This is a genomic window from Microbacterium sp. AG238 (genome assembly GCF_003610405.1).
Lineage (GTDB): Bacteria > Actinomycetota > Actinomycetes > Actinomycetales > Microbacteriaceae > Microbacterium.
In genome coordinates this window covers 115,344-173,014 of the sequence record NZ_RAQC01000003.1, presented here as the reverse complement: position 1 = coordinate 173,014, position 57,671 = coordinate 115,344, and the positions used below count along the sequence as shown (strand labels likewise).

47 protein-coding genes (2 of these 47 cut by a window edge) are annotated in these 57,671 nt (G+C 70.6%); 17 read left to right on the top strand and 30 right to left on the bottom strand.

Going from position 1 to position 57,671, the window contains the following annotated elements; all coding sequences use genetic code 11:
- The 5 genes in view from guaA to DEU36_RS15880 are tightly spaced (at most 57 nt apart) and all read right to left on the bottom strand, a layout consistent with a single transcriptional unit that may run on beyond the window.
- Positions 1-1,498: the 5' portion of a glutamine-hydrolyzing GMP synthase gene (gene guaA / locus DEU36_RS15900; RefSeq protein ID WP_120265311.1), read on the bottom strand. The gene continues 83 nt to the left of window position 1, outside the view; the window shows 1,498 of its 1,581 coding nt (coding positions 1-1,498); it begins with the start codon at positions 1,496-1,498; its stop codon lies beyond the left edge, outside the window.
- Positions 1,495-2,016, bottom strand: a complete 522-nt coding sequence (locus tag DEU36_RS15895; RefSeq protein ID WP_112617903.1) for a DUF3817 domain-containing protein — start codon at positions 2,014-2,016, stop codon at positions 1,495-1,497. The genes guaA and DEU36_RS15895 overlap by 4 nt, the downstream gene beginning before the upstream one ends.
- 10 nt (positions 2,017-2,026) lie before the next feature.
- Positions 2,027-2,908 (bottom strand): SURF1 family protein, encoded by an 882-nt coding sequence (locus DEU36_RS15890; RefSeq protein WP_396652179.1) that lies wholly within the window; start codon positions 2,906-2,908, stop codon positions 2,027-2,029.
- 1 nt (position 2,909) lies between these two features.
- Positions 2,910-4,028: a GuaB3 family IMP dehydrogenase-related protein gene (locus DEU36_RS15885; protein WP_120265310.1), complete on the bottom strand. Its 1,119-nt coding sequence runs from the start codon at positions 4,026-4,028 to the stop codon at positions 2,910-2,912.
- Positions 4,029-4,085: 57 nt separating this feature from the next.
- Entirely contained in the window at positions 4,086-5,774 is a 1,689-nt protein-coding gene (locus DEU36_RS15880; RefSeq protein ID WP_120265309.1) for an ABC-F family ATP-binding cassette domain-containing protein, read from the bottom strand.
- Between the two features lie 190 nt (positions 5,775-5,964).
- Between DEU36_RS15880 and DEU36_RS15875 the strand changes: the two genes are divergently transcribed.
- On the top strand, positions 5,965-7,077 hold the full coding sequence (locus tag DEU36_RS15875) for an FAD-dependent oxidoreductase (protein ID WP_120265308.1): 1,113 nt from the start codon (positions 5,965-5,967) through the stop codon (positions 7,075-7,077).
- A gap of 119 nt (positions 7,078-7,196) precedes the next feature.
- Here the strand turns inward: DEU36_RS15875 and DEU36_RS15870 are convergent, their stop codons facing one another.
- Positions 7,197-7,910 carry an endonuclease domain-containing protein gene (locus DEU36_RS15870; RefSeq protein WP_120265307.1) on the bottom strand — a complete coding sequence of 238 codons (714 nt, stop codon included), beginning with the start codon at positions 7,908-7,910 and terminating at the stop codon, positions 7,197-7,199.
- Positions 7,911-8,098: 188 nt separating this feature from the next.
- Entirely contained in the window at positions 8,099-9,604 is a 1,506-nt protein-coding gene (gene guaB / locus DEU36_RS15865; protein ID WP_120265306.1) for an IMP dehydrogenase, read from the bottom strand.
- A gap of 251 nt (positions 9,605-9,855) precedes the next feature.
- On the opposite strand from guaB, the gene DEU36_RS15860 reads away from it, so the two are divergent.
- The 5 genes from DEU36_RS15860 to DEU36_RS15840 all read left to right on the top strand — a co-directional run bounded on the left by DEU36_RS15860 (position 9,856) and on the right by DEU36_RS15840 (position 15,044).
- Complete coding sequence (locus DEU36_RS15860) at positions 9,856-11,130, top strand: branched-chain amino acid ABC transporter permease (protein ID WP_183045446.1); 1,275 nt, start codon at positions 9,856-9,858, stop codon at positions 11,128-11,130.
- 5 nt (positions 11,131-11,135) lie between these two features.
- Positions 11,136-12,116: a branched-chain amino acid ABC transporter permease gene (locus tag DEU36_RS15855; protein ID WP_120265305.1), complete on the top strand. Its 981-nt coding sequence runs from the start codon at positions 11,136-11,138 to the stop codon at positions 12,114-12,116.
- Positions 12,106-13,143, top strand: a complete 1,038-nt coding sequence (locus tag DEU36_RS15850; protein WP_120265304.1) for an ABC transporter ATP-binding protein — start codon at positions 12,106-12,108, stop codon at positions 13,141-13,143. The genes DEU36_RS15855 and DEU36_RS15850 overlap by 11 nt, the downstream gene beginning before the upstream one ends.
- Positions 13,140-13,862: an ABC transporter ATP-binding protein gene (locus DEU36_RS15845; protein WP_091503903.1), complete on the top strand. Its 723-nt coding sequence runs from the start codon at positions 13,140-13,142 to the stop codon at positions 13,860-13,862. Before DEU36_RS15850 ends, DEU36_RS15845 begins: the two co-directional genes overlap by 4 nt.
- Positions 13,863-14,063: 201 nt before the next feature.
- Positions 14,064-15,044 carry a hypothetical protein gene (locus tag DEU36_RS15840; RefSeq protein ID WP_120265303.1) on the top strand — a complete coding sequence of 327 codons (981 nt, stop codon included), beginning with the start codon at positions 14,064-14,066 and terminating at the stop codon, positions 15,042-15,044.
- Between the two features lie 671 nt (positions 15,045-15,715).
- Here the strand turns inward: DEU36_RS15840 and DEU36_RS15835 are convergent.
- The 3 genes from DEU36_RS15835 to groES all read right to left on the bottom strand — a co-directional run bounded on the left by DEU36_RS15835 (position 15,716) and on the right by groES (position 18,680).
- Complete coding sequence (locus DEU36_RS15835) at positions 15,716-17,074, bottom strand: ABC transporter substrate-binding protein (protein ID WP_120265302.1); 1,359 nt, start codon at positions 17,072-17,074, stop codon at positions 15,716-15,718.
- Positions 17,075-17,319: 245 nt separating this feature from the next.
- Positions 17,320-18,261 (bottom strand): EamA family transporter RarD, encoded by a 942-nt coding sequence (gene rarD / locus DEU36_RS15830; protein WP_120265301.1) that lies wholly within the window; start codon positions 18,259-18,261, stop codon positions 17,320-17,322.
- Positions 18,262-18,383: 122 nt separating this feature from the next.
- Positions 18,384-18,680 carry a co-chaperone GroES gene (gene groES / locus DEU36_RS15825; RefSeq protein WP_023954390.1) on the bottom strand — a complete coding sequence of 99 codons (297 nt, stop codon included), beginning with the start codon at positions 18,678-18,680 and terminating at the stop codon, positions 18,384-18,386.
- Positions 18,681-18,823: 143 nt separating this feature from the next.
- Between groES and DEU36_RS15820 the strand changes: the two genes are divergently transcribed.
- Positions 18,824-20,050: a class I SAM-dependent methyltransferase gene (locus tag DEU36_RS15820; RefSeq protein ID WP_120265300.1), complete on the top strand. Its 1,227-nt coding sequence runs from the start codon at positions 18,824-18,826 to the stop codon at positions 20,048-20,050.
- Here DEU36_RS15820 and DEU36_RS15815 read toward each other — a convergent pair.
- The 10 genes from DEU36_RS15815 to coaA all read right to left on the bottom strand — a co-directional run bounded on the left by DEU36_RS15815 (position 20,029) and on the right by coaA (position 29,779).
- Positions 20,029-20,490, bottom strand: coding sequence for a hypothetical protein (locus DEU36_RS15815; RefSeq protein ID WP_120265299.1), 462 nt, complete (start codon positions 20,488-20,490; stop codon positions 20,029-20,031). The two genes, DEU36_RS15820 and DEU36_RS15815, sit on opposite strands and share 22 nt — an antisense overlap.
- Positions 20,490-21,554, bottom strand: a complete 1,065-nt coding sequence (tsaD, locus tag DEU36_RS15810; RefSeq protein ID WP_120265298.1) for a tRNA (adenosine(37)-N6)-threonylcarbamoyltransferase complex transferase subunit TsaD — start codon at positions 21,552-21,554, stop codon at positions 20,490-20,492. Before tsaD ends, DEU36_RS15815 begins: the two co-directional genes overlap by 1 nt.
- Positions 21,551-22,018: a ribosomal protein S18-alanine N-acetyltransferase gene (gene rimI, locus DEU36_RS15805; protein WP_120265297.1), complete on the bottom strand. Its 468-nt coding sequence runs from the start codon at positions 22,016-22,018 to the stop codon at positions 21,551-21,553. Before rimI ends, tsaD begins: the two co-directional genes overlap by 4 nt.
- The gene (gene tsaB, locus DEU36_RS15800; protein WP_120265296.1) at positions 22,015-22,686 is read right to left on the bottom strand and encodes a tRNA (adenosine(37)-N6)-threonylcarbamoyltransferase complex dimerization subunit type 1 TsaB; all 672 of its coding nucleotides are present in this window, start codon (positions 22,684-22,686) and stop codon (positions 22,015-22,017) included. The genes rimI and tsaB overlap by 4 nt, the downstream gene beginning before the upstream one ends.
- A gap of 36 nt (positions 22,687-22,722) precedes the next feature.
- On the bottom strand, positions 22,723-23,226 hold the full coding sequence (gene tsaE / locus DEU36_RS15795; RefSeq protein ID WP_120265295.1) for a tRNA (adenosine(37)-N6)-threonylcarbamoyltransferase complex ATPase subunit type 1 TsaE: 504 nt from the start codon (positions 23,224-23,226) through the stop codon (positions 22,723-22,725).
- Positions 23,223-24,359, bottom strand: coding sequence for an alanine racemase (alr, locus tag DEU36_RS15790; RefSeq protein ID WP_120265294.1), 1,137 nt, complete (start codon positions 24,357-24,359; stop codon positions 23,223-23,225). Before alr ends, tsaE begins: the two co-directional genes overlap by 4 nt.
- On the bottom strand, positions 24,356-24,712 hold the full coding sequence (locus DEU36_RS15785) for a holo-ACP synthase (protein ID WP_120265293.1): 357 nt from the start codon (positions 24,710-24,712) through the stop codon (positions 24,356-24,358). Before DEU36_RS15785 ends, alr begins: the two co-directional genes overlap by 4 nt.
- A 25-nt stretch (positions 24,713-24,737) precedes the next feature.
- Positions 24,738-26,588 carry a glutamine--fructose-6-phosphate transaminase (isomerizing) gene (gene glmS / locus DEU36_RS15780; RefSeq protein ID WP_120265292.1) on the bottom strand — a complete coding sequence of 617 codons (1,851 nt, stop codon included), beginning with the start codon at positions 26,586-26,588 and terminating at the stop codon, positions 24,738-24,740.
- 65 nt (positions 26,589-26,653) lie between these two features.
- Complete coding sequence (locus tag DEU36_RS15775; protein ID WP_120265291.1) at positions 26,654-27,865, bottom strand: triacylglycerol lipase; 1,212 nt, start codon at positions 27,863-27,865, stop codon at positions 26,654-26,656.
- Between the two features lie 957 nt (positions 27,866-28,822).
- Positions 28,823-29,779, bottom strand: coding sequence for a type I pantothenate kinase (gene coaA, locus DEU36_RS15770; RefSeq protein WP_120265290.1), 957 nt, complete (start codon positions 29,777-29,779; stop codon positions 28,823-28,825).
- 66 nt (positions 29,780-29,845) lie between these two features.
- Between coaA and DEU36_RS15765 the strand changes: the two genes are divergently transcribed.
- On the top strand, positions 29,846-30,790 hold the full coding sequence (locus DEU36_RS15765; protein WP_120265289.1) for a Ppx/GppA phosphatase family protein: 945 nt from the start codon (positions 29,846-29,848) through the stop codon (positions 30,788-30,790).
- On the opposite strand, the gene DEU36_RS15760 is transcribed toward DEU36_RS15765, so the two are convergent.
- Together DEU36_RS15760 and DEU36_RS15755 are read right to left on the bottom strand one after the other, a co-directional pair.
- A complete protein-coding gene (locus tag DEU36_RS15760; RefSeq protein ID WP_147374456.1) occupies positions 30,751-32,523 on the bottom strand; it encodes a hypothetical protein in 1,773 nt (590 codons plus the stop codon). The genes DEU36_RS15765 and DEU36_RS15760 overlap by 40 nt on opposite strands.
- Positions 32,524-32,612: 89 nt before the next feature.
- The gene (locus tag DEU36_RS15755) at positions 32,613-33,056 is read right to left on the bottom strand and encodes an adenylyltransferase/cytidyltransferase family protein (protein WP_120265287.1); all 444 of its coding nucleotides are present in this window, start codon (positions 33,054-33,056) and stop codon (positions 32,613-32,615) included.
- 350 nt (positions 33,057-33,406) lie between these two features.
- Between DEU36_RS15755 and DEU36_RS15750 the strand changes: the two genes are divergently transcribed.
- On the top strand, positions 33,407-34,885 hold the full coding sequence (locus DEU36_RS15750) for a sugar transferase (RefSeq protein ID WP_120265286.1): 1,479 nt from the start codon (positions 33,407-33,409) through the stop codon (positions 34,883-34,885).
- Entirely contained in the window at positions 34,885-36,147 is a 1,263-nt protein-coding gene (locus tag DEU36_RS15745; RefSeq protein ID WP_120265285.1) for a glycosyltransferase, read from the top strand. The genes DEU36_RS15750 and DEU36_RS15745 overlap by 1 nt, the downstream gene beginning before the upstream one ends.
- 166 nt (positions 36,148-36,313) lie before the next feature.
- Here DEU36_RS15745 and DEU36_RS15740 read toward each other — a convergent pair whose 3' ends face one another.
- Positions 36,314-41,827 (bottom strand): LamG-like jellyroll fold domain-containing protein, encoded by a 5,514-nt coding sequence (locus DEU36_RS15740; RefSeq protein ID WP_220700954.1) that lies wholly within the window; start codon positions 41,825-41,827, stop codon positions 36,314-36,316.
- A 166-nt stretch (positions 41,828-41,993) separates the two neighbouring features.
- On the opposite strand from DEU36_RS15740, the gene DEU36_RS16070 reads away from it, so the two are divergent.
- Positions 41,994-42,728, top strand: coding sequence for a CDP-alcohol phosphatidyltransferase family protein (locus DEU36_RS16070; protein ID WP_183045445.1), 735 nt, complete (start codon positions 41,994-41,996; stop codon positions 42,726-42,728).
- A 12-nt stretch (positions 42,729-42,740) separates the two neighbouring features.
- Here the strand turns inward: DEU36_RS16070 and DEU36_RS15730 are convergent, their stop codons facing one another.
- Genes DEU36_RS15730 through DEU36_RS15720 form a run of 3 tightly spaced genes read right to left on the bottom strand, consistent with a single transcriptional unit; the run spans position 42,741 to position 45,451 of the window.
- Positions 42,741-43,454, bottom strand: a complete 714-nt coding sequence (locus tag DEU36_RS15730; protein ID WP_183045444.1) for an SGNH/GDSL hydrolase family protein — start codon at positions 43,452-43,454, stop codon at positions 42,741-42,743.
- Positions 43,455-43,479: 25 nt separating this feature from the next.
- The gene (locus tag DEU36_RS15725; protein WP_120265282.1) at positions 43,480-44,184 is read right to left on the bottom strand and encodes a hypothetical protein; all 705 of its coding nucleotides are present in this window, start codon (positions 44,182-44,184) and stop codon (positions 43,480-43,482) included.
- Positions 44,177-45,451: a hypothetical protein gene (locus DEU36_RS15720; protein WP_120265281.1), complete on the bottom strand. Its 1,275-nt coding sequence runs from the start codon at positions 45,449-45,451 to the stop codon at positions 44,177-44,179. The genes DEU36_RS15725 and DEU36_RS15720 overlap by 8 nt, the downstream gene beginning before the upstream one ends.
- 118 nt (positions 45,452-45,569) lie before the next feature.
- Here DEU36_RS15720 and DEU36_RS15715 point away from each other — a divergent pair, with 118 nt between their 5' ends.
- The 4 genes from DEU36_RS15715 (at position 45,570) to DEU36_RS15700 (ending at position 49,340) form a co-directional block, all read left to right on the top strand.
- A complete protein-coding gene (locus tag DEU36_RS15715; RefSeq protein ID WP_120265280.1) occupies positions 45,570-46,106 on the top strand; it encodes a DapH/DapD/GlmU-related protein in 537 nt (178 codons plus the stop codon).
- The gene (locus DEU36_RS15710) at positions 46,103-47,203 is read left to right on the top strand and encodes a glycosyltransferase (protein ID WP_120265279.1); all 1,101 of its coding nucleotides are present in this window, start codon (positions 46,103-46,105) and stop codon (positions 47,201-47,203) included. The genes DEU36_RS15715 and DEU36_RS15710 overlap by 4 nt, the downstream gene beginning before the upstream one ends.
- A 137-nt stretch (positions 47,204-47,340) precedes the next feature.
- Entirely contained in the window at positions 47,341-48,366 is a 1,026-nt protein-coding gene (gene gmd, locus DEU36_RS15705; RefSeq protein ID WP_120265278.1) for a GDP-mannose 4,6-dehydratase, read from the top strand.
- Positions 48,354-49,340 (top strand): GDP-L-fucose synthase, encoded by a 987-nt coding sequence (locus DEU36_RS15700; RefSeq protein ID WP_120265277.1) that lies wholly within the window; start codon positions 48,354-48,356, stop codon positions 49,338-49,340. Before gmd ends, DEU36_RS15700 begins: the two co-directional genes overlap by 13 nt.
- On the opposite strand, the gene DEU36_RS15695 is transcribed toward DEU36_RS15700, so the two are convergent.
- On the bottom strand, positions 49,272-50,792 hold the full coding sequence (locus DEU36_RS15695; RefSeq protein WP_183045443.1) for a hypothetical protein: 1,521 nt from the start codon (positions 50,790-50,792) through the stop codon (positions 49,272-49,274). The genes DEU36_RS15700 and DEU36_RS15695 overlap by 69 nt on opposite strands.
- 87 nt (positions 50,793-50,879) lie before the next feature.
- Between DEU36_RS15695 and DEU36_RS15690 the strand changes: the two genes are divergently transcribed.
- Positions 50,880-52,397 (top strand): polysaccharide biosynthesis tyrosine autokinase, encoded by a 1,518-nt coding sequence (locus DEU36_RS15690; RefSeq protein WP_310790747.1) that lies wholly within the window; start codon positions 50,880-50,882, stop codon positions 52,395-52,397.
- On the opposite strand, the gene DEU36_RS15685 is transcribed toward DEU36_RS15690, so the two are convergent.
- Positions 52,317-54,338: a glycoside hydrolase family 71 protein gene (locus tag DEU36_RS15685; RefSeq protein WP_120265274.1), complete on the bottom strand. Its 2,022-nt coding sequence runs from the start codon at positions 54,336-54,338 to the stop codon at positions 52,317-52,319. The two genes, DEU36_RS15690 and DEU36_RS15685, sit on opposite strands and share 81 nt — an antisense overlap.
- A 424-nt stretch (positions 54,339-54,762) precedes the next feature.
- Between DEU36_RS15685 and DEU36_RS15680 the strand changes: the two genes are divergently transcribed.
- On the top strand, positions 54,763-55,977 hold the full coding sequence (locus DEU36_RS15680; RefSeq protein ID WP_120265273.1) for an NAD(P)/FAD-dependent oxidoreductase: 1,215 nt from the start codon (positions 54,763-54,765) through the stop codon (positions 55,975-55,977).
- On the opposite strand, the gene glmM is transcribed toward DEU36_RS15680, so the two are convergent.
- On the bottom strand, positions 55,970-57,331 hold the full coding sequence (glmM, locus tag DEU36_RS15675) for a phosphoglucosamine mutase (RefSeq protein WP_120265272.1): 1,362 nt from the start codon (positions 57,329-57,331) through the stop codon (positions 55,970-55,972). The two genes, DEU36_RS15680 and glmM, sit on opposite strands and share 8 nt — an antisense overlap.
- Before the next feature lie 5 nt (positions 57,332-57,336).
- A protein-coding gene (gene rpsI / locus DEU36_RS15670) for a 30S ribosomal protein S9 (RefSeq protein ID WP_120265271.1) crosses the window boundary here: on the bottom strand, positions 57,337-57,671 show its 3' portion. 157 nt of this gene lie beyond the right edge of the window; only the last 335 of its 492 coding nucleotides appear in the window; its start codon lies off the right edge, out of view; the stop codon is at positions 57,337-57,339.

Genomic DNA, 57,671 nt, shown 5'->3' with positions numbered 1-57,671 from the left:
GGTTGGAGATCTTCGACAGCACGTCGTAGGGCAGGCGCGTCCAGTCCGCGGTCATCGCGTCTTCGCTCGAGACGGGACGCAGGACGATCGGATGTCCGTAGGTGCGCCCGTCCCCCTGCACTCCCACCGATCGCACATCGGCGAGCAGCACGACGGGGCATTGCCAGATCTCGGCATCCAGCCCCGCCTTCGTCAGCTCGGCACGGGCGATCGCGTCGGCGTCACGCAGGATCTCGAGACGGTCAGCGGTGACCTCGCCCACGATGCGGATCCCGAGGCCGGGCCCCGGAAACGGCTGGCGTCCGACGATGGCCTCGGGAAGTCCGAGCTCGCGGCCGATGGCGCGGACCTCGTCCTTGAAGAGCGTTCGCAGCGGCTCGATGAGCTCGAACTGCAGGTCTTCGGGCAGGCCGCCCACGTTGTGGTGGCTCTTGATGTTCGCCGTGCCGGCGCCACCGCCGGACTCGACGACATCCGGGTACAGCGTCCCCTGCACGAGGAACCGGATCGGCTCGCCGTCGGCGGCCGCCTCGGCCATCAGGTCGCGCTCGGCCTGCTCGAAGGCGCGGATGAACTCACGCCCGATGATCTTGCGCTTCTGCTCGGGGTCGCTCACGCCGGCGAGGGCCTCGAGGAAACGTTCGCGGGCATCGACCGTGATCAGCCGGACACCCGTCGAGGCGACGTAGTCGTTCTCGACCTGCTCCCTCTCGCCCTTCCGGAGAAGGCCGTGGTCGACGAAGATCGCGGTGAGCTTGTCACCGACCGCCTTGTGCACGAGGGCCGTCGACACGGCCGAGTCGACACCGCCCGAAAGCGCGGAGATCACGCGCCCCGAGCCGACTTGCTCGCGAATGCGCTCAACCTGCTCGGCGATGACGTTGCCGCTGTTCCAGTCGGCCGGGAGCCCCGCCGCCTTGTGCAGGAAGTTCTCGAGCACCTTCTGCCCGTGGTCGGAGTGCTTCACCTCGGGGTGCCACTGCACGCCGTAGAACTTGCGCGTGTCGTTCGCGAAGGCGGCCACGGGCGTGGCTGCTGTGCGAGCGAGCACCTCGAATCCCTCGGGCGCGCGCGAGACCTGGTCTCCGTGACTCATCCAGACGTTCTGCTCGACCGGCTGCCCCTCGAGCAGGGTGCCCTCCGTGACGATGGTCGCGTCGGTGGCGCCGTATTCGCGGAGTCCGGTGTTGGCGACCTCACCGCCCAGGCTCTGGGCCATCACCTGGAATCCGTAGCAGATCCCGAGGGTCGGGACGCCGAGATCGAACACCCCGGGGTCGATCGCCGGGGCGCCGGGTTCGTACACCGACGACGGACCGCCGGAGAGGATGATGCCCACCGGCTCCTTCGCCGCGATCTCCTCGGCGGTCGCGGTGTGCGGGACGAGTTCGCTGTAGACGCCCGCTTCGCGCACGCGACGGGCGATGAGCTGGGCGTACTGCGCGCCGAAGTCGACGACGAGGACAGGACGCTGCGACGTTTCAGTCTGGGTGGTCACCGGGTGCCTTCCGTGGCGGGGATGGATGCGGCGGCCTCAGCGGCTTCGCGCTCGGCGAGGTAGGTCCTCACCTCGCGTGCGACGCGGGCCTCCATGAAGAACGACAGGGCGGGCACGACGCCGCCGAGTGCGAGCAGGATGAAGCGGGGGAACGACCAGCGCATGAGACTCCATACGCGGAAGCAGGAGAACAGATACACGACGTAGAACCAGCCGTGCACGACGAGGATCGCGAGCGAGATGTTGAAGCCGTCGCCCGTCGAGAGCATCTCGCACGAGTTCGTCTGCGGCAGGAACAGCGACCACCACTCGCAGTCGGCACCGGCGATCACGGGCGCGAACCAGAGCAGACCACCCGACCCGCCGGCGAAGAGCTCGGTGTGGATCGGGGTGTACTTCAGGATCATCTCGGCGAGCAGGAGCAGCAGGCCGACACCCGTGATCACCGAACAGATCTGGTAGAAGCGCAGTGCGTTCCGGATCGCCGGGAACGTGGCGAGTTTCGGGGCGCGAGGCATGGGGTCCAGTCTAGTCGCGGCCCGGCGGGACGCTTCCCGCGGCGGGGACGTCAGCGTCCTCGCGTTCGTCCTCGAGGTCTTCGAGCTCTTTCTCCCATGCGTCCTTGGCCAGGCGGTACCACATGTAGAAGGCGAAGCCCGCGAACACCGCCCACTCGACGGCGTAGAAGATGTTGAGCCAGTTCACGTTCGACCGCTCGTCCGGCGCCGGCGAGTGGATCGCGGTCAGGCCCCCGAACGACTCCGCGGACGTGAGGTAGCCGCGGTAGACGTCGAGCCCCGCCGTGTCGTGCCAGCGGCTGAGCAGCGCGGCGGGCGACATCCGCGTCATCTCCTGCGGATCGGCGCCACGCCCCGGCAGCGCGGGGCCTTCGTCGGAGATGATGCGTCCCGTGAGGGCGACATCCTGCGGCGGATCGGCGTCGAGTGCCGCCGCGGCGGCATCCGCCTCGGCTCGGTCGGCCGTCCACCCCACCGCGACGGCGAGCGAGGTCGGATCGGACGACCGCGCGGACTCGGGATCGACCCGGAGCTGACCGGTCACCCAGTACCCCTCCTCGCCGCGGTCGAAGCGCGACGAGACGACCTCGAAGTCGTCGGCGACGAACGACCCGCGCACCTCCACCCGCTGACCGACCAGCGGCTCGGGCAGGTATTCGCCGGGTTCGGCCACATCGGCGAGCGGGCGCACCTGCTCGGTCTGACCCGGCGGGGGCGGCGAGGTGTCGACGGCGCGCGAGAGCTGCCACTGGCCGAGCCACGCGAACACCGCCGCCACGAGCAGCGCGAAGGCGAGCATGCCCAGCCACCACGGGCGCAGCATGACCTCGCGCAGCGTAGGCGCGAAAGCCGCCGCCGGCGCTGCGGAGGGAGCGGAGTCGATCGAGCTCATGTCACCGCACGCTGTACGGCGCCACCACGACCTCCACGCGCTGGAACTCCTTGAGGTCGGAGTAGCCGGTCGTCGCCATCGACTTCTTCAGCGCGCCGATGAGGTTCGCGGTGCCGTCGGCGACCGGCGCCGGGCCGTAGAGCACCTCTTCGAGCGAGCCGACCTGCTCGACCGCCACACGGCGACCGCGGGGAAGCTGAGCGTGGTGGGCCTCGGGTCCCCAGTGGAAGCCCTGGCCGGGGGCATCCGTCGCGCGCGCCAGGGCGACGCCCAGCATCACGGCGTCGGCACCCATCGCGAGCGCCTTGACGATGTCGCCCGACGTGCCGACGCCGCCATCGGCGATGACATGGACGTAACGCCCGCCCGACTCGTCGAGGTAGTCGCGACGTGCTCCGGCGACGTCGGCCACAGCCGTGGCCATCGGAGCGTGCAGGCCCAGGGTCGCGCGGGTGGTCGAGGCGGCGCCGCCGCCGAAGCCGACGAGCACACCGGCCGCCCCCGTGCGCATGAGGTGCAGGGCAGCGGTGTAGGTCGCCGCGCCGCCGACGATCACCGGGACGTCGAGGTCGTAGATGAACTTCTTGAGGTTCAGGGGCTCGTCGACACTCGAGACGTGCTCGGCCGACACCGTCGTGCCGCGGATGACGAACAGATCGACGCCAGCGGCGACGACCGTCTCGTACAGCTCCTGGGTGCGCTGCGGGGTGAGCGAGCCGGCCACCGTGACGCCCGCCGCGCGGATCTCGGCCAAGCGATCGCGCACGAGCCCGGGCTTGATCGGCTCGGCGTAGAGCTCCTGCATGCGTCGGGTCGCCGACGCATCAGGCAGTCCCGCGATCTCGGCGAGCAGGGGCTCGGGGTCGTCGTATCGCGTCCAGAGCCCCTCGAGGTCGAGCACGCCCAGTCCGCCGAGCTGACCGAGCATGATCGCCGTGCGGGGACTGGTGACGGAGTCCATCGGAGCGCCGAGCACCGGGATCGAGAACTGGAACGCATCGATCGACCAAGCGGTCGACACGTCCTCGGTGTTGCGGGTGCGCCGCGAGGGCACCACCGCGATGTCGTCGAACGCGTAGGCCCGACGGGCGCGCTTGGCGCGGCCGAGCTCGATCTCCATGGTCACCCCTCCAGCCTACCGGCCGGCCCGGACGCGACGTCCGGACCGGCCGTCCGCTCAGCGAGCACGGGCGACGCGCTGCTCGTCCCAGACCGCCTCGCCCGACTCGTAGACGCGTCCGTCTCCACCGAAGACGACGAACCGATCGAACGAGCGCGCGAACCAGCGGTCGTGCGTGACCGCGAGGACCGTCCCCTCGAACGCGGCGAGCGCGTGCTCGAGGGCCTCGGCCGACGTGAGGTCGAGGTTGTCGGTCGGCTCGTCGAGCAGCAGCAGCGTGGCCCCGGAGAGCTCGAGCAGCAGCACCTGGAACCGCGCCTGCTGACCGCCCGAGAGGCTGTCGAAGCTCTGCTCGGCCTGGCGGACGAGCCCGTAGCGGTCCAGCGCCGAGCTCGCGGCATCCCGTGGCATCCCGGCTCGGCGGTCGTCGCCCCGATGCAGGATCTCCAGCAGGGTGCGGCCGGCGAACTCCGGATGCCGGTGGGTCTGGGCGAACCAGCCCGGGACGACTCGCGCCCCGAGCGTGACGCTGCCGGCGTGAGCGACCGGCTCGAGGGCGGCACCGACGGTGGTGACGTGCCCGAGCAGTGCGTCGGGCGCTGTGCCGCCGGCTGCGAGCAGCCGCAGGAAGTGGGACTTCCCCGAACCGTTGGAGCCGAGCACGGCCACGCGATCGCCGAACCAGACCTCGAGGTCGAACGGCTGCATGAGGCCGATGAGCTCGAGTCCATCGGCGACGACCGCGCGCTTGCCAGTACGCGACCCGCGCAGGCGCAGCTGGAGGTTCTGCTCGGCCGGGCGCTCCTCGGGCGGGCCGGCCTCCTCGAACCGGCGCAGGCGCGTCTGGGCCGCCCGGTACCGCGAGGCGAAGTCGTCGCTCGCGGCCGCCTTCACCTTCATGTCGGCGACGAACTTCTTCAGTTTCGCGTGCTCCTCGTCCCACCGACGGCGCAGCTCGTCGAGGCGGGCCATCCGGTCGTCGCGGGCGCGGTGGTAGGTCTCGAAGCTCCCGCCGTGGACCCACGCCGTGCTGCCTGCTCCCCCGGCCTCGAGCGTCACGATGCGGTCGGCGGCGCGCGCGAGCAGCTCTCGGTCGTGCGAGACGAGCAGGACCGTCTTGGTCGTCTCGCGCAACCGCTCCTCGAGCCAGCGCTTGCCCGGGACGTCGAGGTAGTTGTCGGGCTCGTCGAGCAGGAGCACCTCATCGGGTCCGCGCAGCAGCGCCTCGAGAGCGAGCCGCTTCTGCTCGCCGCCCGACAGGGTCGTCAGCTCGCGATAGCGCGCCCGCTCGAACGGGACGCCGAGAGCCGCCGTCGTGCAGGTGTCCCATACGGTCTCGTACTCGTAGCCGCCGGCGTCGGCGTAGTCGGCGATCGCGGCGGCGTAGCGCATCTGGGTGTCGAGCTCGTCGGAGGCGATCACGGCGTTCTCGGCGTCATCCAGCTCGCGGGCGGCGAGGCGGACGCGATCGGGCGCGACCGAGATGAGCAGGTCGTGGACGGTCTCACCGGCGACGCCGTGCCCGACGAACTGGTCCATGACCCCGAGCCCGCCGTCGATCTGGACGACGCCGCCGTGGGCCGCGGCATCCCCGCGGATGATGCGCAGCAGCGTCGTCTTTCCCGCGCCGTTCTGACCGATCAGCGCGGTCGTCGAGCCCGCGCCGACACGGAACGTCACCTCGTCGAGCAGCGGCCTGCCGTCGGGGAGGGTGTACGAGACACCTTGGATGTCGAGCGATCCCATCGTGGACCGGGCCTTTCCGCTCCACTGCGGAGCCGACCAGGCTATCGCATCGCGGCGCGCGCGCCCGCGTACCTCGGAGAATCGGACGAGACTCGGATGCTGGGGCCGAATGCGTCCGAGAATGACGCGATTCTCCGAAGTCGGCCGTAGTCGCGCACAGCGGCGCGGCGGCGGGTGGGATGCTGGCCGCATGAGTCGCATCGTGATCATCGGCGCTGGTGTCATGGGCCTCGCCACCGCATGGGCACTGACCCGGCGCGGTGAACGGCCCATCGTGCTCGAGCGCTTCGGGCGCGGACACACGCACGGGGCCTCGCACGGCGAGACACGCAACTTCAACAACGCCTACGCCGACACCCACTATCTCGACCTGCTGCAGCGAGCGCGCGAGGGCTGGGATGCGCTCGGCGAGGTCGGCGGCGAGCCACTGCTGCGGCGGCACGGGCTCGTGACCCACGGGGTCGGCAGTGACCTCGGCGGTGCCGCCGACGGCGACGCGGGGCTCGAGACGATCGCCCGGAGCCTGCGCGAACGCGGCATCCCGGTCGAGATGCTCGCGGCGGCGGAGGCGGGTGCGCGCTGGCCCGGGATGCGGTTCGAGACGGATGTGCTGTTCTCGTCGGACGCCGGTGTCGCGCGGGCGTCGGCGGCGATGCTCGAGCTCGAGCGGCGCGTGCTCGCCGCCGGTGGAGAGGTGCGCTGGGGCGCGCCGGTGACGCGGGTCGACGACCTCGGCGAGCACGGTGCGCGCGTGCAGCTCGCAGACGGAGGAGAGATCGAGGCGGATGTCGTCGTCGCGACGGTCGGCGCCTGGACCGAGCGCCTGCTGCGCGGCATCCGCTTGCCGCGCCTGACGGTGACCGAAGAGACTCCGGCGCATTTCGCTCCGACGACCGGCCCGTGGCCCTCGTTCAACCATCGGCTCGACCCGGCGCGCTACCCGGCGCCGGTCTACGGCATGCCGACGCTGGGCGAAGGCGTGAAGGTCGGATTCCACCGCGTCGGAGACGTCGTCGACCCTGACGAGCGGCCCCACCGTGTGACGCACCACGACACGCTCGTCGACTACGTGCGCGAATGGATGCCGGGCCTCGACCCGGGCTCCGCTGTACACCTGTCGTGCACCTACACCTCGACCGATGACAGCGCGTTCGTGCTCGACCGCGTCGGCTCGGTCGTGGTGGGCGCGGGGTTCTCGGGCCACGGCTTCAAGTTCGCGCCCGGTGTCGGGGCGACTCTCGCCGACCTCGCCCTCGATGCGGCGGCTCGCGCGGCCGCGCCGTTCCGGCTGCCCGCGGCCTGAACGCGGGCGAGGGCGGTGCGAAGTTCGGAGGATGCGGCGAAGTTCGGACCGATCGGCTCGATCCCTCCGAGTTCGACGCGATTCTCCGAAGTTCGCGGGCGGTCCCTGCCCGGCGCGACTCACGGCCACAGGTGGAGTCGCTGAGCGAGAGCGCGCTGCAGGGTGCGCTGGACGGCGGCACGCTCGTGCACCACCTGCCGGTACGTGAAGCGCAGCACCGTGTAGCCGCGCAGCCGCAGGTCGGCGTCGTGGGCGACGTCCGCGGTGCGCTGCGCGCTCGAGGAGTGGAACGCGAATCCGTCGACCTGAACGACCAGCGCCTCGCCGATGAGGCCGTCGACGAATTGGCCGGCGATGCGGGCCTGTTGCACGACGGCGACACCGCGCTCGCGTAAGGGGGCGAAGATCAGCGTCTCCAGGCCGGAGTCGGATAGTCCCGTCACAGCGGAGGCGAGCTCACGCGCGGCGATGGAGGTCCAGGGCACCGCCCGCAGGGCTTCGGGCGCCAGAGCTTCGGCGCGGGATGCCGATTCCCACACCACGAGCGCCTCGTCGCGCGACAGGCATTGGGCGATGTGGCCGAGAGCGTCCTCGATCCCGGCTTCGAGATCCGACCGCGCGACGGGGCAGAGCGCCCGCGTCCAGTGGGCGCTGACGTCGGCGCCGATGAGGCCCGACGACGAGGCGCGCGGCAAGAGGTGGACGTGGTGTCGTTCGCGAATGCCGTCGGGAACCCACCAGCCGCGCCGCCGCGCGAGCGAGACGCACGTGAGCCTACCGCCGGCGGCATCCACCCAGTCGGCCACTTCGGAGGGAGCAGGACGGCGCGGCATCCCGTCATCGTGACGGCGCTTCGCCGCCGCGCGGCATCCGGACCCGAGAACTCGGGACGACAGCGCGCCACGGCGAGCTGGGGAGGAGCCGCCGCGCACGTCCTTCGTCGGAGAATGCGACGAAGGACGTGCGATCCGCGGGGATCGGTCCGACCTTCGTCAGAATCTCCGAGCTTCGGGCCCGGGGGTCAGCGCTTGTAGTTCGGGGCTTCCACCACGATCTGAACATCGTGGGGGTGGGACTCCTTGAGCCCGGCCGAGGTGATGCGGACGAACTTGCCGCGAGCCTTGAGCTCTTCGACGGTGCGGGCGCCGACATAGAACATCGACTGCCGCAGTCCCCCGATGAGCTGGTAGGCCACGGCCGACACGGGGCCGCGATAGGCCACCTGGCCCTCGATCCCCTCGGGGATGAGCTTGTCGTCGCTCGGCACATCGGCCTGGAAGTAGCGGTCCTTCGAGTACGAGGTCTTCTTGCCACGGGTCTGCAGCGCACCGAGCGAACCCATGCCGCGGTACTGCTTGAACTGCTTGCCGCCCTGGAAGACGATCTCGCCCGGCGACTCGTCGGTTCCGGCGAGCAGCGACCCGAGCATGACCGAGTCGGCACCGGCGACGAGGGCCTTGGCGATATCGCCCGAGTACTGCAGGCCGCCGTCGGCGATGATCGGGATGCCGGCTTCGCGCGCGGCCAGCGATGCTTCGTAGATCGCGGTGACCTGGGGAACACCGACTCCGGCGACGACGCGCGTGGTGCAGATCGAGCCCGGCCCGACGCCGACCTTGACGGCATCCACACCCGCGTCGATGAGGGCCTGCGCGCCCTCGCGGGTCGCGACGTTGCCGCCGATGACGTCGATGTGCTCGAAGGATGCGTCGGCCTTGAGCCGCTTGACCATGTCGATGACGCCCGCGGACTGGCCGTTCGCGGTGTCGACCACGATCACGTCGACACCGGCGTCGCGGAGGGCCTCGGCCCGCTGCCACGCGTCACCGAAGAAGCCGATGGCCGCGCCGACGCGCAGGCGTCCCTGGTCGTCCTTCGTGGCGAGGGGGTACTTCTCGCTCTTGTCGAAGTCCTTGATCGTGATGAGACCGGCGAGCTTGCCCTCGCCGTCGAGGAGGGGCAGCTTCTCGACGCGGTGGTGGGCGAAGAGCGCGATGACCTCGTTCGCACCGATGCCGACCCGCCCGGTGACCAGGTTCTCGCTCGTCATGACGTCGCGCACCTTGGTGGTCTGACGCTCGAAGCCCGAGACGAAGCGCATGTCGCGGTTCGTGACGATGCCGAGCAGATGCCCCTCGTCGTCGATGACGGGCAGTCCCGAGATGCGGTACTGCCCGCAGAGCGCGTCGACCTCTTCGATCGTGGCGTCGGGGGTCGTGGTGATCGGGTCGGTGATCATCCCCGACTCGCTGCGCTTGACCCGGTCGACCATCGCCGCCTGCTCCTCGATGGAGAGGTTGCGGTGGATGATCCCGATGCCGCCTTCGCGGGCGATCGCGATCGCCAGGCGCGCCTCGGTGACGGTGTCCATCGCGGCCGACAGCAGGGGCGTCGCCACGGTGATGCGGCGCGTCACGCGCGACGACGTATCGGCCTCGGACGGGATGACGTCGGTGTGCCCCGGCAGGAGCAGGACGTCGTCGTAGGTGAGGCCGACGAATCCGAACGGGTCGTTGTAGTCGCTCATGCGCACTCCTTGAAAGTCTCAACGATTCTAAGCGCCCGGCGCCGCGCGGCATTCCCGCGCCCGAGATCCGCGAAACGACACACCGCATTCGTTGTTGCGCACCGGAAACACGCAAGCAACAATCAGCGCATACGTTCAGGTGTCGCCGAAGCCACCAGCAGAACCGGTACCTCTCGGCGTTCGTCCACTTATCTCAGGAGGTGCCAGTGGCGATCACTTCGATGACGCGCGCTGCTCGTCGCCCGAGGCGCATGTTCTCGACGTTGATCGCCGGCCTCCTGGCCGCCGTGGCGTTCCTGGGCATCGCCTCCCCCGCCCTCGCCGCAGGCGACGACGCCGAGTCGTTGCCGTTCACGATCGCGGGCAACGTCCGCACCGGCGGTGAACCCGTCGAGGGAGTCACCATCGTCGTGACCGGCGGCGACTTCGAAGCCGAAGGCGAGACGAACGAGAGAGGCAGCTTCTCGATCGGCGTTCCGACCAAGGACGTCGCCTACACCGTCGAGCTCGTCGAAGACAGCCTCCCCTCGGGGGTGTCGGTTCCGGAGGGCTTCGAGTCCACCATCGAGGTGGAGTTCGGCGCGACCAGCACGATCACACGCAACTTCACCCTCGAAGCGGCCGAGCGGCAGACGACGAGCTTCGTCGACCAGCTGCTCTCCCGCGCGGTCAACGGGCTGAACTTCGGTCTCATGCTGGCCCTCGCCGCGATCGGCCTCTCGCTCGTGTTCGGCACGACGGGACTGTCGAACTTCGCCCACGGCGAGATGGTCACCTTCGGCGCGCTCGCCGCGCTGCTGTTCTCAGCCGGCTTCAGCCTGCCGATCTGGATCGCGATCCCATTGGCGGTCGCCGTGTCGGCGCTGTTCGGGCTGACGATGGATGCCGGCCTGTGGCGACCGCTGCGACGCCGCGGCCTCGGCACCGTGCAGCTCATGATCGTCTCGATCGGCCTCTCGCTCGCGCTGCGCTACGTCTTCCAGATGTTCGTCGGCGGCGGGACGGCGCAGCTCCCCGGCGGTTCGACCTCGGTCATCCCCGGACTCGGCCCCGTCCGTCTCACCCTCACCGACGTGATCAGCATGGGTGTCTCGCTCGTGGTCATCGCCGGCTTCGCCTGGTGGCTGATGCGCACGAGGATCGGCCGCGCGACGCGGGCCGTCTCGGACAACCCCTCGCTCGCCGCCGCCAGCGGCATCGACGTCGACGCGGTGGTGCGGGTCGTCTGGGTGGTCGCCGCAGCCCTCGCCGGCCTCTCCGGTGTCCTGTGGGCCTACTTCCGCCCGGGCATCAAGTGGGACATGGGCACGAGCATCCTGCTGCTCATCTTCGCCGCCGTCACGCTCGGCGGTCTCGGGACCGCCTTCGGCGCGCTCGTGGGCGCCATCATCGTGGGGCTCCTCGTCGAGGTGTCGACGCTGTGGATCCCCTCCGACCTCAAGTACGTCGGCGCGCTGGTCGTGCTGATCGTCATCCTGCTGTTCCGCCCGCAGGGTCTCCTCGGGCGCCGAGAGCGAATCGGATAGGCATCGTGAACTTCCTTCAGATCCTCAGCAACACCGCGGCGCAGATCCTCGCCCCGGCGACCCTCGGGTACATCCTCGCCGCCATCGGCCTCTCGGTTCACTTCGGCTTCGCGGGCCTGCTGAACATGGGTGTCGCCGGGTTCATGGCGATCGGCGCCTACGGGTTCGCCATCTCGATCCTCACCTTCGGGCTCGCGTGGCCGGTGGCAGCGCTCGTCGGCCTCATCGCCGCCGTGATCTTCGCGCTCGTCATGGGCATCCCGACCCTCCGGCTGCGCGGCGACTACCTCGCGATCGTGACGATCGCAGCTGCCGAGGTGCTGCGCCTGCTCTTCCTGACGTCGGCGTTCCGCAACCAGACGGGATCGGCCGACGGTCTCTCGGGCTTCCAGGCCGGATTCCGCGCCAGCAACCCGCTTCCTCCCGGTCGGTGGGGTTTCGGGCCGTGGACCTACCAGTCGGACCAGTGGTGGGTCATCATCGTCGGGATCATCACGATCGCGATCGTGGTCGTGCTGGTCTGGCTGCTCATGAGCAGCCCGTGGGGGCGCGTCATCCGCGGCATCCGCGAGGACGAGGACGCCGTGCGCTCGCTCGGCAAGAACGTCTTCGCCTTCAAGATGCAGGCGCTCATCGTCGGCGGCGTCATCATCGCGGCGGGCGGCATCGTCACCGCCATGGGGACCAACGTCAACCCGAACGTCTACGTCACCTCGCAGACGTTCTACGTCTGGACGGCGCTGCTGCTCGGCGGCGCGGCCACCATCTTCGGCCCGGTGCTCGGCGCCGTGCTCTTCTGGGTGGTGCGCGCGTTCCTGTCGAACCTGCTGCCGGCCCTCGTCAACATCGGCTGGCTGCCGTTCCTGACCAGCGAGCAGAGCCAGATGCTCGTGTTCGTGCTGGTCGGCGTCGCGCTCATGCTGCTGGTGATCTTCCGCCCGCAGGGCATCCTCGGAAGCAAGAAGGAGCTGACCTTTGTCCGCTGATGTCGTACCCCCGACGCCGCGCCCCAAGGCGACCGGCCTGCACAAAGACGACGGCAGCGGCGAGGTCCGCCCCGGCGTCGCGAAGAACGACCCCATCATCGTCGCCGACGGCGTCAAGCGCGTCTTCGGCGGCCTGACCGCGGTCGATGTCGAGCACCTCGAGATTCCGCGCGGTGCCATCACCGCCCTGATCGGACCGAATGGCGCCGGCAAGACCACGCTGTTCAACCTCCTCACCGGCTTCGACAAGCCCAACGCGGGGTCGTGGTCGTTCGACGGGACCAACCTGGCCGGCATCCCTGCCTTCAAGGCGGCCCGCATGGGCCAGGTGCGCACGTTCCAGCTGACGAAGTCGCTCGGTCTGCTCACGGTGCTCGAGAACATGAAGCTCGGTGCCCCGAAGCAGACCGGCGAGGGGATCTTCGCCGGCATCCTCCCCTTCCTCTGGCGCAAGCAGGAGGCGGAGATCGAGGAGAAGGCGCGGGGCCTGCTCGCGCGGTTCAAGCTCGACACGAAAGAGAAGGACTTCGCCGCGTCGCTCTCGGGCGGACAGCGCAAGCTCCTCGAGATGGCCCGTGCGCTCATGAGCGATCCCGTGCTCGTCATGCTCGACGAGCCGATGGCCGGGGTGAACCCCGCGCTGACGCAGTCGTTGCTCGACCACATCCTCGACCTGAAGGACCTCGGCATGACCGTGGTCTTCGTCGAGCACGACATGCACATGGTGCGCCACATCGCCGACTGGGTGGTCGTGATGGCCGAAGGACGCGTCGTCGCCGAGGGCCCGCCCGACACCGTGATGCAGAACCCCGCCGTGATCGACGCGTATCTCGGCGCGCATCAGGACGTCGACCTCGGCGTCGTGACGGGCCGCCACGCCGGCGAGCTGCCGCCCGAGGCGGAGGAACTCGTCGAGACCGTGCACGAGCTCGACCAGGCGATCGTAGAGGCGCCGACCACGGATGCCGCGGGTGTTCCGGATGCCGCGGGTGCCGCGGATGCCGACAAGGATGGGGACCGCAAGTGACCGAGAACGTCGTCGAGCTGTCCGACGTGCACGCGGGGTATCTGCCCGGCGTGAACATCCTCAACGGCGCGAACCTCACCGCCGCCCCCGGTGAGCTCGTGGGGATCATCGGCCCGAACGGCGCCGGCAAGTCCACGATGCTCAAGGCGATCTTCGGTCAGGTGAAGGTGCGCTCCGGTTCGGTGAAGCTGAACGGCGAGGAGATCACGGGGCTGCGCGCCAACAAGCTCGTCTCGAAGGGCGTCGGCTTCGTGCCGCAGACGAACAACGTCTTCCCGAGCCTGACGATCGCCGAGAACCTGCAGATGGGGGCGTACCAGCGACCGAAGGTCGTCGCGGAGCGCACCGACTTCGTGACATCCATCTTCCCCGATCTCGCCAAGCGGCTGCAGCAGCGGGCGGGATCGCTGTCGGGCGGCGAACGTCAGATGGTCGCCATGGGGCGCGCGCTCATGATGGACCCGTACGTCCTGCTGCTCGACGAGCCGTCGGCGGGCCTGTCGCCGTCGCGTCAGGACGAGGCGTTCCTGCGGGTGTCGGAGATCAATAAGGCGGGCGTGACGACGATCATGGTCGAGCAGAACGCCCGGCGCTGCCTGCAGATCTGCGACCGCGGGTACGTCCTCGACCAGGGTCGCGACGCCTACACGGGGACCGGCCGCGAGCTGCTCAACGACCCCAAGGTCATCGGCCTGTACCTCGGCACCCTGGGCACCTGACGCCTGGTTTGGCTGGCTTCGCCTGGTTTGGCTGGCTTCGCCTGGCAGTTCTCGCCCCTTCTCACACGCGGAAGGGGCCTGAGCTGCCAGGCGAAGTGCATTTGACGGCGGCGCTCCTCCCCCACGAGAGAGCTGGGTGGGATGTGCACAGGCGGGGACGCCCGCCCACACGCGGGCCGCGGCCGCCCGCAGGATGAGGGAATGCCGCGACGTCCGGAGCCTTTGCCCGAAGACCTCGACGAGGTGTTCTCGTGCGCCGCGGCATCGGCGTCGGGCATCTCGCCCAAGCGGCTGCGTGCGGCAGACCTCGACACGCCCTTCCGCGGCGTGCGCCGAAGGCGCGGAACAGAGGATGCCGTAGCGTGCGGGCTGCTCGACGACGATCAGGAGGTCCGACGCCGGGTGCTCGACCGCGCGCGAGCCTACTCCCAGATCATGGACGGGCGGGCCTTCTTCTGCGGACGGACGGCAGCGGTGCTCTGGGGGACGAGCGCTCGTCCCCCGAGCGAGCTCGAGGTGGGGGTCGTCGCGCCCGCGCGCGCACCGCGCCGGCACGGCATCCGAGGACGCCAGCTCGCCCCGACGCACGTCGAGGTGACCACTCTCGGAGGCCTGCGGGTGTCGACGCCGGCATCGACGTGGGCGATGCTCGGGCGGGATGCCGGTGTTCGCGAGCTGGTCCGCATCGGCGATGCTCTCGTGCGGGTGCCGCGCGGTGAGCGGGGGCGGCGCCTGCCCGAGGAGCGACTGAGCACGGTCGAGGAGCTGGCTGCCGCCGCCGCCGCGGGGAGACGTGTCGGCTCCGCGAAGCTCGCGGAAGCGCTCGCGCTCATTCGTGAGGGCGCGATGTCGCCGCTGGAGACCGACTTCCGGCTCGTCGTCGTCGCGGCGGGGCTGCCGGAGCCTGTGCTCGACCGTGAGATCCGGGATCGTGCGGGGCGCTTAGCGGGGATCGCGGATGCCGTCTGGCCCGAGTACCGCGTCATCGCCGAGGTCGAGGGCGACCACCACCGCACCTCGAGACGCCAATGGGCGCGCGACATCGAGAAGCACACCGCCTACGTCGCTCTCGGCTTCGAGGTGGTGCGGCTCACCTCCGCGCACATCCGACCCACCGGTTCCGCGGCAGTGGCCCTCGTGGGCGGTGCCCTGCGACGGCGCGGCTGGTCTCCCCCGCGCTGACCACGCTCCGCCTGTCAGCTCGCGCCCACTCCCGAACCAGGAACGGGCGCCAACTGCCACCCCAATCCCAGACCGATGGCCCCACTTGGCAGCTTGCGCCCACTCACGCCCAGAGAGTGGGCGCCAACTGCCAATTCAGCAACTGTGGGCCAACCGGACTGGCCGGGGCGCCGGCACGCCGAGCCGGCGGTCCACGCCACACGTGGCTGCTCGTGCCTGCTCCGCGCCTCCGAAGGGGCGCCAACTGCCAGCTCGGACACCGACCCAGCCCAGGCCCATGCCTTACTTGGCAGCTCGCGCCCACTCACGCCACGAGAGGGGGCGCCGACTGCCAACTCAAGCCCCGACCCCATCCAGACCCGGGCTCACCTGGCAGCTCGCGCGCACTCACGCCACGAGAGGGGGCGCAAACTGCCAACTCAAGCCCCGACCCCGTCCAGACCCCGGGCCCCACCTGGCAGCTCGCGCCCACTCACGCCAAGAGAGCGGGCGCAAACTGCCAACTCGAGCCCCGACCCCATCCAGACCCGGGCTCACCTGGCAGCTCGCGCCCGCTCACGCCCCGAGAGGGGGCGCCAACTGCCAACTCGAACCCCGGCCCCGAGCCCAGCCCGCACCCACCGCACACGACGAGGGCCCCGGCCAGGAGACCGGGGCCCTCGTCGTGGTGATCAGCCGACGCGGACGAACTCGTAGTTGTTGTCGTCGCCGTACTCGAAGACACCGATGGATGCCTCCGTCGGGTCGCCCACCTCGTTGAAGGTGATCGGGCCCGAGACGCCGTCGTAGTCGGCGGCTTCGCCGGCGATGATCAGGTCGGCGCATTCCGCGAAGCTCGTGCACTTCGTGCCGTCACCCGAGCCGCCCGAGACCGCCTGCAGGTTCGCGGCCACGTCGGGGCCCGCCGTCGACCCGGCCTGCAGCGCCGCGAGAGCGAGCAGCACGACCGCGTCATACGACTCCGGCCCGTAGGTGAAGTCCTGAAGCTCGGCGTTGCCGGCACCGGTCCAGAACGCCTGCAGGTTGTCGCGGAAGGTCGCGATCGACGCGGGGTCGACCGCGGGGTAGGTGCCCTTCGCACCCGCCATGGTGCCGGCTTCGAAGTCGTCGCCGAAGTTCGCCAGGTTTCCATCGACGAGGTAGAGCTGCTCGGGGGCCACCTCGGCGCCGATCAGCTCGGGGATGATGGTCTTGACCTCTTCGAACGTGATCAGCGCGATCGCGTCGGGGCCGGCTGCGAGAACATCCTCGACCTGGGCCGAGAAGTTCGTGTCACCGGTGTTGTAGAGCGAGGTTGCGACGACCTCGCCGCCGGCAGCCTCGAACGCGGCCTTGGTGAAGCACGCGAGGCCGGTGCCGTATGCGTCGTTGAGGACGATCATGCCGAGCGTCTCGTTGCCGTCGGCGCCGATCAGGTTACCGAGCACTTCGCCCTGCAGCACGTCGGAGGGAGCGGTGCGCCAGTACAGGCCGTTGTCCTTGTAGCCGGTGAAGGCCGCGGAGGTGTTGGCGGGCGAGAACTGGATGGCGTTCGCGGCGATCACCTGGTCGATGAACTGCAGCGACGTACCGGAGGATGCCGCACCGATGATCGCCGTGGCGCCTTCGCCCAGCAGTCGGGGGATCTCGGTCTCGTAGGCCTTGTTGTCGGTGTCACCCGAGTCGCCCTGCTTCAGGTCGATCGTGATGCCCTTGCCCGCGGCGTTGATCTCGGAGGCGGCGAACTCGGTCGCCGAGATCTCGGGCGGGCCGAGGAAGGCGAGGTTGCCGGTCACGGGCAGAGCCGTGCCGATCGTGTAGGTGAGGTCGGTTCCGGGACCGGTCGAGGTCGAGGTGTACTCCGGCGTGTACGACGCGGGCGCGGCCGCGTCGCAGTCGATCGGGAAATCGGCCGAGGTGTTCCCGCCGGCGTCGCCCGACGCAGCGGGTTCGCTGTCTCCGGCACAGCCTGCGAGGACGAGGGCACTCGCGCCGATCACGGCGATACCGCCGAGGACCTTCGCGGTGCGGGAACGGGTGAGAACGCCCATTGTGCTCCTTGATGAGTGGGAACGCGGCACCGAAGCCCCGCGAGGTTGGGTTAAACCTAGTGGCGCTCTCGCGTCGGCGATGTTGCGATGTGTTAACGGTCTGTTACGCGACCCAATCGTTATCTCCGGCGCCGCGTGAACCCCGACGTTCCGCGGCGGAGCCCGGCGCCACGACCCTCATCGGGCCGATCAGACGAGCCGGAATACGACGCTGCGGTCAGGCTCCCCGCTCCCGTGCGGCGGACTCAGACGACGGGCGCGACATCGGATGCCGCGTCGGCGCGCTTGGATCGACGGGCGGCGCGCAGCGAGTCGACGCTGAGTACGACGAGGGCGAGCCAGACGAGCCCGAACCCGATCCAGCGCTCGAGCGGCATCGGCTCGCCGAGGATCCAGGCGCCCGTGATGAACTGCAGGATCGGTGCCGCGAACTGCAGCAGACCGATCACCGTGAGGCTGCTGCGCCGCGCACCTGCCGCGAAGAAGAGGAGGGGCACGGCGGTGACGACGCCGGCGAGGGTCACCAGGGCGGTGTGCCCGGGGCTGACCGAGCCGAACATCAGCCCGCCGGTGACAGCGACGACGATCGCCTGGACGATGGCGACGGGTGCGAGCCAGAGCGATTCGAGGGTCAGCCCGCTGACGGCATCCACCGACGGCCCGATCTGCTTCTTCACCAGCCCATAGGTTCCGAAGCTGGCCGCGAGGGTCAGGGCGATCCAGGGGAATGCGCCGTACCCGACGACGATGACGCCGACCGCGACCGCCGCGATGCCGATCGCGACCCACTGCGCGACCCGCAGCCGCTCCTTCAGGACGAGCACGCCGAGGAGGACCGTGACGATCGGGTTGATGAAATACCCCAGGCTCCCCTCGATCACGTGGCCGGTGAGGGTGCTGATGAGGAAGACCTGCCAGTTCACGTAGATGAGCAGGCCGGCGACGATCGTCCACAGCACCAGCCGCGGCGTGCGCAGGATTGCGATCAGCTTCCCCCAGGCGCGGAGCACCGTGAGGAGGATCGCGCAGAAGACGAGCGAGAAGAGGATGCGCCACGACACGACCTCGAACGGCCCCATCGGGGCGAGCGTGAGGAAGTAGAGGGGCATGAACCCCCACAGGACGTACGCCGAGAAGGCGTAGATCCCACCCAGGGTGCGCTCACGGGCGGGATCGACGGGTGTCACGAGCCAAGCATAGGACGGTCATGACACGTCGCGGTCGTGACGGACTGCCATCCGCCGCCGCGCTTCTGCCATGACGAAGGCCCGGATGCCATGCACCCGGGCCTTCGTGGAAGAGCTCTGCGTCAGCGGACGACGACGGCGAGGACGTCGCGCGCCGAGAGCACGAGGAACTCGTCAGCGCCGAACTTGACCTCGGTTCCGCCGTACTTGCTGTAGATCACGCGGTCGCCGACGGCGACGTCGAGCGGAACACGGTTGCCGTTGTCATCGATGCGGCCGGGGCCCACCGCCACGACCTCGCCCTCCTGGGGCTTCTCCTTGGCGGTGTCGGGGATGACCAGACCACTCGCAGTGGTCTGCTCGGCCTCGACCTGCTTGATGACGATGCGGTCCTCGAGCGGCTTGATGGAAACCGACACGGTCTACCTCTTTCTTCGACAAGACTTGTTGGCAATCTCACCCTGAGAGTGCCAACTCCGAGTGTAGGGGGACGTTGGCACTCACGCAACGCGAGTGCCAACCTACCGCGGCATCCGCCGCCGCCCCCGCGTAGGCTGTCGTGGTGGATCACGCCGAGCTCTCCGCGTTGCTGACCCCCGAGGGCCTCCGTCTGGTCGACACCCTCCGGATCTCATCGACGGCGGATGCCGCCACCGCGGTCTCGCGGCTGCGGCGCGAGGGCCTCTCCCCCGACCTCGTGTCGGCGGTGGTCGGCCAGGCCCGTCTGCGGGAGCGCGCGCGGGCGAAGTTCGGTCCGTTCGCCGACCGGATGCTGTTCACCCGAGCCGGTCTCGAACAGGCCACGCGTCTCGCGGTCGCCGCGCGTCACGCCGGCCGATTCCGCGATGCCGGCATCGCCCGCGTGGCCGACCTCGGCTGCGGGGTCGGCGGCGACGCGCTCGGCTTCGCCGGTATCGGGCTCGAGGTCCTCGCCGTCGACGCCGACGAGATCACCGCCGCCCTGGCCGCCTACAACCTCGCCCCGTTCGGCTCATCGGCCCGGGTACGCCACGGCCGCGCCGAAGAGACCGATCTCACCGGCATCGACGCGGTCTGGCTCGATCCGGCACGTCGAACCTCGGGGCACGGCGAGACGCGCCGCGTCGCGGCATCCGACTACACACCTTCGCTCGAGTGGGCCTTCGGCCTCGCGGAACGGCTGCCGACCGGCATCAAGCTCGGGCCCGCCTTCGACCGTGACGACCTCCCGACCGACGGCGAAGCGCAGTGGATCAGCGCCGATGGGTCGACGATCGAGCTGGTCGTGTGGTCGGGCGCTCTCGCTCGCCCGGGCGTGCGGCGTTCTGCGCTCGTTCTCCGTGGCGACCGCGCCGCCGAGCTCACGGCGCCGGGCGACGCCGCCGACGCCGAGCCGCGCGAGCTCGGCGCCTACCTGCACGAGCCCGACGGCGCCGTCATCCGCGCGCGCCTGATCGGCGATGTGGCCCGCACGCTCGACGCCGGCATGCTCGCGGGCGGGACGGCGTACATGACGTCCGACGCCGGGCGCACCAGTCCGTTCGCCACGACGTTCCGGGTCCGCGAGGTGCTGCCGCTGAAGCCGCGCGACATCGATGCCGCCGTCAAGCGCGCGGGCATCGGCGTCCTCGAGATCAAGAAGCGCGGCGTCGACGTCGATCCGGCGCAGTTCCGCAAGAAGCTCACGCTGTCGGGGAGCGCGTCGGCGACCCTCTTCCTCACCCGCATCGGAGACCGACGCGTCGCCGTCCTCGCGGACCGGGTCGACGCCGACCCCGCCGAAGGGGCTCAGTCCAGCAGCCCGGACTGACTCGCCGACCAGACGAGCCACCCGGCGCTGTACACGATCGACAGCGCCGCCAGGCCGAGCGCCCACACCGCGACGGTGCGGCTCTCCCACGGCCGACGGAAGGCGAGCACGGCCATCACGATCGCGGCGAGGCCGAGCGGGAACGCCCACCCGACGAACAGCGACAGGACGAGGGCGATGATCGCCAGGGCCAACGACCACGCCCCCGATCGGGGCAGGACCTCGGGCGCCGGAGCCCACTCGACCCGCGGCTCAGGCGCGACGGGCTCGATCCGGCCATCGGGCTCGGGAATGTGCAGCAGCGGCGTCGGCTGAGTGAACTCACGCTGGAACCCGCCGCGGTGCTCTCCGGGCAGCGGCGCGGACAGCGGGGCCGGAGCAACGTCGTCGGAGGGCGCATCCACCGCGGGTCGCCGACTGCGCAGCCGGTCGTCGCTCATCAGCGCACCTGGATCTCGGTCACGGGAAGCGTCGAATCAGCGCCGAACGAGAGCGTCGACGGCTCGGCGCCCGAGGAGATGAGCTCGGCGGCGAGCGCCGCGATCATCGCCCCGTTGTCGGTGCACAGGCTCAGCGGCGGGATGCGGACCGCGACTCCGGCGGCAGCGGCGCGTTCGATCGCGACCTCGCGCAGTCGCCGGTTGGCGATGACACCGCCGCCGAGCAGCAGCCGCGGCACGCCGTGCTGAGCGCACGCGTCGAGTGCCTTGGTCACGAGAACATCGACGACGGCTTCGCGGAACGATGCCGCGACGTCGGCGATCGGCACGGTCTCGCCCGCCGCCTGGCGCTGCTCGACCCAGCGCGCCACGGCGGTCTTGAGCCCCGAGAACGAGAAGTCGTACCGGTGCGCGGCCATGTCGGAGGCCCGCGAGAGCCCGCGGGGGAACCGGATCGCGTCGAGGTCGCCGTCCGCCGCGGCGCGATCGATCTCCGGGCCGCCGGGGTAAGGCAGACCGAGGATGCGCGCGATCTTGTCGAATGCCTCGCCGGCGGCGTCATCCATCGTCTCGCCGAGCATCTCGACGTCGGAGACGAGGTCTCGGACGAGGAGGAGCGAGGTGTGTCCGCCACTGACCAGGAGAGCGACGGTGGGGTATTCGACGTCGTCGCCGGTGAGGATGTCGGCGGCGATGTGCCCGACGAGGTGGTTGACGGCGTAGAGCGGCTTCTCGAGCGACACGGCGAGGGCCTTCGCGGCGCCCACGCCGACCATGAGGGCGCCCGCGAGCCCCGGCCCGCTCGTGACGGCGACGGCGTCGAGGTCCGTCAGCGAGACCCCGGCCTCGGCCACGGCGGCCTCGATCGCCGGCTGCAGCGCCTCGAGGTGCGCGCGGGCGGCGACCTCCGGCACGACGCCGCCGTAGCGGGCGTGCTCGGCCATCGAGCTCGCGATCGTATTCGACAGCAGGGTGCGCCCGCGGACGATCCCGATGCCGGTCTCGTCGCAGCTGGTCTCGATCCCCAGCACGAGCGGCTCGGAACGGGTCGGCTCGGTGGTCATCGTTCGGTCCCTCCCTCACCGCGGAGGCTCAGCTGCATGATGATGGCGTCGACGTCGTCCGGTTGGTAGTAGCGCGGCCGGCGCGCGATCTCGACGAAGCCCTCGGAGGCGTAGAGCCGCTGCGCGACCGGGTTGTCGGCGCGCACCTCGAGGAAGACCTCGCGCGCTCCCCGGTCACGGGCCTCGGCGATCAGCGCCCGAAGCAGCCTCCGGCCGCGGCCGGTGCCCCGCCGTGCGGGTTCGAGGGCGAGGGTCTGGATGTCGGCGTCGGCCGCACCGTGCACCGCACGCACGCCGCCGTAGCCGACGACGCGATCGTCCTCGACGTCGACGAGGTACCGGCCGTGCGGCGAGGCGATCTCGGCGGACATGGCCCCGCGGCTCCACGCGTCGGTCGGGAACGACGCTTCCTCGAGCGCCATGATGGCGTCGAGGTCACCGTCCGTGGCGGTGCGCAGGCTCACGTGCCGACCTTCTTCGGCCCGGCGGGAACGGTCACATCGGGGGCACGGAGATACAGCGGCTCCGCGGCGTCGCCGATCGCGATGTCGATCGCTCCCGACGCCAGCCGCTCGGCCGCGACGCGGGCGAGGGCAGCGGCGCTGATCGACGTCGTCTCGGCGAGTTCCGCCGCGGGGGCACCGAAGAGGTCGAGGGGCTCGGTCGCCGCGCGTGGGACGAGGTGCGGATCGACGATGCGCACCGGCATCCCGTTCTCGACGCGGTAGACCGAGACGGCGAGCTCCCGACGGCGGGCATCGGTCACGATCGCGATCGGCTCTCCCTCGACCGGGGCTGCGCCCGGGCTCGCGAACTCGGGATCGACGTGCGCGCGGGCCGCGGCGTCGTGGCTCGCGACCGGGATCAGCGGGATGCCGCGCCCGAGCGCGAACGCGCGCGCGGCGGCGATACCCACCCGCAAGCCCGTGAACGGGCCCGGGCCCATGCCGGCCGCGACGGCAGTGATCTCCGCGGGGCCGACGCCCGCGTCGCCGAAGACGCGCACGAGCAGATCTCCGATGACCTCGGCGTGCCCGCGGGGGTCGGGGCTGACCGCCTCGGCCCGCACGCGACCCGCGGGGTCGACGATCGCGACGGCGGTGCCGATCGAGGTGTCGATGCCCAGAATCACGTCACCCAGGGTAGCCCGGGGCGAGACGCCACGCGCTCAGGGTCGACGCGTGACGGTGACGATGCGCGGGGCGGCGTCGGCCATCTCGGCGGCCGCGGGGCCGCTCGTGCCGCAGGCGTTGTCGAGGCCGGTGCCGCTCCAGCCGCGTTCGAGCTCGATCTCCCACCAGCTCTCACGCAGCCCGTCGACCATGCCGTGCCCCCACTCGACGATCGCGACGCTGGCGTCGAGGTCGAGATCGAGGTCGGACAGCTCGGCCGGGGAGCCGAGACGGTAGGCGTCGACGTGGATCAGCGGCGGCCCGTCGACGAGGGACGGGTGTGTGCGGGCGATGACGAAGGTCGGGCTCTGGATGGGACCGCGCACGCCGAGACCGGCGCCGATCCCCCGGGTGAGCGTCGTCTTGCCGGCGCCGAGGGGGCCTGTGAGGACGACGAGGTCACCGGCGCGCAGCCGAGACCCGATCTCGCGGCCCCACGCCTCCATCTCGTCGGCCGAGGTCACCTCACGCTCGCCCACGTACTCGTCGATCCCGCTCATCGTCGGCCTCCCGTCATCTCGGACGATACCGCCGTGCGCTGCACCCGCGGGCCGATCCGCGTGACGATCTCGTAGTCGATCGTGTCAGCCGCATCGCCCCATTCGGCTGCGGCGGGGTATCCGAGCGTCGGGTCGCCGAAGAGCACGACCTCGTCGCCGATCGACACGTCGGCATCGCCGACGTCGACGACGAACTGGTCCATCGCGATCCGCCCCGACACGGTGTACCGCCGGCCGCCGATGACCACGGGACCGCGCCCGGAGGCCTGCCGGGGGACGCCGTCGGCGTACCCGAGGGGCACGAGGGCGAGGGTCGTCTCCGCCGCCGTGCGATGCGTGTACCCGTAGGAGACGCCCTGTCCGGCGGGCACCCGTCGCACCGCGGCGACCGACGTGCGCAGGGTCATCGCGGGCTGAAGGCCCAGCTCGGCCGACGAGCGATCGGCGAGCGGAGACAGGCCGTAGATCGCCAGTCCCAGGCGCACGCAGTCCAATCGAGCCTCCGGCAGGGCGATCGCGGCGTTCGATGCGGCGATGTGGCGCAGCGGAGGATGGACTCCCGCGGCCGCGGCCTCGGCGAGAGCGTCGTGGAACCGCGCGAGCGCTCGGCGGTCGTCGTCGATGCTCGTGTTCGACAGATGACTGAACACACCCACGACCCGCAGGCGTCCGACGCGCTCGAGACGGGCCGCCTCCGCGCAGACGCGCTGCCACTCGCGCGGCTCGACGCCGTTGCGCCCGAGCCCGGTCTCGACCTTCAGGTGCACACCGACCGGCTGCTCGGCGGATGCCGCGGCCGCAGCAGCCTGCAGCTGGGCGAGGCTCGAGATCCCGAGCTCGATGCCGTGCTCGGCGGCGTCGCGGAAGTCGGCGTCGGAGCCGTGCAGCCACGCCACCACCGGGGCCGTGATGCCCGCCCCGCGCAGCGCGAGCGCCTCGGACACGTCGGCCACCCCGAGTCGGGTCGCGCCTCCTGCCAGGGCGGCCGTGGCTGCCAGCAACGCGCCGTGACCGTACCCGTCGGCCTTGACGACGGCGATGACCTCGGTCTGGACGAGGCGCCGCAGGTGTCGGACATTGTGCTCGATGGCGTCGACGTCGATCAGCGCTTCGCGCAGCGGCCGGGCGGTCACGACGACGCCTCCGCGATCACGTAGGCGGTCGCGAGGTTCGCGTCATGCGAGAGCGACAGGTGCACGGTCGTCACTCCCCTCGCGGCGACAGTCGCCGCCGTCTCGCCCGTCAGCGCGAACACCGGCCGTCCGGAGGCCTCCGACGCCACCTCGATGTCGATCCAGTGCACACCCTCCGACCCGCCGAGAGCCTTGATGAGCGCTTCCTTGGCGGCGTAGCGGGCGGCGAGCGAGCGCGGCTTGAGGATTCGCTCGGCGGGCGAGAAGAGCCGATCGAGCAGTCGGGGCGTGCGCTCGAGCGAACGCTCGAAGCGCGGCACGTCGACCAGGTCGACGCCGATACCGACGATCACGGCGTCACCGTGCGCCCGCGCGGGGTCACTCGACCGTGACCGACTTGGCCAGGTTGCGCGGCTGGTCGACGTCGAGGCCCTTGGCGGTGGCCAGGCCCATGGCGAAGATGTGCAGCGGCACGACCGCGAGCAGCGGCTCGAACAGCGGCTCGGCGAGCGGGATGCGCAGCACCTCGTCGGCGAACGGGAGCACGGCGGCATCCCCCTCTTCGGCGACCGCGATGATGCGGGCGCCGCGGGCGCGGATCTCCTGGATGTTGGAGACGACCTTGGCGTGCAGCAGGGGGGAGCTCGTCGGCGAGGGCACCATGACGAACACGGGCTGGCCGGGCTCGATGAGGGCGATCGGACCGTGCTTGAGCTCGCCCGCGGCGAAGCCTTCGGCGTGGATGTAGGAGATCTCCTTGAGCTTGAGCGCACCCTCGAGCGCGATCGGGTAGCCGACGTGGCGACCGAGGAAGATCACCGACCGGGTGTCGGCCATCCAGTGCGCGAACTGCTCGATGTGCTCCTGCTCGCTCGCCAGCACCCGGGAGATCTTCTCGGGAACGGCCTCGAGCTGGGCCACCTGCTCGGCGATCGCCTCGTCGGCCATCGCGCCGCGCACGCGACCGACGTGGAGCGCCAGCAGGTAGAGCGCGGTGATCTGCGCGACGAAGGCCTTGGTCGAAGCCACAGCGACCTCGGGACCGGCGTGCGTGTAGACGATCGCGTCGGACTCGCGCGGGATGGTGGCTCCCTGCGTGTTGCAGATCGACAGGGTCTTCGCGCCCGCCTCCCGGGCGTACTTGACCGCCATCAGGGTGTCCATCGTCTCGCCCGACTGACTGATCGACACCACGAGGGTGCGGGGTCCGATGACCGGATCGCGGTAGCGGAACTCGTGCGCGAGCTCGACGTCGACGGGAACGCGGGCCCACTGCTCGAGGGCGTACTTGCCCACCATGCCGGCGTAGGCGGCGGTGCCGCACGCGATGACGATGATGCGGTCGATGCCCGTGAACAGCTCGTCGAGGCCGTCGAGCTCGGGGATCTGCACCAGACCGTCGTGGACGCGTCCGCGGATGGTGTTGGCGACGGCCTCGGGCTCCTCCGACACCTCCTTGGCCATGAACGACGACCAGCCGCCCTTGTCGGCCGCGGCGGCATCCCACACGACCTCGAAAGGCTCGACGTCGACGGCATCACCCGAGAAGTCGGTGACCGTGACCTCCTGCGGCGTGATCGCGACGATCTGGTCCTGCCCGATCGCGAGGGCGTGGCGGGTGTGCTCGACGAAGGCGGCGACGTCGGAGCCGAGGAAGTTCTCGCCGTCACCGAGGCCGATCACGAGCGGCGAGTTGCGGCGGGCACCGACGACGAGTCCGGGCTGGTCGCGATGCAGGGCCAGGAGCGTGAACGCGCCCTCGAGACGTGACACGGTCGCGCGGAACGCCGCGATGAGGTCACCGGATGCCTGATACTCGCGCCCCAGCAGCACCGCGGCGACCTCGGTGTCGGTCTCGCTGCGGAAGGTGTAGCCCGCTGCGACGAGCTCGGACTTCAGCTCGGCGAAGTTCTCGATGATGCCGTTGTGGATGACGGCGAGCTTGTCGTCGTCGGCGAGGTGGGGGTGGGCGTTGGCATCGGTCGGACCGCCGTGGGTCGCCCATCGCGTGTGGCCGATACCGGTCGTGCCGTCGGCGAGCGGGTGAGCGGCGAGATCGTCGCGCAGCACCTGCAGCTTGCCGGCGCGCTTGCGCGTGCCGAGGCCGCCCTCGCCGTCGATCACGGCGATGCCGGCGGAGTCGTAACCGCGGTACTCCAGGCGGGCGAGACCTGAGATGAGGATGTCCTGCGAGGGACGGGGGCCCACGTAGCCGATGATTCCGCACATGGGGTCCATCCTAGATCGGGAGCCCCTGTGCGCTCGGCCCACGGGGCCGTGCGAGAGGTCCGCGATCAGGCGGACGCGGAGGCTCGCAGCACGCCCATCACCGCGTCGACGACCTCGAGGTTGGCGAAGATCGCGTCGTGCCCGCAGGCCCCACCGAAAGGCGGCGCGGCCACCTGGCCCGAGAGGATCATCCCGATCCCGGCGGCACCGGGCGGCAGATCCGTGCGGCAGCTGACGACCGTGGTCTCGCTCGCCCCCGCGAGCGCGGATCCCTCGGCCACGAGACCGTCGCCGAGGCGTGCCTCCCACGTCCTCCCCGTCGGCAGCGGGACCGCCACGACCGCGGACCCGGCGATCGCATGCACATGCAGCCCTTCCGGCCAGTCGGGTAGGTCAGCGAGGTCCGTCGAGCCGGCTCGCAGGGCGGTGCCGGCCGGCCCCAGAGCGGCGATCCCGGTGCGGATGACCGGCGGGAGGTCGCAGCCCCCGCGTGCATCGGAGGCCAGCTGGTTATTGCAGACGGCGCCGATCCAGGGCAGCACGAGATTCTGCAGCACCGGCACCGTCGACATCGTGGCGCGGATCACCGCGGCGATGTCGACAGCGACGTTGGCGATATCCGATCCCTCCGAGGGGGCGGCGACGGTGACCACCTCGCCGATCAGCGCCGCGACACCGGGGTCGTCGCGCAACGCGTACCGCAGCGCGAGGCCGCCCATCGAATGCGTCACGATGTCGACGGGACCGTGGACGCTGTCCGCGATGGAGCGGATGGCCGCGGCGAGGTTGTCGGCCGAACCGTTCGATCCGACCCAGCTCGCCGAGTTCGCGGAGTAGTCGAAGGCGTACACCGCGACGCCGGGCTGTGCCTCGAGCCGCTCCTGCAGCGACGCCGTCATGCCACGGGCTACCGGCGCGCCTGAACCGTCGCGCCACTGCACCGGGCGCGCGAAGGGCGATCGGGCATACGACGGCCGGCCGTCGGCATCGGGGAGGACCGTGCTGAGCCAGCCGTGGACGAGGAGCACGGCTCGCGAGTCCTGAGCCCCCTCCTGACCGAACCGGACGACGCGGTCGGCGAACGCGGACACCGTGCCCGTGCCCGCGGGGGCGAATGCCGAGGAGGCCGCTGCGGGGGCGAGCGTGGCCGTCGCGGCGAGCACGATCACCGTGCTCAACGCGACGAGCGGACGCCACCGGGAACGCCGTCGCCGCACCCGCGAGCGCACGCGCACCACGACGCGCACGAGCGCGCGCGAGCGCCGCCCCAGTTCCATGGATTCATACCTAGCAGGTTGCGATGACAGGTGCGTAACGAGAAATGCGAAGGCGTCGTCCGCCGAGCAAGACGAGGGCCCTCTCGAGTCAGCCATTTGGGGACTGATTTACTCGAGAGGGCCCCGCTAGGCCCACGCGCTCTCAGTCGGGCCGTTGGGGACGGCTGTCGACCGAATCACCGCTTGGGGAACGGTTCGAGCACTGCGCAGGCTCATGAAGCCTACCGGATTCACGAGCCCGGAACGCCGATCCGCGAAGCGAATCTTGTCCCCCTATTGGCGGACATCACCATCAGTTGTACGATCAACCACGACGTGCAGAGTCCCCGCTTTTGGGGGGCGAGGGAGTCGCTATGCGCGTCAAGCTCAGGGCGCCGATGGGGATCTGCGCACCGTGAGGGCGTTGTGCAGTGCGCAGCCGCGCACGCGCACTGCACAACGCACACGGTGCGTGCGACGCGCAGAGGACGCCGCGGATACTGACGCTTCCGGTGGCGGAGACGCTCTGCCATACTGAGCGCAGCCTGCGGCTCAGCCGGGGTGAAACGCAGGGCGTACAAGACTCGCCGGGATGGGACCCGGCGTGCTGGACCCGGCGGTATTGGGGCATGAGAGACGGATCTGGGTTCGCTCTCGTGGAGACATTGGGGATGAGATGACGAGGCGATTCCACGCGCTCGGTCGGCTGCTGGGGGGCAGCCGCCGCGACAGCGTCGACCGTAACGGTCGAATTCCGCTCCGCCGGCAGTTGCCGGCGGCCCGATACACGCCGTCTGGATGTGGCGGCTCACGCTCGATCACCGCGACCCGGGCCCCGGCCACGCCGGCTCGTCCGATCGGACCGCGCGGTTTCGGGTCGCACCCCTCCCCCTGAGCGGGGGCCGTCCACACCCAGGCGTGCCCGTCGTCCTCACGGATCGGCGGGCACGCCGCTTTCGGCATCCGGGATCGCGGACGTCACACCTTGCGCAGGAGCACCCGTTCGACGGCGTGCGACGCGCCCTTGTGCAGGATCAGCGTCGCCCGATGCTTCGTCGGCAGCACGTTCTCGACCAGGTTCGGGAGGTTGATGTCGTTCCAGAAGCCACGCGCCATCTCGATCGCGGCGTCGTCGTCGAGATCGGCGAAGGTGTTGAAGTACGAGGACGGGTTGTTGAACGCTCCCGCCTTGAGCGCCATGAAGCGGTCGACGTACCACTGGCTGATGTGCTCGGCATCCGCGTCGACGTAGATCGAGAAGTCGAACATGTCGCTGACGGCCACCTCGTGCGGGGCGGGCGGCGGCGCCAGGACGTTGAGTCCCTCCACGATCACGACGTCGGGTCGACGGACGGTGATCTGTGCGTCGGGGACGATGTCGTACCGCATATGCGAGTAGAACGGGGCGTGCACCTCGGGGGCGCCCGACTTCACCGCCGTCAGGAACTCGATCAGCGCGCGGCGGTCGTAGCTCTCCGGGAAGCCCTTGCGCGCCATGAGGCCGCGGCGCTCGAGCTCGGCGTTCGGATAGAGGAACCCGTCGGTCGTGACGAGCTCGACGCGGGGCGTGCCCGGCCAGCGGCTCATCAACTCGCGGAGCAGACGCGCGACGGTCGACTTGCCGACAGCGACCGAGCCGGCGACCCCGACGACGAAAGGGGTCGTGCTGTCCTCCTCGCCGAGGAAAGCGTCGGTGTCGGCCCCGAGACGCCGAGTCGCGCTGGCGTACAGCGACAGCAGACGGCTGAGCGGGAGGTAGACCTGCGACACCTCGCCGAGGTCCATGCGATCGCCGAGCCCGCGGAGTTGGACGATCTCGGTCTCGGTGAGCGGCTGCGTCACGCCCGCGGCGAGCCGGGCCCAGTCGGCACGGCCGATTTCGCGATACAGCGCGGGGGCGAGCGGCGTCAGCGCCTGCACATCTTCAGGGGACATCGCGCTCATCGTAACCCCCCACCCGTCCGCACCGACGGCGCCTCGGCCTGCCACTACTGTGAACCTGTGCGTCTGGGAGTCCTCGACATCGGTTCGAACACGGTCCACCTGCTCGTCGCCGATGTCCGCCCCGGCGGACGCCCGCTGGCGCGCACCAGCAAGCGGACGGTGCTGCGCCTCATGCGCTACCTCGAGCCCGACGGGTCGATCAGCGACGAGGGCGTGAACGCACTCGTCACGGCGGTGACGGACGCGGTCGCGGTGTCACGCACCGAAAACGTCGCGGAGCTTCTCGCCACCGCCACGAGCGCCGTGCGCGAGGCGACCAACGGACCGCAGGTCATCGCGGCCATCGAGCGGGCACTCGGCCAGGACCTGCAGGTGCTCGGCGGAGAGTCGGAGGCCAGATTCACCTTCCTGGCCGTGCGCCGGTGGTTCGGCTGGTCGGCGGGCGAGATCCTCCTGTTCGACATCGGCGGCGGCTCGCTCGAGATCGCCGCCGGCAGCGACGAGCTGCCCGACGAGGCAGCCTCGGTGCCGCTGGGTGCCGGGCGGATGACAGTGCAGTTCCTGCCGACGGATCCGCCGGGCGAGAACGCCGTCGAACTGCTGCGCGAGCATGCGCGCGAGACCCTGGCCCCCGTGGTCGCCACGATGTCCGCCCGCCCCCGCCCCGATCACGTCGTGGGGTCATCGAAGACCATCCGGTCGCTCGCGAAGCTCGCGGGCTATCCGATGCCGGGATGGTCGGGGATCGAGCGGATGACGCTGCCCCGCGCCGCGCTGGGCTCGTGGATCCCCCGACTCGCCCGCATCCCGGCATCCGCTCGGCAGGAGCTTCCCGGCATCACGGCCGATCGCACCGTCCAGATCGTGGCGGGCGCAGTCGTGCTGCACGAGGCGATGCGGGCTTTCGACGTCGACGAGCTCGAGGTCTCACCATGGGCGCTGCGCGAGGGAGTGCTGCTGCGTTACATCGAGTCGCTGTCGTGGAGCGCACCGCCTGCCTGACCTGCCCCGACCAGCTCCGGTTCGCCGGTCGGCACCGAGACCTCGAGGACCACATCGCGGCCGTGCTGGAAGATCCGAGCGGTCGGACCGAGTCCGGCGACGCCGAGTCCGGGCCCGCGTGAGTCGACACGCAACCGGCCCCGCGTGCGGACGCGTACGGCCAGCGATGATCCGGCGCCGTCGCCGTGCACCTCGATCGCGGCCGACCGCGCGGCCGCGTGCTTGACGGCGTTGACGAGTCCCTCGGCCACGACCGCAACGACTCGGGTCGAGACGAGTTCATCGGTCAGGGCGCGGGTCGCGACGGCATCCACGTCGGATGAGACCGAGAGCACGGGCCCCCAGATCGCGACCGTCTCGGCCAGATCGGCGGGGCGAGACGGCGCCGCCCCGCCGCCGCCCGCGGCATCCATCAGCCCGTCGCCGACCGCCTTCTCGAAGGCGAGGATGTCGGCCCGCGTCGCCATGTCGTCGTCGACCTGGGCAGCGAGGATGACGCAGCTGCCCTGGACGCGGCCGTGAAGCACCTCGGAGGCGCGCACCAGCTCCTGCCGTACGCCCGACGCCCGGTCCGCCGCCGAGCGCACGACGGCCTGCAGTGCCCGGCCGAGCCGTCTCGACTCGACGCGCCCGCGATGGACGGCCTCGGAGCACAGGGCCGCGATCACCGCGACTCCGGGGAGCGCGACGACAGGAATGAGTGGAACGAGGCTGTGAACGCCCACGACGGGAGCCGCCCCCGCGATGACGACGGCGACGCTGATCCACACGATGATCAGCAGCAGGCCCCGATCACGTGCTGAACGGCGATACGCCACCCGGCGGCTGACCACGTCGGCCACCAGGCAGAGCGCGACGATGCCGCCCGCGATCAGGACCACGAGCGCCAGGCCGCCGGTGCGCAGCGCGAACGGCGCGCTGCCCGCGGCGAAGATCGCCCCGACGAGGCCGACGGCGGGCGGGCGGAGACGCTCGAGAAAGGCCCGCTCGGCACCCGGGACCAGCGCTTCTGCGACATCGGGCGCGACCTCGGCCAGATCGAGCCCGGCTCGCGCCCGGGCGCTGTGACTGAGCGAGCGGACGGTGTCGGAGAATTCCCGGACGCGCTCGAAATCCAATACCGAAGCCGTCAGGGCCGACAGCGCAGAACGGAGGACGCCGATCTCGGTCGCCAGGAAGGTGCGACTCTCCCGCTCGTAGCTCACGGCCCGGCGCTGCTCGTCGGTCACGGCCTGAAGTGCCTCGATCAGACGGACACGCGCGATCGCGGAGCTCACGTAGAGCTGTTCGGCGATCGCGACCAGCGACAGGACGCTGATCCAGGCGACGACGTTGGTGATGATCCGGGCGAGCCAGGCGGGGTCGGCGGCGAGGCCGAAGAGGTGGAGGGCCACCGCATCATTGAGGAAGGGGCGGATCGTGGCCGCGACGACCACGGCGCTCAGGACCAGCACACCGCGCACCGTCGGGGAGGCGATGCGCCGCTCCAGGAACCAGACCGGCACGAGCGCCACACCGAGCACGACGGCGACCGCCAGCGCGGCGAGCTGCGCGGCGAAGAGCTCCCCGGCCGTGTCGACGGTCGCGTACGGCGCGAGCACGAGGGCGGCGGTCGGAAGTGCGACGAGCGCACTCCAGATGGTGAGGAAGCGCCCGCCGGAGATGGCATCCCACCAGATCGCGACGCCCGGACGGAGCCGCGCTCGACGTCGCGACGTTCGTCCCCACCCCACGGTCGCCCCCTCGAACACGACGGGCCGATCCCTCGCTGGCGGACATCATAGCGAACCGCGATGTCGCGCACCGCACCGAGGCGGGAGCGTCAGGCGGTCGCCGCCCGCGCTCGATCGGCGGCGGCCGATAGCGCACGGCGCAGCTGCGTGCTCGAGGTGTGCGCCGTGTACGGGAAGTAGACGACCTCGACCCCGACCTCGGCGAAACGACGCTCGAGCGCACGCCCCTTGTCGGTGTCGCGCCAGTCGTCGCCCTTGAAGAAGTGCGTGAACCCGACCTCGCGCCAGGCGTCGAGCTTGTCGGGAGCACGCTCGATGTGCACGTCGTCGACGAAATCGATGTGCCGCACGATCTCCGCGCGCTCCTCCGTGGGGATGAACGACGAGATGCCCTTGGTGCGCAGGAGCATCTCGTCGCTCACCACCCCGGCGATGAGGATGTCGCAGTGCTCACGGGCACGCCGAAGAATCTGGAGGTGCCCGATGTGAAAGACATCGAACGCCCCCGCGGCGTACCCGATTCGCTGTGTCATGGCGCCCCCAAAACGCTCGTGACCCGCCCATTGGTCCCACCCGCCGAGCGCATTCCCCAATACCGGCACGACGCCGGTGCGAGAGACAGTACACCGAGCAGACCCGTTTGCGGAAGTCGGCGTGTCGCTCAGCGGCCTGGGGACTTCCCTGCGGCCCGCCGATGGTGTAGAAATCGATGGCGGGCCGTTGTGGGAACGGCCACGGAGGAATCCGACGCACTCGGTCTCGAGCCTGGGAACTCGCGACCGATCTGAGCGACCTCGTCGCGATGTTCCATTTGGGGGGAGCACATCATGCGCGTCAATCATGCTGTCGTGCGCGTCACTGAACGCGTCATCGGATCGATCCGATGACCGCTGTCGAAGACCGCACGGGCCTGGGCTCGGGAGAGTTCCGCGACCCCGCAGTCTCACCGCGCCGCTTGCCGTCTCTCGAGCTGCGGAGGCAGCGTGAGAGACGCTACGCGCGTCGTCTCCGCGTGACCGACACCCTCATCGCCGCCATCGCGGCATCGGCGGCAGGCGTTGTGTCGACGCGGCTGGGCGAGGCTCCGTCGGTCGTGATTCCGATCACCACCGCGACCCTCGTCGTGTGGCTCGCCGGTCTCGCGCTTTTCGGTTCACGCGAACCCCGCGTGATGGGCGCCGGGTCGAGTGAGTACAAGCGCGTCGCGAATGCGACGGGCGTCGCCTTCGGGCTCCTCGCCGTCGGCTTCGAGATCGCGCAGTGGGACGGTCTGCGGATGCAGATGATCATCGCGCTGCCCGCCGGGGTACTGGCACTGCTGGTGGCTCGGTGGCGTTGGCGGGCGTGGCTGAGGATGCGGCGTCGGCTGGGCGAGTACGCGTCGGCGACACTCATCGCGGGCAAGCGCCGCGACGTCGACTACGTCATGCGCCAGCTCGCCCTCGCCGACAACGGATACTCGGTGATCGCGTTGGCGCTGAGCGATGAGGACGTCGCGAGCGATCCCGGCCGCGTGTTCGCCGTGCGAACCGCCGATGACATCGCCCGCGTGGCACGTGAAGTCGGCGCCGACACGCTCGTCGTCGCGAGCGTGCCCGACGACGACCCCGACTTCTCGCGCTCGCTGGCCTGGCAGCTGGAGGGCACCGCAGCCGAGCTGATCATGTCGAGCCGACTCGCCGACGTCGCCGGCCCCCGCATCAGCCTGAGCCCCATCGAGGGCCTCCCGCTCATCCACGTGAAGATCCCGGTATTCGAGGGCGCGGCCCACACGCTGAAACGCCTGCTCGACCTCGTCGTGAGCACCGCCGCGTGCGCCGTCGTCGCCCTTGTCACCCCGGTCATCGCCCTGGCCATCAGACTCGACTCCCCCGGCCCGGTGTTCTTCCGCCAGCAGCGGGTCGGCCGCGACGGGCGGGAGTTCACGATGCTGAAGTTCCGCTCGATGACCGACGCCGCGGAACAGGAACTCGCCGAACTCCTGCCGTCCAACGACGGTGCGGGTCCGCTGTTCAAACTGCGCTCCGACCCGCGCGTGACGCGTGTGGGCCGCTTCCTGCGCCGGTACTCGCTCGACGAGCTGCCACAGTTCTTCAATGTCCTTCGGGGCGACATGAGCATCTCCGGGCCGCGCCCGCCGCTGCCGTCTGAGGTCCGCAACTATGAAGGGCGCGTGTTCCGGCGCCTGTACATCAAGCCGGGGATCACGGGTCTGTGGCAGGTGAGCGGCCGCAGCGACCTGTCGTGGGAGGACAGCGTCGCGCTGGATCTCCGCTACGTCGAGAACTGGTCGGTGACCCTCGACCTCATGATCATGTGGCGCACCGTCAAGGTGATGCTCCGACCGGTGGGAGCCTACTGATGAGCCCGAGGCCGCAGCCCGTGCCGGCATCCGTTCTGTTCGTGGGCATCAACTACGCGCCTGAACCGACCGGGATCAGCCCGTATACGACGGGGATGGCCCAAGGCCTCGCGCGCGAAGGGTGGGACGTCCGTGTGCTCACGTCGTACCCGCACTATCCCTGGTGGCGCGTGCCCGAGGAGTTCCGAGACCTGCCGGCGCGCTCTGCCGTGTCGGGCGTCGACATCCGGCGGCTCCGTCATTACGTGCCACGCGCTCCCAGCGCGATCAAGCGCGCCGTGTTCGAGATCTCGTTCGGACTGCGTGCCCTGACGTGCCGCTGGGAAGATCCCGCGGCCATCGTCGTCGTCTCCCCCGCCCTCCTTGCCTCTCGCATGGTCGCACTGCGGGCGCGGCTTCACCGCATTCCGGTCGTCACCTGGGTACAGGACATCTACGCGATCGGCGTTCAGGAGGCGGGGTCGGGGTCCGGGGCCGGGGCGATCGCCGCGATCGAGGCGAGCCTGCTCGCGGCCTCGGAGCGGGTCGTCGTCATCCACCGGCGGTTCCGGACGGCCCTCGAGGAACGCCTCGGGGTCACGCGTCCGGTCGATGTCGTGCGCAACTGGTCGCACGTGCCCGAGCCGGCGGCGAGCGACACGGCCGCAACGCGACGACGCATGGGCTGGGGCGATGACGAGGTCATCGTGCTGCACACCGGCGCGATCGGAGCCAAACAGGGGCTCGAGAACGTCATCGATGCCGCCGTGATCGCTCGAGAGCGTGGGTCGCGCGTACGCTTCGCGCTCGTCGGTGACGGCGGACAGCGCGCCGCGCTCGAACAGCGCCCGGGCGCGGAAGCCGTCTCGTTCGTCGACCCGCTTCCCGAGTCGCAGTTCCTCGACGTACTCGCAGCCGCAGACGTGCTGCTCGTGCATGAACGCGCGGGTCTGACGGAGATGTCGGTGCCGAGCAAGCTCACCTCGTACTTCGCGGTCGGGAAGCCGGTGCTGGCCGCCGTCGACACGACCAGCACGACCTTCGCCGAGATGGACGCCGCCGGAGCCGGCCCGATCGTCCCGCCGGCAGCGCCCGGCGCGCTCGTGACGGCAGCCGAGGAGCTCGCAGCCGCCCCCGAGCGCGCGGCGCGTTACGGCGCTGAGGCGCAGAGCTACCGGCGACGCATCCTGACGGAGGATGCCGCGATCGCGGCCTTCGCCCGGACGCTGTCCGCGGCGATCGACGGGGTCGAGCGCTCTCTCACCTCCTCGTCACGGCGTTGAGCCACCGCCACCCCTGATAGGCGAGGTGGCGCACGCTTCCAGCACCCCTATTAAGAGGTGTGGCTGTTAAGAGGTGTGGCTGCAGCGCCGACGTCGGCGGCCCGGCCGACCATTCGGGTCGTCGGCCGGGCCGCCGTGTGCGACGCGAACGCCGCCCCCGCCCGGGTCAGGGCAGGGTGTAGGTGAGGGTCAGGGTCGGCCGCTGGCTCGCCGACGTCGCCTCGCGGGAGAACACGCGCAGGTTGTCGGCCGAGGTGGTCGAGACACGGAGCGTGACGCTCTGACCCAGGAGCGGCGCGAGCTGATCGGCAGCGAGAACCACACGGTACGGCGTGTTGGTGGCCGTGGCTCCCGACAGCGTTCCGATCGGGCTCGTGCCGCGAACGGTGGTCGGGCGGTTGTTCCAGGTCAGCGTGGCCTCGTCCCACGCCCCGTCCATCAGGTGCACGTCATGAGCACCCGCGCTGCCCGCCGACGGGTCGGTGGAGGTCCGCACGCCGAGCGTGGCCGAGACGAGCGTCGCGCCCACCGGGAGGGTGGGGAGCGTCAGCTTGAGGAAGCTCTGCTGACCCACGTCACCCCGCGAGACGAGCTGGTTCGACGTCGCGTAATTCTGCGTCGGCGTGTTGGCGTAGCCGGCAGCATCCGCGTCGACCGCGATCGTCGTCGTCACCGTCTGCACCGGTGCCACCACCGTCGCCGAGGCCGCCGCCGACGCCGCGCTGGCGTTCCCCGCGGCATCGCGGGCGACGACGCGGTACCAGTAGGTTCCCGGGGCGAGCCCCGGGTCGGTGTAGGTCGTTGCCGTGACGGCGGCGATTCGGGAGGCCGCGTCGGCGGCGAAGCCGGCTGTGGTCCCGCGGTGGAGGTCGTAGCCGGCGACTCCGACATCGTCGCTGCTCGCGGGCCACGAGACCTGAGCGGAACCGCCCGTGACCGCCACCGCAGGTGTCCCCGGCGCCGACGGCGCGGTGGTGTCGGGAGCGGTCACGATCACCGTCACTTCGTCCGACGCGGGCCCGGCGTTGCCTGCGGCGTCGAACGCGACCACCCGGTACACATAGGTACCCGGCTGGAGCGGGCCGTCCTGAGCGGTCGTCCCGGCCGTCTGCGCGACCCGGTTGCCGGCCGACACCGCGAAGCCGGGCGTGGTGCTCCGGTGGACGTCGTAGCGCACGACACCGCGGTCATCTGTCGCGGCAGTCCACGAGAGACCGGCCGTCGTGCCCGCCGCGTTCGCCTGCACACCCGTGGGCGCCGTGGGCGCCGCCGTGTCGGGTGCCGACAGCGGCGTGAACTCGAGCACGAGCACGGGACGGTACGAGCTGTTCGCCGCCTCCGACGACCACAGCCGCAGGTTGTCCGCGCCCGTCCCGGTCATCCGGAGCGTCGCGTTCTGTCCGAGGAGAGGCCGCAGCGATGCCGCCGAGAGGTCGACGGTGTACGCGGTGTTGACGGCGGGCGCCTGCCCGAGCCGTCCGGCCCCGGCGCCCGGCGTCGTGGGACGGGTGTTCCACGTGACCGTCGACTCGTTCCAGGCGTCTCCGATGATCGCGAAGTCGGTCGGTTCGACCGTGCCCGCGGACGGGTCGGTCGAGGTCCGGAGCTTCAAGGTCACCCGCGTCAGCGCCGTGCCGTTCGGAGCTGACGGCAGCGGGGCCGACAGCAGCGACTCGATCTGGCTGGTGCCGCCGCGACTGGAGATCTGCGTGCTCGCGCCGTAGTTCGTGCCGGGCACGCCCTGCACCACCATCGCGTCGTCGGCCACCGGGACCGTGACCACGACCGGCTCGACCGACTCGATCGTGACGGCGACGGATGCCGCGGTCCCGATGTTGCCGGAGACATCGACCGCCGTGATCTTGTAGTGGTACACGCCGGGCGCGAGGCCGGGGTCGTCGAACGCCAGGTCGGTGACCGCGGCGACGCGGTTGGTCTCGTCGGCGGTGAAGGAGGCATCGGAGCCGCGGTGCACCCGGTATCCGGCGACCCCGCGGTCGTCCGTGGCCGCGGTCCAGCGCACCTGCACGGTGCCGTCGACCAGCGTGGCCGTGGCTGTGGCCGGTGCCGAGGGCGGCGTCGTGTCGGGGGCGGTCACCGTCGCCGGGAGCGATGACGGAGAGGCCGCGCTGACGTTGCCCGCGGCGTCGGATGCGGTGACGCGGTAGTAGTACGTGCCGGGTGCGGGCGACGGATCGGTGAATCCGGTCGTCGCCGTCGTGCCGACGACGTTCGAGGCATCCGCCGTGAAATCGGCCGTCGTGCCGCGGTGGACGGTGTAGCCCGTGACCGCGACATCATCGGCGACCGCGGTCCACGTCAGCGAGACCCCGTCGGAGGCGGCCGTCGCGAGCGGGGCGACCGGCGTCTGCGGGGGCGTCGTGTCGAGGAGGTCGACCTGCACGGCGTCCGTGGCGGGTCCGACGTTGCCGGCGGCGTCGACCGCGACGACGCGGTAGTACCGCGTGCCGGGCACCTGCGCCGTGTCGACGAATCCGGTCGTGATGCTTGTCCCGAGGCGCGTGTCCTCACTGGGCGCGAAGTCGGCCGTCGTGCCGCGGTAGACCGTGTACGACACCACCGCGTGGTCGTCGGTCGCGGCTGCCCATGAGAGATGCACGCCGTCTGCCGATGCCTGCGCAGACAGTGCCGTGGGCGCGGCCGGCGGGGTGGTGTCGGCGATGCCGATCGCGTGGTGGCGCGCCACCGTGGCCGCGTCGAGCGTCGTCGGATAGATCGCGAACTCGTCGAGCTCGCCGTCGAAGTAGAACGAGGGGGGCTGGCCGGGCCAGCCGCCGAGGTTGCCGCCGCCGATGCGCCAGTACCCGTCGCCGGTCTCGGCGCCCGTCTGGCCGTTCGCGGCCACGAGCTCGCCGTCGACGTAGAGTTTGCGGCCGGTCTCGTCGATGACGGCGACGGCGTGGTGCCAGACGTTGTCGTTGTATGACGTCGCCGATTCGACCGTGGCGACGTAGCCCGGGTAGGACCCCCAGATCAGTCGGCCGTCGTTGGTCATGTACAGCTGCTTGTCGTAGCTCGAGCCGTTGCCGGTCGGCACGTTCTCGAACCCGAACAGCTTGCCGCCCGCGGTCGTGTCGGTGCGGAACCAGATCTCTCCCGAGGTGGTCGGCGAGGGAGCGGTCCGCTGGCCGAGCGCCACGGTGCCCGAGTCGTTGCCCGGGAGCGAGACCGATCCGCTGCCCGAGACCGCACCCGAGGGCTGGGTCTGAGCACCGACGTTGTATACGCCGGGGCTCGTGCCGAACAGCGACGAGTCGGCTGCCGTGGCCCCGGTGTCGTCGAACCGCCAGTACACGGAGGGCTCGGCTCCGAAGACGGCGGCGCCGTAGGCGTCGGCGGGAGCGGTGTTCAGATCGAGCGTCCGACCGGATGCCTGATAGTGGGCGGCCACGCGCGCGGCAGGGAGAGCGCTCGGGTAGATCGCGACCTCGTCGATCAGTCCGCCGAAGAAGTTGCTGGAGGGCTGCCCCGGCCAGCCTCCCAGCTGGTCGCCGCCGACCCGCCAGACGCCCCAGTACGACTGCTGATCGCGGTTGCTGTTCGACGCCACACGCAGCCCGTCGACGTAGAGCGCCATTCCGCTCGCGCCCTGCGTGGCGACGACGTGGTGCCACTGCCCGTCGTTGAGCGGCTGGGGGCTGGTCACGGTCGACGCGCCGCCGACCCAGACACCGAAGGTGATGCGGCCGTCGTTCTGCATGTACACGTGGCGGTCGTACGAGCCGCTGAGGTTCGAGATGTTGGAGCCGGTGCGCGGACGCCCGTTGCCGAAGCCGGCGATCTTGCCGCCCGCTGTCGTCGTCGTGTTGATCCACGCCTCGACGGTGTACGTCGACGGACCCGGGCGCAGCTGGTCGGTGATGGCGTAGTCGTCGACACCGTCGAACCGGAGCGAGCCTCCCGCAGCCGGCACCGCACCGTCGGCCGAGACGGTCGCCCCGTCCATGAGAGTGGCGGGGACGGCGTCGGTGCGGGTCTGCGCCGCACCCGAGTCGTGGGCCCAGGTGCCGTTGGTCGAGCCGGACCACAGGCTCGTGGGCCCGTCCGCGCGTACCGCCGCGGGGTAGTCGGCACCGGCCGCACGGGCCGTTGCGCTCACCGCTGCCGAGCGGGCCGAGGTGTTGGTGCCGTCGCTGGCGGTGACGCGGTAGGTGTAGCTCGCGCCGGGCGTGACGTCGGCGTCGACGAAGGTGACCTGCGGGCGTTCCCACCACAGCGACCTGCCCGTGCCGCTCCAGACGGGTTCGGTCGCGTTGCCGCGGTAGACGCTGTAGGTCAGGTGGCTGTCATCGGCATCGACGACGGTGCGGAAGCGGACCTGGATGGTGCCGTCACTCGTGGCCTGTGCGCTGGCGACAGGCGTGGGCGGGGCGCCGGTGTCCTGCGGCCCGAACCGGGTGAGCCCCTGCTGGGCGCGACCGTTGATCGTTGTGAAGTCACCGCCGGACCACAGGTAGCGCTGTCCGCTCGCGTTGCCGGTCGCGACGGCGAGCGCGCGGGGGCCGATGCCCTCGCCGATGCCGTCGTTGCCGAGCGGGAGCCAGCCGAGCACCTCCATCGAGTCGGGGTTCTGCGCCATGAAGTAACGGCGGATGCCGTCGTTGAAGGCGTTGATCCCGCTGCAGTCGTGGGCGTGGCTGGCCGAGTAGAGCGTTCCCTGGTACATCACGAGCGACTGCGTCGCGCCGAGGCACGTGTCGCGCCAGACCTGGTCGCCCGTCGCCCACGAGAACGCCGCCTTGCCGTCGAACACGCCGCCGCCGGTCCCCTCGTTGCCGATGTAGAAGCGACCGTCGCCGCCGTCGATGATCGTCTTGGTGACCGAGGTGTCGGGAATGAACCCCGGGCTGTAGGTGCGCAGCACCTGGCCGCCGCTGCCGTCGGTCAGGCTGGCACCGCTGACGATGGCGATGGAGTGCGAGTACTGCCCGTTGATCGAGAACAGGTCGCCGCCGACGACGACCTTCGCACCGTCGGGTGACACGGCGATCGCACGGCCCTCGTTGACCTCCTTCGGCAGGTCGGTGCGGCCGCGGACGGCGTTGGCGGTCCACGGCAGCAGTGCGCCGGTCGTCGCGTCGAACGCGGCGAAGGCCTCGCGGGTCTGTCCTCCGACAGTTTTGAAGAGGCCGCCGGCGTAGAGCACGTTGCCGTGGGTGGCGAGGGCGGTGACGGTCGAACCGGGCAACGGCGCACGGAACGGCGCGACCGTGCACGCCTGGACGTCGAGCACCGCGATCCGGGCGACGTTGACTCCGCCGATGGTCGAGAAGTTGCCGGCGACGTAGACGCGCGACTGATCGGCGCTGACCGCGATCGCCCGCACCGTCGGAGTACCGCCGCTGAGCGTGACGGCGAACTGGCAGGCGTCGGGCTCGCCGGTCTCGGCATCGAGGATGACGAGGGCGTTCCTGGCCCGAGCGGCATCCGATCGGCCCGCCGGCGGGCGGATCTGCGAGAACGTGCCGCCGGCGACGACCTTGCCCCCGGCAGCGCCCAGGGCGTACACGGTGCCGTTGGTCTGCCAGGTGGACTGGTCGTCGGCGGCGAACGAGACGCCGGGCGACAGAGCGGATGCCGGGGCTGTGATCCCCACGACTCCGGCCCCGATGAAAAGAGCCAAGACGGCAGCGGCGACGGCCGCGATGCGTGTACGCACGAGTGTTCCCCAATTTTGCGCGCCCTCACGGACGCTCCCCAGAACGCGCGACCCCCGTCGCACGTCGTTCCCCAAGCCCGGATCGGTGCCCCAGCACCACTCCGACTTCGTGCATCGTACACTGTGGCTCAGGGGACGCATAGATCGGATTCGGCCGATCGGCGCGATGGGGGAAACAGTGCGATTCAGCGACGCGTGGGGAAGTCTGCGACAGGCCCAGAAGGGCAAGCGAGGGGTCTCGCTCTATTCGCGGTGGGTCAACCGGCCGCTCGGGCGGGTGTTCGCCGCCGCGGCGGCGACGACGGGGATCGGCCCGAACACGGTGACGGCGCTCTCCGCGCTCGCGACGACAGCGGGACTCGTCGTCGTCGCGGCCGTTCCGGCGACCGCCTGGAGCGGCGTCACCGCTGCGGCTCTGCTGGTCATCGGCTTCGCCCTGGATTCGGCGGACGGCCAAGTCGCACGTCTGACCGGCGCCTCGTCACGTGCGGGTGAATGGCTCGACCACGTCGTCGACGCCGGCAAGATGGTGGGCGTGCACGCCGCGGTGCTCATCGGCTTCACCGGCGGCGGTCGCTCAGGCGGGGCCTGGCTGCTGCTCCCCCTCGCGTACGCGCTCGTCGCGGTCGTGCTCTTCGCGGGTCTGACGCTCTACTCTCTGCTCGCACCTCGATCGGGTGCGACGCCGCCGCCGTCGACGCTGCGGGCTGTGCTGCTCCTGCCCGCCGACTACGGCGTCCTCGCCGTTGCGTTCGTGCTGTGGGGCGCCCCGGAGGTCTTCGTCGTCGTCTACGCCGCATTGCTGCTCGCCACCACCGGAATCACGGCGCTGCTCTCTCGCAAGTGGTTCCGGTCGCTGGCCGCCCCGGTCGGCGCGGCGGCGTCGGGTACGCCCGCCTAGCCCGCGCGCCGATCAGCCGAGCGCCGCGATGACGGCCTGGGCGATGGCCTCGTGCCCCGCGTCGTTGGGGTGGACCCCATCGGGAGCGAGCAGGCCGCTGTCGCCCGCCAGGGGCTGGCCGATGTCGAGCCACACCGCGCCTACGCGCTGCGCATCCGCCTCGACGACCCGCGACAGCTCCTGCACGACATCCGGCGCCTGGTCGTGCCAGAGCACATCGGTGACGTAGATGCGGCTGCCGGGATAGGCCGCCGACAGGGTGTCGAAGAAGTCGGCGACATCCGCGTCGACCGGCGCCTGGCCGATGTCGTTGCGCCCGCCGGACACGATCACGATGTCAGGCACGAGCGAGGCGCCCTCGCGGGCCATCTCGCCGAAGGCGGGGCATTCGTCGCGGCCGCAGGCCGCCGGTGCGGCCTCACCCGTCACGCGCGCGGCGTAGCCGGTCCCGCCCCGCGCGAGGTTGCGCACCCGCCATCCCTCGGCCTCGCCGACGAGGCTCGCCCACCCGAGGGCTTTGTCGGATGCCCCGACGCCGGCCGTGTACGAATCACCGAGGAACACCACGATCGGCGCGTATTGCACCTCGGAGGCGGGGCTCGAACGCAGCGCAGCCCCGCCGGCGAGAACTCCGCCGATGGCCACCGCGGAGAGTGCGACCGCCCATACTGGCAAGCCGCCCCAGTCGATCTGCCACCAGTGGCCGCCGCCGCGATGCGTTCGCATCCTCGTTCTCATCGCACACCCGCTCTCATCGCGTGGACACGATCTCGTCCGTCGCCGGAATCCAGAGGTCGTGGGTCGAGGTCTCGCGTCGGTCGAACCAGGCGCCCGAGACGGTGCCGCGCAGGGTGGCGGGCACCCCCGCCCACAGACCCGCGTCGGGCACCCCGCGGGCACGGGTCAGGACCGATCCCGCCCCGAGCACCGATCGGGGCGGCAGCACCGCACCGCCCAGGATGAGCACGCGCGTGCCCACGAACGACCGCTCGCCGATGACGACCGGGAAGGCGGCCTGCGCGTTCCGCTGGAGATCGACACTGTGCGACATCACACGACTCTGGTGTCCCGCCAGCGACGCGAATGCCCCCAGCGTCAGCGAGCCCGAGCAGTCGAGCTGATGGCGGCTGGTGATCTTCGCGTGGTCGCCGAGAACCAGCCGTCCCCCCTCCGGCAGGTGCCGGAGGAAGAGGGGATGCGACGAGATGAGGTTCCAGCGCCCCAGCATGGCGTCGCGTCCGAGCCGGATCTCGCGCATGTTCTTCACCACGTTCGCCGAACCGAACGTGGCACCCGGGTCGAGCTCGAACGACGCGACGCGCCACACGATGCTCGCCCGTGCGCGGGCCGTGGTGTGGATGCGGTGGCCGGCTCGGCGCAGGAGCGCATTCTTCAGGCGACTCGCGGGCAGCAGCCACAGTGCCAGCCTCAGCAGGTCGCGGACCTTGTCAGGCATCGATCTCCTCCCGGATGACAGCGGATCTGTTCGATCGGATGGTGCGTGAGGCGGCGACCGCTTCGACGGCGCCGCGCGTGAGGAGTCCCACCACGACGGCCCCGAGAGCGCCCGGCGCGGCCCACAGGATCGCGCCGAGCGCGACGAGGGGGACGACCACGACCGTGCTGATGAGAGTCGCCTGCGCGCCGATACGCAGCCGCCCCAGCGAGGGCAGCAGCGCCTTGGCGACCAGCGACTCGAAGAAGTTGACCGCGACGAACAGCGCCATCAGGACGATCGCCAGCGGCATGACGTCGATCTCGCCGTTGCCCAGCCAGTCCAGTGCCGCGCCGCCGGCCATCGCGACCGCGGTGCCGATCACGAGCGACATCCCGCTGCCGACGAGCAGGGCGCTTCGAGCCCGTGATGCGCTCTCGGCGCCATCGCGACGGGGCACCCAGCCCTGGGCGACCGTGATGACCGGCTGCAGGGCGACACCGACCTGTCGCTGGAACTTGTCGACGAGGGCGAAGACCGGCTGCGCGGCCGGCGCGACGACAGAGACGACCACGAGCGGGAGGGCGATGTAGATCGCTGATCCGAGAGCCGACCCCATGCCGTGACGCTGATCGGCCAGGACGCGCAGCAGCCGACCCGGCGGCGGCGCCGATGCGCGGTGGCGTCGCGAGGAGACCAGGATCCACACAGTCGAGCAGGCGAATGCCGCGACCATGCCGCCCAGCATGCCGGTCAGCCCCACGGCGGCTCCGCCGCCGCCGAGCATGAGCGCGATGCCGACCCCGGTGCCGACCACGCGCGGCAGGGTCTCGGCCAGCAACAGCGAGAACGGCGCCCCGCGTCCGACGAAGTACCAGTTCGCCGAGACGCCGGCAGCGGCCGCTGTCACCGCCCCGAGGGCGGCCAGGCCCGGCGACTGTGGGGCGATCGCGGCCGCGGCGAGACTGCTCGTGAGCGCGATCGGCGCGAAGAGCGCGAGCCGTGCGCGGACCGACTCGATGTACGCCGTGCGGCGTGAGGACTCGTCGGCGACGGCGATGCGCGCCGGGCCGGAGACGCCCCAGCCGAACCCGATCGCAGCGGCGGCGATGGCGCCTACGGCTTGTCCGAGCGCGATCGCCCCCCAGCCTCGATCGCCCTCCGCCGCGACCATCACCGGAATGGCCGCCAGCGATGCAATCGCCAGCAGCCCGATGGACAGGGCGAAACCCGACATCCTGCCGAGCCCGCCCGAGAGGCGGCGCAGTCGCCGCCGTACGTCGGACATTCCCCCATACCCCCGAATCCGGGCCGCGTCCCCACGCCTGCCCGTACGGAGGACGGTACCGCATCGGCGCGGCATCTGTCTCCAGCCGATCCCGCGGCCGTGTGTACGATGAGGCGCCATGGGGGAACGGCGACGGCTCGCTGGGTTCAGCGGCAGGGGATACGACAAGGGCCGCGGGCCCGTCTGGCAAGCGGCGTGGCAGCTCGCCTCGGCGATCGGGGTGATGCCGTGGTTCGTCCCGGTCCGCGTCCGGGTCGCGGTGCTGCGTGCGTTCGGGGCCCGCATCGGAAACGGTGTGAATCTGCGCGCCGGGGTCCGCGTCCACTGGCCCTGGAAGCTCACGATCGGCGATGACACCTGGATCGGCGAGCGCGCCTGGATCTTGAATCTCGAGCCGGTTTCGATCGGCAGCGATGTCTGCATCTCGCAGGGCGCGCTGCTGTGCACCGGGAGCCACGATCATCGATCACCCACCTTCGAGTTCGACAATGCGCCGATCGTCGTCGAAGACGGCGCGTGGGTGGCCGCCCGCGCCACGGTGCTGCGCGGCGTCCGCATCGGAGCGGACGCTGTGATCGGAGCCACGGCGCTCGTCGTCCGCGACGTGCCCGCCGGCGCGACCGTGCTCGCCCCGGCCGCGGTCGTGCGGTCGTGAGGGTCCTCGCCGTCGTCACCCTGGTGAGCCCGCACGGCGAGTACGGCGGACCCCTCCGGGTGGCGCTGAACCAGCTCGCGGCATTGCGGGATCTCGGGCACGACGTCGTGCTCGCGGGCGCGGCGCGGGGGTACGACGTCATTCCCACCGACATCGACGGCATCCCGGCCCGGCTGTTCCCCGCTCGTACGCTCATCCCGGGCATCGGGTTCGCTGGTATCGGGTCGCCCGCCCTGCTGCGCTCGCTGCGCCGGCACGTCGACGAGTTCGACGTTGTGCACGTGCACGCCGCGCGCGACCTCGTCACCCTGCCCGCCGCCCGGATCGCGCGCTCGCGCGGAGTCGCGACGGTCCTCCAGACGCACGGGATGATCGACGAGTCGACGAATCCGCTCGCGATCCCCCTCGACGCTCTGCTGACGCGTCCGGCGCTGGCCGGGGCACGCACCGTGACCTACCTGACCGAGCGCGAACGCGCCTCGCTCGAGACCATCGGCCGGGGCCGTGCGCAGCTGGTCGAGCTTCCCAACGGGGTTCCGACGGCACCCGCAGCCGCCCCGCTCGGGCCCGAGCTGCTGTACCTCGCCCGGCTCGCGCCCCGGAAACGGCCGGTGCAGTTCGTCGAGGCCGCGGCGCGACTCGCGAACGAGTTCCCCGAGGCCCGCTTCCGCCTCGTCGGCCCCGACGAAGGCGAGGGCGACGCCGTCCGCGCGGCCATCGAGGCGTCGGGTCACCCCGAGCGCATCCGCTGGGAGGGTGCGTTGGAGCCCGCACGCACGGGAGAGCGGATGCGGCGAGCCAGCGGCTACGTGCTCCCGGCAGTCGACGAGCCCTACCCGATGTCGGTGCTCGAAGCCATGTCCGCGGGTCTGCCCGTGGTCGTCACGGACTCCTGCGGACTGGCCCCGGCTGTGCGCGACGCCGGGGCGGGATTCGTCACCGACGGTGGACTCGAACCCCTCGTCACGGCGATGCGGCGACTGCTCGCCGACCCGGCGGATGCACGCCTGCGCGGCGAACGCGGCCGCGACCTGACACGCGAGCGGTTCACGATGCCCGCGATCGCCGAGAGGCTGGTCGAGCTGTACGCGCGGTGACCCGCGCTTGTGGTGGACAGCTCGACATCCCTATACTCGCAACACCGTCGATTTGGGGATCGGCACGCGCCGAGCGGAGGGGTCCGCTCGGGTCGCGCGACGGGGCTGCAGCGCCGAGGCTTTGGGGGAGAACGCTCATGAAGCGTGCATTCATCACCGGCATCACGGGCCAGGACGGGTCCTATCTCGCCGAGCTCCTGCTCGCGAAGGGCTACGAGGTCCACGGCCTGGTGCGGCGGGCGTCGACGTTCAACACGTCGCGCATCGACCACCTGTACGTCGACCCGCACGAGGTGGGGGCACGCCTCTTCCTGCACTACGGCGATCTCAGCGACGGCGTCCGCATGACGACGCTGCTCGCGCAGATCCAGCCGGACGAGGTCTACAACCTCGGTGCGCAGTCGCACGTGCGCGTGTCGTTCGACGAGCCCGAGCACACCGCTGACACCACCGGAACCGGCTCGGTGCGGCTCCTGGATGCCGTGCGCATGTCAGGGGTCCGGGCCCGCTTCTACCAGGCGTCCTCCTCCGAGCTGTACGGCGCCACGCCTCCGCCGCAGAGCGAGACCACGCCGTTCTACCCGCGCTCGCCGTATGCCGCCGCGAAGCTCTACAGCTACTGGATCACGAAGAACTACCGCGAGGCCTACGACATGTTCGCGGTCAACGGCATCCTCTTCAACCACGAGTCGCCCCGCCGAGGCGAGACATTCGTGACCCGCAAGATCACGCGCGCCGTGGCAGCGATCAAGCTCGGCGTTCAGGACCACGTGTACCTCGGCAACATCGACGCCGTCCGCGACTGGGGCTACGCCGCCGAGTACGTCGAGGGGATGTGGCGGATGCTGCAGGCCGACGAGCCGGAGGACTTCGTGCTCGCGACCGGCATCGGCATCACCGTTCGCGACTTCCTCGAAGCGGCCTTCGCCCACGCGGGTCTCGATTGGCGGCGCCATGTCCGCTTCGACGAGCGCTACCTGCGTCCGACCGAGGTCGACGCGCTGATCGGAGACCCGAGCAAGGCCGAGGAGAAGCTCGGCTGGAAGGCCACGGTCGGCCCGCTGGAGCTCGCACGCATCATGGTGGACGCCGACATCCGCGCCCTCGAGTTCGCGGGTCGCCCGTGGATCGATACGGTCGCCCTCTCGGGATGGGCCGCGTGAGCGACGGGCTCGCATTCGACCCGACCCGGCTCGATCGGCACGCGACGTTCTTCGTCGCGGGTCATCGAGGCCTGGCCGGCAGCGCGGTGGTCCGTCGACTCGAAGCCGAGGGCTTCGACCGCCTCCTCACCCGCACCTCAGCCGAACTGGATCTCACCGAACGCGGGGACGTCTTCCGATTCTTCCGCGCGCACCGCCCGCGCTACGTCGTGCTGGCCGCGGCGAAGGTGGGCGGCATCCTCGCGAACAGCACCTATCCGGCCGACTTCCTGAGCATCAACATCCGGATCCAGTCCAACGTGATGGATGCCGCGGCCGAAGTGGGAGTCGAGCGGCTGGTCTTCCTCGGATCGTCGTGCATCTACCCGAAGTTCGCGCCGCAGCCACTGCGCGAGGACAGTCTTCTCACCGGCCATCTCGAGCCGACGAACGACGCCTATGCCATCGCGAAGATCGCCGGAATCCTGAACGTCCAAGCCGTGCGGCGACAGCACGGTCTCCCTTGGATCTCCGTCATGCCGACGAACCTGTACGGACCGAACGACAACTTCTCGCCGCTCGGATCCCACGTACTGCCCGCGCTCATCCGTCGCTACGATGAGGCCGCCGCGCTCGGCAGCGCGGTGGTCACCAACTGGGGGTCGGGCACGCCGCGTCGGGAGTTCATGCACGCCGACGACCTGGCCTCGGCGATCGTGCACCTCATGGAGCATTACGACGGGGCCTCTCACGTGAACATCGGCACCGGTCAGGACACGACGATCCGCGAGGTCGCCGAGCAGATCGCGACGATCACGGGCTACCGCGGAGAGACGCGCTGGGACACGACCAAGCCCGATGGCACTCCGCAGAAGCTCCTCGACATCTCACTGCTGCGCTCGACGGGCTGGACGCCGAGCATCGGGCTACGCGGCGGGCTGGCCCGGACCATCGCCTGGTACCGGCGCAGCCACGCCGAGCTCCGCGCCGCCTGATCCTGCGCGGCTCGGTCCGAGCGGCGCCTCCTCCCCGTCGCCGGGTGAATGCACCCGCCCGGCGACGAGGAGGAGGCAGACGATCATCACGGTCGTCGCACCGGTTGCCTGGAGCAGCGAGCCGCGCATCAGGATCGTCATGTATACCGGCAGGACCGCCCCGGCGATCGCCCAGACGCCGCCGGAAGCGAATGCCGTCACGATCCTGACGTCCATCACCCGCAGCACGATGCCCAGTCCGACGAAGACGATGACGACGGCGACGATGCCGCCGTTGACCATGGCCTCCGCCCACACCGGCGCCGAGAGGTTGTCGAAGCTGTATCCCCGGTACTCGGCGAGCACGATGCCGGTGTCGGTGGGCTTGTCGGGCCAGATCGACCGCGGCACCCAGAACAGGATGCTGCCGAGGAACTGTCGAGCCGGCTCCACGAGGCCGTCGAGCCAGTAGGCGAGCGAGTTCGCCACCTGCCAGAACGCGTCGTAATCGGGGTTCGCCAGATACTCGCCGAAGAAGCTGGTCCGGTTGACCCGCACCTCATCGGTGCGGAAGGCGTCGGCGATCGGGAAGAGGAACAGGAACGCCACGATCGCGGCGAGCATCGTGAGGCGGGCTCGGAGGCGGGTGGAGGCCGCGCCGGCGAAGATCGCCAGCGCGACGGCGACGGTTCCGAAGGTGTACCGCGCGCTCGCGACCGGGTTCACGATCAGGAGCAGGACGACCGAGGCGGCGAGAGCCGCGACCGTGTACGCGATGCGTGCGGCCCGTGAGACCGCGACTCGTCGCAGCTGCGCCAGCGCACCGGTCGCGATGAGCAGCGGGTAGACCGACGCCGCGTACATGACGGCACGCACGGCAGGGTCGGGCCAGCGCGCCTCGCGAGCCGCGAAAGCCGCCTCGCGGCTGCCGAGGGCCGCGGCGGGGCCGAGCTGCGCGACGAAGAACACGCTGATACCGAGCCCGACCACCGCGAGTCCGACGGTCCGTGCCGCGCTGACCGGTCGGGGCGCCTGCCCCGCATGCGGCGGACGCGCATGTTGCCGCAGCATCCATGCGGCACGCGCGACCTCGTAACAGGCGATGCCGAGGGCGACGATCCCTGCCGTCGGCAGATCGAAGGCCGGATCGATGCCGGGGGTCGTTGTCGAGACCGCGTCGGCGCGGATCTGCGCGGTCGGCGCCAGCCCCATGAAGATGTATGCGAACACCCAGAAGAAGAAGTCGAACAGGTGGGGGCTGCCCGACACCCACGACAGCGAGAGCCGGATGCCGCCGTAGATCATGATCAGCAGCGTGACGACCCACGCCTCGCTTCGTCCCCGGTCGGGGATGTCGGACACCAGAGCGAGCGGCATCACGACGCTCAGCACGCCGATCGACAGCGCGACGAGTGCGATGCGCGCGCCGCCGCGCAACGACGTCTCGCCGATCGTTCCGGTCTGCTTCCCCACGAGCCTCCCCCTCGCATATCATGTCAGACGGGGGTCCGCGTGTTCGCACGCGGCATATTGGGGCCGCGTCGCTTCGTCGACGCGCGAATGGGGGACGCTATGGAGTCCAGCCGTGTTCTACGGGTGATCCGATATCACTGGATGACGGTGATCGTGCTGGTGGCGCTAGGCGCCGCGGCCGGGCTGGCATACGCCTGGACGGTGCCGCGGGAATACACGGCACGGGCCGACGTGTTCGTCGCTGTGACCGGCAGCTCGACGACGGGCGAGCTCGCGCAGGGCAGCAACTTCTCCCAGCAGCAGGCACGCAATCTCAGCACCGTCGCGACGCGCGAGATCGTCCTCGCGCCGGTCATCGACGAGCTCGGGTTGTCCGACTCGACGGCCAAGCTGCGCTCGCGTGTGTCGACCTCGGTGCCGCTGAACACCTCGATGATCTCGATCTCGGCGGTGGATCCGTCTCCGCGGGAGGCCGCTCGCATCGCGAACCTCGTCGCGGCAAAGCTCGCCGAGGTCGTGCCCACGCTCTCGCCCCAGGTCGACGGCACTTCGCCGGTCCGGTTGCGCGTCGTCGAAAACGCTGTGCCGCCGAATTCGCCCTCCGCGCCGCACACGCCCATGCTCGTGATCCTCGGTGCGTTGGGCGGACTCGTCGCCGCGGCTGCCATCATCCTGTTGCGGTTGATGTTCGGCTCGCGAGTCCGCACCGTGGAGCAGGCCGAGGAGGCCGCCGGGGCTGCCGTCATCGGCACCGTGAGCACCGACCGCACCGCGGATCGGGCGCCGCTCGCCCTGCTGACCGCGCCGCATTCTCTACGATCGGAGGACTATCGCCGCCTCCGGGGCAATCTCCGTTTCGTTCAGGCCTCGCAGGACCACCGGGTGTTCGTCTTCACGTCCTCGGTCCCCAGCGAAGGGAAGAGCACGACCGCTGCCAACGCCGCCGTCGCTCTCGCCGCCACCGGCGCTTCGGTGTGTCTCGTGGAGGCGGACCTGCGTCGCCCGAGTCTCAGCCGAATCCTGGACCTTCCCCCCGATCTCGGATTCACCAGCGTCATCGCACGCGAGGCGACGCTCGACGACGCTCTCGTCGCGTGGGGGCCGGAACGGCTGCATGTTCTGCTGGCCGGACCGGTGCCGCCCAACCCGTCCGAACTGCTCGAATCCGAGCGTGCACTCGAGCTGCTCGAGAGCCTGCGCGCCGCGCACGACATCGTGATCATCGATGCGCCCCCGATTCACCCGGTCGCCGACGCAGCCGTCCTGGCTCGCGTCTTCGGTGGCGCGGTGCTGGTCGTCGGCGCCGGACGCGTCCGCGAGCGCGACGTCCGGCGGGCGACCGCCCGGCTGGCCTCGGTGGGCGCGACGATCCATGGTGTCGTGCTCAATCTGGCACGACCCACGCGCGCGGACCGCCGCAGCTACTCGACGTACTCGGTGGTGCCCGAGAGCGGCCGACGCGGCCGGGGACGCAGCAGCGGCGCCCCGGACGCCGCGGCGCCCGGGGCGCGGCGTCCCGGAGCGTCAGCCGACGCTGCTGACCCCGTAGTAGCTGAGGTCCTGCACCTCCGGAGTCCCGACGACGCGGTAGGGCGACGTCAATGACACCACGCGCTGTCCCGAGCGCTCGATGGTCGCAGACACCGTACCCTCGCGGAGCGGCACCGTGTACACCGACCGCCCGGCGGGGGCTTCGAAGCGCGTGGCCACGCCACCCACGCTGACGGTGAGCGTGGCCGGAGCGGTCAGGTAGACGACCGCCTCGACCTCGTCCGTGGGGCTGCTCGACGTGCCGCCGAGCGTCGGCGCCGCCAGCAGATGGCTGAGGGCCGGCCGGGCACCGACGAACTGGGTGCGGTGCACGAGGAACGCCTGGTCCTCAGTCACCCGGGGCTGCGCACCGCTGTGGAACCAGTCGAGGTAGGGCCGACTGATGTCGAGGAACGTGTCACCGTGGTCAGCGGACGGCGCGAACTGCGTGCTCTCGCTGTAGTCGTTCCACGTGACCAGCTGCACGTACTGCGCCCCCGATTCGATCGCGCGCCGCCACGACGCCCGGAGGTTGTCGGTGTTGCCCGACTCGGCGAACACGCCGGCGCGCGGACGGTAGTCCTGCACGGAGACCGGGGCCATCCACGTCTTGCCCAGAGCAGCGGCGCGAGCGGCGTAGTCGGGCCCGTTCGAGGTGTGCCATTCGCTGCGCACGCCCCAGTTGCCGTAGCCGTCTGCGATGTCACGGAACGCAGACATGTTCGCGTCGGAGGCATTGAGGAACACGGCCTGGAAGGTGATCGGCACACCGTGCACACGCTGCAGACGTTGGATGATGCGCGACCACCAGTCGACGCTCTGCTTCTCGGCTGCGAACGACGACAGGAGCATCCGGTCACCGACCCGGAACGCCGCCGCCGAGCGGTAGAGCTCCGCCAGGCGGTCCGCCACGGTCTCGGGGTCGACGCCGGCCACCGATGCCGAGGCATCGATCATCGGCACCGCAGCGAATCGGCCCTGGCGCTCAGCCGCGGTGAAGAGGTTCTTCGCGGCGTCCCAGTTGGTGCCGCTGACGCTCATGATGTTGACGGTGAAGCCGTCGATCCCCGCGCTCTGCGCCTGTGACACCTCGCGTCGCAGATTGTCGACGCGCCACGTCGACGAGCCCGACGGCGCGACCGCGAGCGGCCGGTCGCGCAGCAGCCCGCCGTACTCGGCGTGCTTGCCGTTCTCACCCTCGGGGTCCAGATAGTTGCGTGCGTAGTAGTCGCTGTCGGCCGGACGATTGTCGATCGAGATCGGGTAGGGCGGGAAGTAGTGCGCGAACACCATGCGGGACGTGTCGACCGTCGGCGGCGTGCTCGGTTCTGGAGCGGGAGTGGGCTCCGGCGCGGAGGGCGGCTCCGGGGAAGGGGTGCCCGCGGGCTTCGGCGTGTAGGTCAGCTTCAGCGAGGGCGCCTTGTCACCGGTGCGGTGGAACAGCGTCGAGACGCTCTTCTGCCGGTACGCCACCCTCAGCGACAGCTCGCCGTCGCGCACGTCCTGCACCACGTCGCCGAGCGACATCGTCAGCGTCGCCCCCGTGCGTGCGGTCCGGCTGGATCGGACGAGCCGGTCGCCGCCTTCGGAGGGGCGGTTCGCGTAGGTCAGCGTCTTCCCCGACCAGGCGCCGCCCTCGGCGAAGACGTCGACGCCGGCCGTCGTCGCGTTCGTGTACCGCACGGTCAGCGACAGCGACGCAGTGACGGGTCGGGTGGTGTCGACGTCTTCCGGCAGGGTGAAGCGGGCATAGGCCCGGTCTTGGGTGGACGTGGCGCTCAGCGCTTGGTTCCGCAGGACGGTCCGCGACGAGCGGGACGACACGGTGGCGAGGTCGCTCGCCGACAGCGTCACGGTCACGGGTCGGGGCGTCGCCGCCTGCGGGGCGACCTCGTCTGCGGCCTGGGCCGTGGCCGCAGCGCCGAGCACGAGCGCGGCCGTGGACAGGGTCGCGAGAAGGCCTCGCGTCCAACGTCGTCGGCGCGAGTTCCGGGGTTCTTGATTGTCGGGTTTCATGTCTTCCTCGTGGGTAACAATCATCTCGACGGGCACATACCGCCCGCCGAGTCCCTCCCCCAGCAATCCCCACGAGTGTGCCACGAAGCCCCGATCCCGCCAAATGCCCGTGGCCGGAACCGAACCGCAAGACGCCACGAAGACAACCGCAACGTTGACTCAACGTTGCCCGAAGCCGTCACCTTCGCCGCCGTCACGCAATACTGTGAATCTCGTTCCGAGACCGAGCGGGCCGACATCCGATGAGGCTCGTTGCTCGGGTCCGACTGCCGCCCGGGGAAGTGGCGGGACGGGCTGGTTCACTGCCCGGACGCGATTGGGGAAGAGCGTCCGGGCAGTGGATTCTCGGGCGGAGCATCTTACGCGCCCGTCGCTTCGAGGGCACGGCGTGGGATCGCCCACCGCCGGCCTCTAGCGTGGCGGCATGCAGAGCTACGACTACCTCATCGTCGGTGGCGGGATGGTCGCGGATGCGGCGGCCCGCGGCATCCGCGAGATCGACGACAACGCAACGATCGGCATCCTCAGTGCGGACGTCGACGAGCCCTACACGCGCCCGGCGCTGTCGAAGAAGCTGTGGACCGACCCCGACTTCACGTGGGACCAGGTTCCGCTCGGCACGGCGGAGGACACCCGCGCCGACATCCGCCTGAAGGCCGTCGTCACCGAGATCGATCGCGACGGACGGACGGTGCTGGTCGGCGACGGCGAACGCGTCGGCTATCGCCGGCTGCTCCTCGCGACGGGCTCACGCCCGCACGAGGTCGACGCGCCCGACAGCGACCGGGTGCTGTTCTTCCGCTCCGCGGAGGACTATCGCCGACTGCGCGAGCTCGCGACCGAGGCCCGCCGGATCGTGGTCGTCGGCGGCGGCTACATCGGCGCCGAGCTGGCCGCGGGGCTCGTGCAGAACGACGTCGAGGTCGACCTGGTCTTCCCGAGCCAGACGCTGGGCGACGGCACATTCCCGCCGCAGCTCGCCGACCGCTACGAGGGCTTGTTCCGTGACGCCGGCGTGCGTCTCATCGCCGGTCGCCGAGTCGACGAGGTGGTGGCGGGCGAGTCCGACGCGGACGGACCGGATGCTGTGCTCGACGTCGTGCTCGATGACGGGTCGCGGCTGCGCGGTGACGCCGTCGTGCTCGGGCTCGGGGTCTCGCCCGTGACAGACCTCGCCGAACAGGCCGGACTCACCGTCGACGACGGTGTCGTGGTCGATGAGTCCCTCGCCACCTCCGACGACGCGATCTGGGCCGCCGGCGACATCGCCTCCTACCCCGACCGTCTGCTGGGACGCACCCGGGTGGAGCACGTGGACAACGCCCAGGAGATGGGCCGTGCGGCCGGACGGTCGATGGCCGGCAGCGGCGAGGCGTACCGGCACACCCCGTACTTCTACTCGCAGGTGTTCGGCGTGCGGTGGGAGGCCGTCGGGACGCTCGATCCCGACCTCGACACGCTCGTCGTCGAGGTCGGTGACGACGAAGCGGGCGCCCGCACGGTCGTGTACTACCGTGACGAGTCGGGCGCGCCGGTCGGCGTGCTGCTGTGGAACGTCGCCGGCGCCACGGATGCCGCGCGCCTCGTCCTCGCCGAAGCGCCGACGGACGAGGCGGAGCAGCGGGGACGGATCAGCTGAGGGAGAGTCGGTCGGCCACGACACCGGCGAGCTCGTCGGCGATCGTCCGGGCCTCATCCTCCGTCGTCGCCTCGACCATGACCCGCACGAGCGGCTCGGTGCCCGACGCGCGCAGCAGCACGCGGCCGGAGTCGCCGAGGCGCGCGGACGCGGCGGCGACGGCATCCTGGACACCCGCGTCGCTCGTGACCCGGTCGCGGTCGACGCCGCGAACGTTGACGAGCACCTGCGGATACACCGTCATGACGGATGCGAGCTCGGCAGCGGTCTTGCGCTGGCGCGCCATCTCGGCGGCGAGGTGGAGCCCCGTCAGCAGGCCGTCGCCGGTCGTCGCGTAGCGGCTCATGATGACATGCCCGCTCTGCTCGCCGCCGAGCCCGAAACGGCCCTGATTCATCCGCTCGAGCACGTAGCGATCGCCGACGGCGGTCTGCTCGACGGCGATGCCGTGTTCGGCCATCGCCCGGTGCAGACCGAGGTTGCTCATCACGGTCGCGACGAGGGTGTTGAAGGGCAGGCGTCCGCGTTCTTTCATCGCCACCGCGAGGATGGCCATGATCTGGTCGCCGTCGATCACGCGGCCGTCGGCGTCGACGGCGAGGCAGCGGTCGGCGTCGCCGTCGTGGGCGATGCCGATGTCGGCGCCGGTGCGGATGACCTCCGCCGCGACGCGGTCGAGGTGGGTCGAGCCGACGCCGTCGTTGATGTTGAGGCCGTCGGGGTCGGCACCGATCACGGTGACCTTCGCACCGGCGTCTCGGAACGTCTGCGGAGACACCCCCGACGCGGCGCCGTGCGCGCAGTCGATGACGACGTGGATGCCGTCGAGCGTGTGGGGCAGCGAGCCGAGAAGGTGGACGACGTAGCGGTCCTCGGCGTCGGCGAACACGCGGATGCGGCCGACGGCGGCACCCGTCGGCTGGAGCTTGGGACCGGTGAGGGCCTCTTCGATACGGCGCTCGACCTCGTCGGGGAGCTTGACGCCGCCGCGCGCGAAGATCTTGATGCCGTTGTCGGGAGCAGGGTTGTGGGACGCCGAGACCATGACGCCGAAGTCGGCGTCGATGTCGCCGACGAGGAACGCCGCAGCAGGGGTGGGCAGAACGCCCGCGTCGAGCACGTCGACCCCGGAGGAGGCGAGCCCAGCGGCCACGGCGGCGGAGAGGAACTCGCCCGAAACGCGGGGGTCACGCGCCACGACAGCGGTCAGCCGCTTGCCGGCGGACTTGCGCGCCTCGGCGATACGGCCCTGGCCCAGGACGACGGCAGTCGCCTGGGCCAGGGTGAGTGCGAGTTCGGCGGTGAGGGGGCCGTTGGCCAGCCCCCGAACACCGTCCGTACCGAACAGCGCCACGGAGCTTAACGCTTCGAGTACTGAGGAGCCTTGCGGGCCTTCTTGAGACCGGCCTTCTTGCGCTCCTTCACGCGAGCGTCGCGCGAGAGGAAGCCGGCCTTCTTCAGGGTCGGGCGGTTGTTCTCAGCGTCGATCTCGTTGAGCGCACGGGCGATGCCGAGACGCAGCGCGCCGGCCTGACCCGAAGGGCCACCGCCGGAGATGCGCGCGATGACGTCGTACGAGCCGGCGAGCTCGAGCACCGTGAACGGGTCGTTGATGAGCTGCTGGTGCAGCTTGTTCGGGAAGTAGTCCTCGAGCGTGCGCCCGTTGACCGTGACCGTGCCCGAACCGGGGATGA

Coding starts and splice junctions, on each gene's coding strand:
- DEU36_RS15775 (WP_120265291.1), bottom strand. CDS start 27,865: ATGGAACTGGGGCGGCGCTCGCGCGCGCTCGTGCGCGTCGTGGTGCGC.
- tsaE (WP_120265295.1), bottom strand. CDS start 23,226: ATGAGCGGGATCGACGAGTACGTGGGCGAGCGTGAGGTGACCTCGGCC.
- DEU36_RS15755 (WP_120265287.1), bottom strand. CDS start 33,056: ATGACACAGCGAATCGGGTACGCCGCGGGGGCGTTCGATGTCTTTCAC.
- DEU36_RS15870 (WP_120265307.1), bottom strand. CDS start 7,910: ATGCCGCGCCGTCCTGCTCCCTCCGAAGTGGCCGACTGGGTGGATGCC.
- DEU36_RS16070 (WP_183045445.1), top strand. CDS start 41,994: ATGGGGGAAACAGTGCGATTCAGCGACGCGTGGGGAAGTCTGCGACAG.
- DEU36_RS15860 (WP_183045446.1), top strand. CDS start 9,856: ATGTTCTCGACGTTGATCGCCGGCCTCCTGGCCGCCGTGGCGTTCCTG.
- DEU36_RS15690 (WP_310790747.1), top strand. CDS start 50,880: ATGGGGGACGCTATGGAGTCCAGCCGTGTTCTACGGGTGATCCGATAT.
- DEU36_RS15680 (WP_120265273.1), top strand. CDS start 54,763: ATGCAGAGCTACGACTACCTCATCGTCGGTGGCGGGATGGTCGCGGAT.
- DEU36_RS15815 (WP_120265299.1), bottom strand. CDS start 20,490: ATGAGCGACGACCGGCTGCGCAGTCGGCGACCCGCGGTGGATGCGCCC.
- guaB (WP_120265306.1), bottom strand. CDS start 9,604: ATGAGCGACTACAACGACCCGTTCGGATTCGTCGGCCTCACCTACGAC.
- DEU36_RS15840 (WP_120265303.1), top strand. CDS start 14,064: ATGCCGCGACGTCCGGAGCCTTTGCCCGAAGACCTCGACGAGGTGTTC.
- tsaD (WP_120265298.1), bottom strand. CDS start 21,554: ATGACCACCGAGCCGACCCGTTCCGAGCCGCTCGTGCTGGGGATCGAG.
- coaA (WP_120265290.1), bottom strand. CDS start 29,779: ATGTCCCCTGAAGATGTGCAGGCGCTGACGCCGCTCGCCCCCGCGCTG.
- DEU36_RS15730 (WP_183045444.1), bottom strand. CDS start 43,454: ATGCGAACGCATCGCGGCGGCGGCCACTGGTGGCAGATCGACTGGGGC.
- DEU36_RS15885 (WP_120265310.1), bottom strand. CDS start 4,028: ATGGAGATCGAGCTCGGCCGCGCCAAGCGCGCCCGTCGGGCCTACGCG.
- DEU36_RS15685 (WP_120265274.1), bottom strand. CDS start 54,338: ATGAAACCCGACAATCAAGAACCCCGGAACTCGCGCCGACGACGTTGG.
- DEU36_RS15890 (WP_396652179.1), bottom strand. CDS start 2,908: ATGAGCTCGATCGACTCCGCTCCCTCCGCAGCGCCGGCGGCGGCTTTC.
- glmS (WP_120265292.1), bottom strand. CDS start 26,588: ATGTGCGGAATCATCGGCTACGTGGGCCCCCGTCCCTCGCAGGACATC.
- DEU36_RS15745 (WP_120265285.1), top strand. CDS start 34,885: ATGAGCCCGAGGCCGCAGCCCGTGCCGGCATCCGTTCTGTTCGTGGGC.
- DEU36_RS15700 (WP_120265277.1), top strand. CDS start 48,354: ATGGGCCGCGTGAGCGACGGGCTCGCATTCGACCCGACCCGGCTCGAT.
- DEU36_RS15750 (WP_120265286.1), top strand. CDS start 33,407: ATGACCGCTGTCGAAGACCGCACGGGCCTGGGCTCGGGAGAGTTCCGC.
- DEU36_RS15875 (WP_120265308.1), top strand. CDS start 5,965: ATGAGTCGCATCGTGATCATCGGCGCTGGTGTCATGGGCCTCGCCACC.
- DEU36_RS15835 (WP_120265302.1), bottom strand. CDS start 17,074: ATGGGCGTTCTCACCCGTTCCCGCACCGCGAAGGTCCTCGGCGGTATC.
- DEU36_RS15720 (WP_120265281.1), bottom strand. CDS start 45,451: ATGTCCGACGTACGGCGGCGACTGCGCCGCCTCTCGGGCGGGCTCGGC.
- gmd (WP_120265278.1), top strand. CDS start 47,341: ATGAAGCGTGCATTCATCACCGGCATCACGGGCCAGGACGGGTCCTAT.
- DEU36_RS15880 (WP_120265309.1), bottom strand. CDS start 5,774: ATGGGATCGCTCGACATCCAAGGTGTCTCGTACACCCTCCCCGACGGC.
- DEU36_RS15895 (WP_112617903.1), bottom strand. CDS start 2,016: ATGCCTCGCGCCCCGAAACTCGCCACGTTCCCGGCGATCCGGAACGCA.
- DEU36_RS15725 (WP_120265282.1), bottom strand. CDS start 44,184: ATGCCTGACAAGGTCCGCGACCTGCTGAGGCTGGCACTGTGGCTGCTG.
- DEU36_RS15715 (WP_120265280.1), top strand. CDS start 45,570: ATGGGGGAACGGCGACGGCTCGCTGGGTTCAGCGGCAGGGGATACGAC.